We start from the raw sequence: 47,028 nt of genomic DNA on the forward strand, positions 1-47,028 counted from the left end.
AACAATCAAATGCCGAATATGATGCCGATAATGGATAACAATCAAATGCCGAATATAATGCCGATAATGGATAACAATCAACCACCGAATATGATGCCATATCAAATGCCGTATCAACAGCCCATGATGCCGCCGAATCCGTATTATCAACAACCAAATCCATATCAAATGCCATATCAGCAAGGAGCGCCGTTTGGACCACAATATACGTCTATGCCAAATCCGAATATGATGCCAATGGATAATAATATGCCGCCGCTTGTGCAGGGTGAGGAAGATTGTGGATGCGGAGGAGAAAGTAGACTATATAGTCCACAACCAGGTGGTCCGCAATATGCGAATCCTTTATATTATCAACCAACTCAGTCTGCATATGCACCACAGCCAGGAACGATGTATTATCAACCAGATCCACCAAATGTATTTGGAGAGCCCGTTTCAGAAGAAGAGGACGAAGAAGTTTAAAAAGGCGGGAGTATTCCCGCTTTTTTGCATTCGTGTTAATTAAGAAAATGCAGTTTTTTTATGAAGTGCTAGAAAATTCCCAGTGAAATATTAACAGTGTAAAAACCTTCTCTGTTACTCATCATAAGAGGGAGCTTTTCAGTAGAGAAGCTCATTCTAACAGAGGGGGTTTTTGTATTGAATACGAAAGTAAAAGTGATTGCTGCTTCTTTGTTAGTTACCAGTGCATTAGCTGCATGTGGTACACCGAAAGATAACAATGCAATGGATGGACGTAACTACAATTACGAACGTACATCTTATAATGATACACACCAGTATCGTGATAATGTGACACGTAATGATCGTTATACAGATTATGTAACATATAGAAATGGTCGTAACGATACAGGATACAATTATTATCGAGATGTAAATTACAATGGACAAATTGCTAATCCGCATCCAACTCGTAATATTACAATGAACAATTCATACATTAACAATGATGGTAAAACAGCTGAAAGAATAACAAATCGTGTGAAACGTATGAATAACGTAGACCGTGTGTCTACAGTTGTATATGGAAACGATGTAGCGATTGCGGTAAAACCACGTAACACAGTGACAAATGAAACGGCGATGGCGAACGAAATTCGTCAAGCGGTTTCAAATGAAGTTGGAAACAGAAACGTATATGTTTCTGTAAGAAATGATATGTTTACTCGTGTCGATGCAATGAGTACGCGTCTACGTAACGGTACAGTTACAAACGATTTTAATCGTGACATAGTGAATATGTTCCGAGACATTCGTTACGGTTTAACTGGTACAGTGCGATAACAAAACAAAAGAGGAAGGGTGAGCCCTTCCTCTTTATTCATCGTTGTCTTGTAAACGACGTTTTTTAATAAAATAACTAACGGAGTAAGAAACTAAAAAGCATATGAAAAGAATACTACCTGTTAAAATAGCTTCAAACAGTGGTCTTTCTGGACTGAAAATAATATAAATAATAGCCATAACGATTCCTACAATAAGGGAGCGGAAGACAAGTTTATAATAAGGAGTTGACTTTATTTCCTTTTCACTTTCTTCTACATCGATTGAAACACTTAACTGTAAATAACTAAGGACGATACTTGTAAGAATAAATAATAGCCATAATGGAGATTTCGTAATTTGATCCATTCCTTCAGTGAATCCGATATAGCCTAAAATGCCAATTATACCAAGCGATTGAAAAAGAAAGGCAATACGTATGTTTTTTAATGTTTTCAGAATGAGACGTTCATCCTTTATTTTTTTCACAATATCCATCTCCTGTTTATTATGATTTCGCTGTTATATTAATTGTAACATATATATTACTTTTATCAATTTATAATTTACATATTATTCAGTTGGATAAAAGAGGGAATAAAATATTTTTATAAACATGTTGCACTTATAATTTATTAATGTTATATTAACAAAGCGATGAGCTAATTTACGTAAGACGAGAGATATGCTTAAGTGCTAAACACGCGAATGTGGTCGCCTGGTCTCTCGCCGTAAACGCATCAAGACGCCTGCTTTGCAGGCGTCTTTCATTTTATATAAAAGTAAATGATACATGCAGATGAGGTAAACCCTTATCTGCATTTTTTATTTTTCGAAAGAAATGTAATATGGATAAAACCCCCATTTCCGGAAAAACTACTAATGAAAGTATGATCTTGCCTAAAAGAGGTGAACGGAAATGAAATGGATACTGATTGCGATGCAAGCTTTCGTTATGATGTTTTGTTTCGTTTATGAAACGAATGTGAAGGCGGAAGGGCCAGTACCAGAAGTAACGGAAAAAGAACCTGAGGTTACAATTTTATTAGAGCGTATGTATGTTGATGGAGAAGTAAGTGAGGAAATACTTACAGAAAAAGTAGCGGATTTAGAAAAGTTTTTACAGCAATATAAAGAATGGCAACTTGTTGATCGTGATGATGTACAAATCGTATTACAAAAGAAAGTTGATGATATTTCTCCGTTATTGAAAACGAGCGGATATTTTGGTGTTTCAGAGGAAGGGATATTACAAATTTTCAAAGGTGTGCCAAAAAGTGATAATGCGATCCATTCTTTCTTTCAAATTGATATGAAAAAGCTTGAGAGTTATGAGCGTGCGAAATTGAAGCGTGGTATTCGGATTAAATCAAAAGAAGGTTTTGTAAAGACAATTGAAAAAATGAAACAATACGCAGTGCAAAATAAGAAAAAAAGCAGCTCATGGTGAGCTGCTTTTTCTTACTTATTTTTAGCTAAAATTTCTTTTGCGATTTCATCAATTAGCATATCTTTTCCAATTGGATTGAATGCTTTCGTATTGAAGACTTCATTTGATACTTCATATACGTGATTATTTTTAACTGCTTTATTGTCTTTCCAAACAGCACTGTTTTTGTAGTCTTCGTACACTTTATCAGCTTCGCCGCCGAAGTTTACAATAAACATTTGATCAGGCTGGAATGCAACTAGACCTTCTAGTGATACTTGCGCCATCGTTTGTTTTAAATCTGTACCTTTTGTTGCAGGAAGTTTTAAGTCGTTAAAGATGATGTCACCGTATCCGAAGCTGCCGTATACACGGAAGTTTTGAGGTGTAACTGCAACGAACATAAAGTTCTCATCTTTTGTTTTCTCTTTAATTTTTTTAGATAAAGAGTCTGCTTTCTTATCGTAGTCTGCAATCCATTTGTCTGCTTTCTTCTCTTCGTCAAATAGCTTACCTACTTCTTTAAACTTACCACGCCAGTCTTCTAAGTTTGTTTCTAGAACAACTGTAGGTGCAACCTTTTCTAGTTGATCATAAATTTTTAATTGACGGTTATTTAAAATTATTAAGTCTGGTTTTAAAGCAGTAACAGCTTCTAAATCAACTTTAGGTGCCCAGTACCAACCAACTGCTTTTACTCCATCTAATTTGTCTGTTAAGTGATTTTGGATTTTATCTTTATATGTATTTGCTGTACCAACAGGTTTGTGTCCAAGAAGTAATAGTTCTTCTGTTGATCCAGATAAGTCAACAATTCTCTTTGGATTTACTGGAATTGTAGCTTCACCTTTAGCATGTTTTACAACTTTTGTTTTCGGTTGTTCTTTTGCTTTCGATTCTTCTTTTTGAGAAGAACAGCCAACGATAGAAAGAACAACAAGCATAATAGTAAATAAAATAAATAGCTTACGTTTCATCCTGATGTAACCCCTTTAATTAGTATTGATAATCATTATCGACCTCTGTATATTAAGGTGCTTTAACCTTTCTGTCAATGGAAAATAACAGAAGTTTCAAGTGGAGAACATTTGTTGGGGCAGTCTCGCTTTTCTATCATTAAATATGTTAAAATGGAATACATGATTTAAGAGGGAGAGATCGTATTTTGTTTGAATATGTTACAGGTTACGTGGAGTATGTAGGGCCGGAATATGTCGTAATTGACCATAATGGAATTGGTTATCAAATTTTCACACCGAATCCGTATGTATTTCAAAGAAGTAAGCAAGAAATCCGTGTCTATACATATCATTATGTGAGAGAAGATATTATGGCACTTTACGGGTTTAAAACACGTGAAGAGCGTTTATTATTTACAAAGTTGTTAGGCGTGTCTGGCATTGGGCCAAAAGGCGCTCTTGCAATTTTAGCTTCTGGTCAAACAGGACAGGTCGTTCAAGCGATTGAGCATGAAGATGAGAAGTTTTTAGTGAAATTCCCAGGCGTCGGAAAGAAAACAGCACGCCAAATGATTTTAGATTTAAAAGGAAAACTAGCAGATGTCGTACCAGATGCATTTGTGGATTTATTCTCAGACACAGAACGTTTTGATGAGAAGAAAGGTTCATCAGCTGAGCTTGATGAGGCACTGGAAGCTCTGCGCGCACTTGGATACGCAGAACGCGAAGTTTCTCGCGTTGTACCAGAGTTATTAAAAGAATCATTAACGACGGATCAGTATATTAAAAAGGCACTTAGTCTTTTACTAAATGGTAAGAGGTGAGTATAATGGACGAACGTCTCCTTTCAGGGGAATCTGCATATGAAGATGCGGATTTAGAATATTCATTACGGCCACAGACGCTCCGTCAGTATATTGGCCAAGATAAAGCGAAACATAATTTAGAAGTATTTATTGAAGCAGCGAAAATGCGTGAAGAAACGTTAGATCACGTGCTTTTATATGGACCGCCAGGTCTTGGTAAAACGACGCTTGCGAATATTATTGCAAATGAAATGGGCGTTAATGTTAGAACAACTTCAGGTCCCGCGATTGAAAGACCAGGAGATTTAGCTGCTGTATTAACAGCGCTTCAGCCAGGGGATGTATTATTTATTGATGAAATTCATCGTTTGCATAGATCAATTGAAGAAGTATTGTATCCTGCGATGGAAGACTTTTGCCTTGATATCGTAATTGGAAAAGGGCCTTCAGCACGTTCTGTACGCCTAGATTTACCGCCATTTACATTAGTTGGAGCAACGACACGCGCCGGAGCATTATCGGCACCGCTTCGTGACCGCTTCGGTGTACTTTCAAGGTTAGAGTACTACACAGTAGATCAGCTTTCTGCGATTGTTGAACGTACAGCAGAAGTGTTTGAAGTTGAAATCGATTCGTTAGCTGCATTAGAAATTGCAAGACGTGCTCGTGGTACACCTCGTATTGCGAATCGTCTTTTAAGACGTGTACGTGATTTCGCGCAAGTTCGTGGTAACGGAACGGTTACGATGGAAATTACGCAAATGGCATTAGAGCTACTGCAAGTAGATAAATTAGGTCTAGATCATATTGATCATAAATTACTGCTTGGTATTATTGAGAAATTCCGTGGTGGTCCAGTTGGATTAGAAACGGTTTCAGCAACAATTGGAGAAGAATCTCATACGATTGAAGATGTGTATGAGCCGTATTTATTACAAATTGGCTTTTTACAACGAACGCCAAGGGGCCGAATTGTAACGCCGCTTGCGTATGAACATTTCGGAATGGAGATGCCAAAAGTATGATGGAGATGCCCAAAATGCTTATTACAGCGGGAATCTTACTCATCGTTGTTGGATTAGCTTGGAAGTTCATTGGCAGGCTTCCAGGCGATATTTTTGTGAAAAAAGGAAACGTTACCTTTTATTTTCCTATCATTACATGTATTGTGTTAAGTATTGTACTATCTTTTATTATGTATATAATAAATCGATTTAAATAAGAAATAGGTGGATATAGCTATGGATATAAATCTGTTTGATTTTCATTTACCAGAAGAACTTATTGCACAAGTCCCGTTAGAAGATCGTGAAACATCAAGATTAATGGTGTTAGACCGTGAAACAGGTGATATTGAACATAAACATTTTACGGACATTCTTTCTTACTTACATGAGGGGGATTGCTTAGTTTTAAATGAAACGAAAGTTATGCCTGCTCGTTTGCACGGTGTGAAAGAAGATACAGGCGCGCACATTGAAGTACTTCTTTTAAAACAAGAAGAAGGCGATAAGTGGGAAACGCTTGTAAAGCCAGCGAAACGTGTAAAAGAAGGAACTGTTATCTCTTTTGGCGAAGGGAAATTAAAAGCAACTTGCACAGGAACTGCAGATCAAGGTGGACGTCAGCTTGAATTTTCATATGACGGCATCTTCTATGAAATTTTAGATGAACTTGGGGAAATGCCACTTCCTCCATATATTAAAGAGACGCTAGAAGATCGCGATCGCTATCAAACAGTATATGCGAAAGAAATCGGTTCAGCAGCAGCGCCGACTGCGGGACTTCACTTTACAGAAGAGTTACTTGAGAAGTTAAAGCAAAAAGGCGTTCAGTTGGCATTCATTACACTTCACGTAGGGCTTGGAACATTTAGACCAGTTTCTGCAGACACGATTGAAGAACACCATATGCACGCAGAATATTACCATATGTCTGAAGAGACAGCGGCATTATTAAATCGTGTGAAAGAGAATGGTGGACGTATTATTACTGTAGGTACGACATCAACTCGTACGTTAGAAACAATTGCAACAGATCATGACGGTAAGCTTTGCGCCGCTTCTGGATGGACAGATATTTTCATGTATCCGGGATATGAATTTAAAGCAATTGATGGTTTAATTACAAACTTCCACTTGCCGAAATCAACATTAATCATGCTTGTAAGTGCATTTGCAAATAGAGATAATGTACTTCATGCTTATAATGAAGCAGTAAAAGAAAAATATCGTTTCTTTAGCTTCGGTGATGCAATGTTCGTTGCATCTCACGCTAAAATGAGAAACAAATAAAAGGAGTAAGTTATGACAGCAATTCGTTATGAATTTATTAAGACATGTAAACAAACGGGTGCCCGTTTAGGTCGTGTGCATACACCGCACGGTTCATTTGATACACCAACATTTATGCCAGTTGGTACACTTGCGACAGTTAAGACAATGTCACCGGAAGAATTAAAAGCAATGGATTCTGGCATTATTTTAAGTAATACGTATCATTTATGGCTACGTCCAGGTCATGAAATTATTCGTGAAGCAGGCGGCTTGCATAAATTTATGAACTGGGATCGTGCAATCTTAACAGACTCTGGTGGTTTCCAAGTATTCAGTTTAAGTGACTTCCGTCGTATTGAAGAGGAAGGCGTTCACTTCCGTAATCACTTAAATGGAGATAAATTATTCTTATCACCAGAAAAAGCGATGGAAATCCAAAATGCATTAGGTTCGGATATTATGATGGCATTTGATGAGTGTCCGCCATTCCCGGCTACTTTTGAATATATGAAGAAATCTGTAGAGCGTACGAGCCGCTGGGCAGAACGTTGCTTAAAAGCGCATGAACGTCCGCAAGATCAAGGTTTATTCGGTATTGTACAGGGCGGGGAGTACGAAGAGCTTCGTCGTCAAAGTGCGAAAGACCTTGTTTCAATGGACTTCCCTGGTTACGCTGTAGGTGGTTTATCTGTTGGTGAACCGAAAGATATTATGAACCGTGTACTTGAGTTTACAACACCACTTCTTCCAGATAATAAGCCTCGTTACTTAATGGGTGTAGGTTCTCCTGACTCATTAATCGATGGTGCAATTCGTGGTATTGATATGTTTGACTGCGTACTTCCAACTCGTATCGCTCGAAATGGTACATGTATGACAAGTGAAGGTCGACTCGTTGTAAAAAATGCGAAATTCGCAAGAGACTTCGGTCCGCTTGATCCAAACTGTGATTGCTACACATGTAAAAACTACTCACGTGCGTATATTCGTCACTTAATGAAATGTGATGAAACGTTCGGAATTCGTTTAACGTCTTATCACAACCTTCATTTTCTGTTAAACTTAATGGAGCAGGTGAGACAAGCTATTCGTGAAGACCGTCTTGGCGATTTCCGCGAAGAGTTCTTTGAACAGTATGGCTTTAATAAACCGAATGCTAAAAACTTCTAATACATAATTTAAAAGGAGGAACAAAAGATGAATGCAGGTATGATGAATATCGTTATGATCGTTGCGATGTTTGCGATTTTCTATTTCTTATTAATTCGCCCGCAACAAAAACGTCAAAAAGCAGTTGCTCAAATGCAAAGTGAGTTAGCAAAAGGTGATGCTATCGTAACAATCGGTGGTTTACACGGTACAATCGAATCAGTAGATGAGACGAAAATCGTTATTAAATCTGGTGGTTCACACTTAACTTTCGATCGCAATGCGATTCGTGAAGTTGTGAAAAACTAATGTGGAAGGCCCTGCATGAAATGTGCAGGGCCTTTTTTAGTTACTTTGCTTTGACATATTTACACCGAAAATACCACCGAGTGTACTCGCCCCCATTAATGCTAATTGATAAAGTAATTGTGAGTTCGATAAGGTTTGAGAAAAGCCTAAATAGTTAACTAAAAAGACGAGTATAGTGAATGTGAGCCCTGTTGTGAAACCTACTAGCCAACCTTTTCCTTGAGCCTTTTTGCCGGCAGTAAATCCAGACATAAGCATAGATAAAAGAGCGAGTATAAAAATAGTAACGGTTAATGTCCCTTCATTTATATTTGTAAACTTTAATAAAAGAGCCATAATCATACTAGTAATAGATGCGAGAATTAGTAGTGTAACAATACCGAAGCCAATTGCAGTTGATAATTTTTTCGTTCCATCCATTTATGCATTCCCCCTTTTTAATACAAGCATATTTTCCTTTTGCCCAAGTTAGACTAGTTTCTTTTTTATAGGGGAGTCTATACGTAAAAAAGGAGATGTAGAAATGGAATGGATATCAATAATTGGACGGACAATGCTTTTGTATATCATCATCTTAATTATTTTTCGTCTTATGGGTAAACGTGAGATAGGAGAGCTAAGTGTATTAGATTTAGTCGTATTTATTATGCTTGGAGAAATGGCTGTAGTGGCAATTGAAAATACCGATAAATCACTTTGGCATCAATTAGTTCCGATGACTTTCCTTATGTGCATCCAAATTATTTTGTCAGTCATTTCCCTAAAGTATCAACGCTTTCGGCATTTAATAGAAGGTGAGCCAGCTATTCTTGTAAACGCGGGGAAGATTGATGAAAAGAAGATGAGAAAGCAACGGTATAATATAGATGATTTAATGATGCAATTAAGGGAACAAGGAGTTGGAGATATTCGGGATGTAGAATATGCTATTTTGGAACCGTCTGGGAAGTTATCTGTCTTTCAAAAACAAAAAAATAAACAAGATACATTACAGTTTACGCTTCCTCTTATTATTGATGGAGAAATTCAATCTAGTCATTTACAAATGATTGAGCATACAGATGAATGGCTTATTGAGAAATTAAAAAACTTAGGTTATAACGATGTAACACAAATTTTATACTGTAGTTTTCAAAACGGACAATTTTTTGTTGATGTAAAAGAAAATTAGAGATTTATCCTTTGAAAGAGTAAGAATGATTGGTTTAACTAATAATCAGTGGAGATTACCCCACTGATTAAAGTTTCATCTTATTTCAAAAATGAAAGTTTACGAATGATAGGGAGACGACTTAACTCTTCTTTTCGAATGAGTTTGAAAGTGAAGAGAAGTACGATATAAACAATTGTTGTTAAAGTGATTTCCCATAATGTTTGTATGCCAAGGGAATGAGAGAAAATAATATATTTATGGAGATAAAAACCGAAGGCGCCTGCGATACCGATGGCAAGTCCGCCGAAAATATAGTCTTTTGCGTAAATGGTAAATGTAATCTTTTTTAAAACAGTAGCGTAGTGAAGAAATGTTACTGTTACAATATTTGCAGCGATAGCAAGTGCAACCCCCATCATTTGAAATTCTGGCCTTGATGCTAGTACAAAAATAACGATTAATTTCACGATGGCACCAATAAATGTATTCATCATTGCAGCCCTTGCTAAGTTTAAAGCTTGCAAAACAGAGGTAAGTGGACTTTGGAAATAATGAAATAAAAAGCAAGGCGCAAGAAGTTGAATGAATGCTGTTGCGCTGTCTGATCCATACATAAGAGTTAAAACAGGAGAAGCGAATACGTATAATATAACGACAGACCATCCGCCGGTAATTAATGAAATTCGAAGTGCTTGTTGTAAACGGTGCTCCACTAATTTATGTTGTCTTTTTGCCATTGCTTCACTAATAGAAGGGACGAGCGCTGTAGAAAGAGCGTATGTAATAAAGGCGGGTAGTGATAGAAGCGGGAATGCATAACCGTTTAATATACCGTATTGCTGGGTTGCAACAGAAGCAGCGACACCAGCGATTGCTAAGCTTTGCATAACGACAATAGGTTCAAAAAAATATGAAACGGAGCCGATTAAACGACTTCCTGTAGTTGGAAGGGCAATATCCATCAGAGAATAAAATGTCCCTTTGCTTTCCTTTACAGTAGTGAAAAATCCAGAGCGTATTGATAAATGTTTTTCTCGCTGAAATAACGTGAGTAAAAATAATAAGGATGCAACTTCACCGAGAACAGCTGATAACATAGCGCCGGCTGCAGCGTATTCTATGCCGTAAGGTAAAAATAACTGGATGCATATAGCGATAATGGTAATGCGGACGACTTGTTCTAGAACTTGCGCATAAGCGCTAGGTTTCATGTTTTGTTTCCCTTGAAAGTAACCACGCAAAACAGAAGAAACAGCAATAACGGGGACAACGGGCAAAATAGCCATTAATGGATAGTACGTTCTTTCGTCGGTTAATAATGTTTTTGCTAAAATAGGCGTGAGGAACATAATTCCGATTGTTAAAATGATACTAATAACGGATGTAACAGCTAGTGATACGGTTAATATTTTTTTAACTCTTTGTTTATCGTTCACAGCTTCTGCTTCTGCTACAAATTTTGCGATGGCGACAGGAAGACCAATTTGTGTCAATGTAATTGCTAAAATGAATGTAGGAACGGCCATCATATAAAGACCAACGCCTTCTTCTCCTAAAATACGTGCCATTACTATGCGGTTGATAAAGCCGAGTATTTTTGTAATAAAGCCGGCTATCATTAAAATAAATGCGCCTTTTAAAAAGCTTTGTCTCGTCATGTTCTTCTCCTACCTTCTCAAAATCAATGGAATGATTTACAATAATTTATATGCACGTACGAGACAAGAATGACAAGCATTTAAGAGAGTGAAGTATGATAGTGCTCTTGAAAGTAGTTATTGCTGTCCATTAGAGCGGGATTAAAGCGACTTTTTCGTGCTGAAATAAGAAGGAGATGTTATAAATGTTAGATAGAGAGGCTTTGGTAGAATCATACCGCGGACAGTTACAAGTCGTTTTAGAAAGTAAAGTAGAAGAGTTTCAAATGTTCGGTTACGACCGAGTAACAGATGATGACATTTGGAAGTTTCTCAAAGTGAAAAAGTGGAAGAAGATAGACAGCGATGTTAGATTGTATGAATTAGTTAATGACGTATTAACAGTAAGTACTAATGAATATATGACATATTTAACTGTTGAAGCTTATCAAGCACCGCTTTGGTCATTTGATGAGTACGAAAATAAATAACCGACTGCAATTGGTTTGTTCTTCCTTTTGCAGTATAATGATATGTATTGATAAAGAGGAAATAATTGTGTCTAAGATTATATATAAAGGAGGTCGTGAAGAGGAAAATAAATGATGAAAGTGTAGGTAGTGTAAAAGCCTACCTATACAGCTAGTGATGAACTAGCAAAAATTATAGAAAGGAAGTCTACTAACTAGGCGTATGCACACGTATAGCAGTGAATCGTAAAAGATTTATTGAAAGTGTTAGTAGCAGAAAGAGGGTACATATGGCAAAGCGTGGTACGAGAATTGCCGCCTTTTTCCTCATCGTCTTATTAATCGGTGGAGTAATTGGTGCGGCAGGAAAAGACATAGCAAAAGGAATTAGTCTAGGACTAGACCTTCGCGGTGGTTTTGAAATTCTGTATGAAGTAAAACCAGCCAAAAAAGGTGATAAAATCGATCGAGACGTACTTGTAAGTACAGTAGGTGCTCTTGAAAATCGTGTCAATGTTCTCGGTGTAAGTGAGCCGAACATTCAAATCGAAGGGCAAGATCGAATTCGTGTACAGCTTGCTGGTGTACAAGATCAGCAAAAAGCACGTGAAATGTTATCAACACAAGCGAAATTAACATTCCGTGATGTGGATGATAACCTTCTTATGGATGGAACGGATTTAAAAGGCGGCGGAGCGAAGCAAACATTTGATGAGCAAGGCCGTGCGAGCGTAGGTCTTACACTAAAAAGCGCTGAAAAATTCCGTGAAGTAACTGAAAAAATTTCTAAAATGCCACCACCAACGAATTTAATGGTAATTTGGCTTGATTTTGAAGAAGGAAAAGATTCGTATAAAGCAGAATCTGCAAAACCGAATCCAAAGTTCTTATCAGCAGCAACAGTAAACCAAGTATTTAACCAAGCTGAAGTATCTATCGTAGGTGGAAACTTCACAGTTGAAAGTGCGAAACAACTTTCATCTTTATTAAATGCAGGTGCACTTCCTGTTGATTTAAAAGAAATGTATTCAACATCTGTTGGAGCGAAATTTGGTCAACAAGCGTTAGAGCAAACGATTTTCGCTAGTGCGATTGGTATCGCTCTTATTTTCTTATTTATGCTTGTATTCTACCGTTTACCAGGACTTGTAGCGGTTATTATGTTAGGTTTATACATTTTCGTTACATTACTTGTCTTTAACTGGATGCATGCAGTTCTTACGTTGCCAGGTATTGCGGCGTTAGTGCTCGGAGTAGGTATCGCAGTTGATGCGAATATTATTACGTACGAGAGACTGAAAGAAGAGCTGAAAATTGGTAAGTCCATGATGTCGGCATTCCGAGCTGGTAACCATCGTTCATTAGCAACAATTTTAGATGCAAACGTTACGACTCTTGCAGCAGCTGGTGTGTTATTCGTTTATGGTAATAGCTCTGTAAAAGGATTCGCAACAAGTTTAATCGTAAGTATTTTAGTTGGTTTTATTACGAACGTATTCGGTACTCGTTTCTTACTAGGTTTACTTGTAAAGAGCCGTTACTTCGATAAAAAACCAGGATATTTTGGTGTGAAACAAAAGGATATTATTCCATTAACAAAAGGTGTAGTGCATCCGCCAACGAGATTTGATCGTATTAACTTCGTGAATATCGGTCATAAATTCCTTATCTTCTCAATTGTAGTTGTAATTGCGGGTGCAATTATCTTACCAATTTTCAAATTGAATCTTGGGATTGACTTTGCAAGTGGTACACGTATTGACTTGCAATCAAAACAAGCCGTTACGGTATCTGATGTTCATAAAGATTTTAAAGAATTGAACATTGATGTGAAGGAAGAAAATATTGTACCGACTGGAGATGACAATAAAGGTTTCGCAGTTCGTACATTAGGTGTTTTATCAAAAGATGAAATTGCCAAAACAAAAACATTCTTCCACGATAAATATGGTACAGATCCAAACATAAGTACAGTTTCACCGACAATCGGTAAAGAAATTGCACGAAATGCATTTATCGCTGTACTGATTGCTTCTGCAGTTATCATTTTATACGTAAGTATTCGATTCCGATTTACGTATGCGTTATCTGCAGTGCTTGCGTTACTACATGACGCATTCGTTATGGTTGTTATGTTTAGTATTTTCCAATTAGAGGTAGACTTAACGTTTATCGCTGCAGTACTAACAATCATCGGTTATTCTATTAATGACTCAATTGTTACATTTGATAGAAACCGTGAATTATACAAGCAGAAAAAACGAGTGCGCGATATAAAAGACCTAGAAGAGATTGTAAATGCAAGTATCCGCCAAACGCTTGGTCGTTCGATTAACACCGTATTAACAGTGTTATTCCCAGTAATTGCACTGCTTATCTTCGGTAGTGAGTCACTACGTAACTTCTCGTTTGCGTTACTTGTTGGATTAATTGTAGGTACGTACTCTTCTGTTTTCGTTGCCTCTCAAATTTGGTTAATGCTTGAAAACCGTCGTTTGAAAAAGGGGAAAAACAAGAAGAAGGTTGAGAAAGTAGAATCTGAACCGCAAGTATAGAAAAGATGATGCCTTATTATGAGGCATCTCTTTTTTCGTTTGTGGATACAATAAGATAGCAACTTTTTGATGGGAAGAAGATGGAAGAAAGTGGTGGTGTTATCGCTGTTTTTGTTAAAATAAAAAGATAGGTTAAGAAAAGAAGGGATTTTAATTATGGAAAAAGATGAACGTTTTAAACAGGCCGAGTTTGGTGCTATTGTCGGGATCGTTGGTAATATTATATTAGCAATTGTAAAGGCGGTAATTGGTTATATTGGGAACAGTAAAGCACTGCTAGCAGATGCGGTGCATTCTGCATCAGATGTAATTGGTTCGCTAGCTGTACTTTTTGGATTGCGAGCGGCAAAGCAGCCACCTGATGAAGATCATCCGTATGGTCATGGTAAAGCGGAATCGATTTCAGCGATTATTGTTGCGGTATTATTATTTATTGTGGGACTTGAAATCGCGATTTCATCTATAAAAGCTTTTTCGCAAGAACTAGAACCGCCGAAAGGAATTACGATTTTTGCTGTTGTTCTTTCAATCGTCGTGAAAGAAGGAATGTTTCAATATAAATTCCGATTAGGGAAAAGGGTAAATAGTGATGCAATTATTGCAAATGCATATGAGCACCGTTCGGATGTATTTTCTTCAATTGCAGCTTTAATCGGTATTTGTGCAGCTATACTCGGTGGTAAGCTTGGTATAGACTGGCTTGTATATGCTGATCCGATTGCAGGATTAGTTGTTTCGCTTCTTGTTGTAAAAATGGCATGGAGCATTGGAGCGGAAGCAATTCATGCAACGCTTGACCATGTTCTTCATGAGGAGGATGTTATTCCGCTTAGAGAAGCAGTTCTTCAAGTAGATGGTGTGAAAAAAATTGGTTCTTTATATGCACGGGAGCATGGTCATTATGTTATTGTCGATATTAAAGTGTCTGTAGATCCATACATTACTGTAGAAGAAGGACACCGTATTGGAAAACATGTGAAAGAAATACTTATGAAACAAGATAATGTACAAAATGTATTCGTACATATAAATCCGTATTCTCCAAATTAAACATCATTAACATTTTAGTATATAGATATTGCATCGTAGTTTGCATTATATTGTCACCCCTTAATCTGTCTTGTATAATGAACAGGTTAAGGGGTGATTTCGTGTTACAACCGAAGACGCGTTGGAAAGAAAAAGAATATAATGACGAACGAGTGAGTGAATTAGCAAGTAAATTACAGTTATCGCCACTTGTCGTTTCATTATTCCTCGGTAGAGGACTAGATACAGAAGATAAGATTTTAGATTTTTTAAATACAGAAAATCAAGAATTTCATGATCCATTTTTATTAGAAGGAATGGATAGAACGGTAGAACGTGTAAATAAGGCGATTCAAAATGGAGAACAAATATTAATATTTGGTGATTACGATGCAGACGGAGTAAGTAGTACAACTGTGTTATATCTTGCTCTTCAAGAATTAGGTGCAGAAGTAGAATTTTATATTCCAAATCGTTTTACAGAAGGGTATGGGCCGAACGAAGAAGCGTTTCGTTGGGCGCATAGCGCAGGGTTCTCACTGATTATTACTGTCGACACTGGCATCGCAGCAGTACATGAAGCAAATGTAGCGAAAGAGCTTGGAATAGATCTAATTATTACAGATCACCATGAGCCACCGCCAGAATTGCCAGAAGCACTTGCGATTATACATCCGAAATTAGATGGCGGTGTATATCCGTTTCACTATTTAGCTGGTGTAGGTGTTGCGTTTAAAGTTGCGCATGCACTATTAGGCCGTGTACCAGAACATTTATTAGAGATTGCAGTAATCGGTACAGTAGCCGATTTAGTGTCACTTCATGGTGAAAATAGGTTGCTAGTGAAACGCGGTTTAAAACATATGCGTATGACGAAAAATATTGGTTTAAAGGCATTGTTTAAAGTTGCTAACGTTTCGCAAAGTGAAATTACAGAAGAGAGTATTGGCTTCTCAATTGCACCGCGTATTAATGCGGTCGGGCGTTTAGAAGATGCAACGCCGGCTGTACACCTTTTATTATCAGATGATCCTGAGGAAGCGAAAGAGTTGGCCGAAGAAATTGATGAGCTGAACAAACTGCGAAAAGATATTGTAAAGCAAATTACAGAAGAGGCTATCGCTGAAGTTGAAAATAACTTCCCACCAGAAGAAAACAAAGTGTTAGTACTTGCAAAAGAAGGTTGGAATCCAGGTGTAATTGGGATTGTCGCTTCTAAATTAGTTGAACGTTTTTATCGTCCGACTATTGTATTATGTATTGATCCTATAAAAGAAACAGCAAAAGGCTCAGCGCGTAGTATTGCAGGATTTGATTTGTTTGCAAATTTATCAGATTGTAGAGAGTTATTGCCACACTTCGGAGGGCATCCAATGGCAGCGGGAATGACGCTACATATGAATGATGTAGATGAATTACGTCGCCGCTTAAATGAACAAGCAGATGCAATTTTAACAGAAGAAGATTTTATTCCAATTACAGCAGTTGATGTTTTTTGTAAAGTAGAGGATGTAACACTAGCGGCAATTGAAGATATGCAAAAACTAGCCCCGTTTGGTGTTGGAAATCCGAAACCACGTATTGCAGTGAAAGATGCAGAGTTAGAAAGTATTCGCGCGATCGGATCAGATGGCTCTCATTTAAAAATGGCTCTTCGTGATGGACAAGCAACACTGGATACAATTGGATTTGGTTTTGGTGCATATGCGAAAGAAATCTCTCCAGTTGCAAAAGTATCTGTAATAGGAGAAGCATCCATCAATGAATGGAATAATTTTAAGAAGCCACAATTAATGGTACAAGATATTGCTGTAGAGGCGTGGCAATTATTTGATTGGCGTAGTATGCGTAATGCAGAAGCAAATTTAGCAGAACTTCCGAAAGAAAAAATAACAATGGTGTATTTTTCTGAAGAGGTATTGAATAAATTTTCTTTAGAGAGCTATAAAGAAAAGCTCATGCATGCTTCAGAAGTAACGCATTTGGATGATCAATATATCGTGTTACTTGATTTACCAAAAGGAAAAGATGAATTAAGTGAGCTATTTAAAGTAGGATTCCCAGCGCGAATTTATACGCTATTTTATCAAGAGAATAACCACTTATTTAGTACAGTTCCGACGAGAGAACACTTTAAATGGTACTATTCTTTCTTAAACCAAAAAACACCATTTTCTTTAAGACAATATGGAGAACAACTATGTCGTCATAAAGGCTGGTCAAAAGATACAGTAAATTTCATGACACAGGTGTTTTTTGAGTTAGAATTTGTTACAATAAAAGATGGCGTCATTTTTATGGCAGACAAAAAACAAAAGCGTGATTTAATTGAATCGAACACATATCGTGAGAAGATGAACCACTTACAATTAGAAAAAGAATTGGTTTATAGCACATATCAGCAACTATATACATGGTTTGAAACGATTCGTAATCATAAAGAAGTAGAACAGTTAGGGTAAAGGATTTGTATTTACAAACCTTTTAGATCTGAGGAGGATTCAGAAATATGGATTTCAAGCAACATATCGCAATTGTACCGGATTATCCGAAAGAAGGTATTGTGTTTAAAGACATTACACCTTTAATGAATGACGGTAAAGCATACAAAGCAGCAACAGATGCAATCGTTGAATACGCAAAAGAAAGAGATATCGATGTTGTAGTAGGACCAGAAGCTCGTGGTTTCATTATCGGTTGCCCAGTTTCTTATGCGTTAGAAGTAGGATTTGCGCCAGTTCGTAAATTAGGAAAATTACCACGTGAAGTAATTACAGTTGACTACGGTAAAGAATATGGAACGGATGTTTTAACAATCCATAAAGATGCAATTAAGCCAGGTCAACGCGTATTAATTACAGATGATCTATTAGCTACAGGTGGAACAATCGAAGCGACAATTAAGTTAGTTGAAGAGCTAGGCGGAGTTGTAGCAGGGATTGCATTCTTAGTAGAGCTTACTTACTTAGATGGTCGTAAAATGTTAGATGGTTACGATGTATTAGTATTAGAAAAATACTAATCACTATATAGGTAAAACTACGGTGATAAAAAGTACCCGTGAATCTCTTGGAGAGGAGCGGGTACTTTTGTATAATTGAACAAAAAATCATGGTGAAATGTCAGTAAAATCTTTTCCTTTTCACAATTCACAATCATTGGGTTATAATGATAGAATATAATTTATTCTATTAAATAAAGATAAAGTCAATTTTCAATAAAAGGTGATTCGATGGCAAATGAGCAGGTACTAACAGCTGAACAGGTACTCGAGAAAGCAAGTCAATATTTAGCACATGAAGATATTGAGCTAGTGGCACGTGCCTATGAATATGCACGAGATGCGCATAGCGAACAATATAGAAAATCGGGTGAACCGTATATTATTCATCCGATTCAAGTTGCAGGTATTTTAGTTGATTTACACATGGATCCAGCTACGGTATCAGCAGGTTTCTTACATGATGTAGTGGAAGATACAGAGATTACGTTAGAAGATATTGAACGGGAATTTAACAAAGAAATTGCTATGCTTGTTGATGGTGTTACAAAGCTTGGGAAGATCAAATATAAATCTCACGAACAACAACAAGCAGAAAACCATCGCAAAATGTTTATTGCAATGGCTCAAGACATTCGAGTTATTTTAATTAAATTAGCTGATCGTCTTCATAACATGCGTACATTGAAACATTTGCCTCAAGAGAAGCAGCGTCGCATAGCGAATGAAACGTTAGAAATCTTTGCACCTTTAGCACATAGACTCGGAATTAGTACTATTAAATGGGAGCTAGAGGATACGTCACTTCGCTATTTAAATCCCCAACAATATTATCGTATTGTAAATTTAATGAAGCGTAAACGTGCAGAACGTGAAGAATACTTAGACGAAGTAATGACTGGTATTCGTGAGAAATTAAAAGAAGTTGCAATTCAACCTGAGATTTCTGGAAGACCGAAACATATTTACAGTATTTATCGTAAAATGGCACTGCAAAATAAGCAGTTCAATGAAATTTACGATTTATTAGCTGTACGTGTCGTTGTAAATAGTATTAAAGATTGTTATGCGGTGCTTGGAATTATTCATACGTGCTGGAAGCCGATGCCAGGTCGTTTTAAAGATTATATTGCAATGCCAAAAGCAAATCTATATCAATCTCTTCATACGACTGTAATTGGACCAAAAGGTGATCCACTTGAAGTGCAAATTCGTACGAAAGAAATGCACGAAATTGCAGAATTCGGGATCGCGGCACACTGGGCGTACAAAGAAGGAAAAACAGCAGAAACAACAGGTACATTAGAGAAGAAACTCACATGGTTCCGTCAAATACTAGAATGGCAAAATGAAGCTTCTAATGCAGAAGAATTTATGGAGTCATTAAAAATTGATTTATTTTCTGACATGGTATTCGTCTTTACACCGAAAGGCGATGTAATGGAATTACCACTTGGATCGGTTCCGATTGATTTCGCGTATCGTGTCCATTCGGAAATTGGGAATAAAACAATTGGTGCAAAAGTAAACGGTAAAATGGTGACGTTGGATTATAAATTAAAAACAGGCGACATCATTGAAATTTTAACGTCGAAACATTCATATGGCCCAAGTCAAGATTGGGTAAAACTTGCTCAAACATCTCATGCGAAAAATAAAATTCGTCAATTCTTTAAGAAACAACGTAGAGACGAAAATATTGAAAAAGGCCGTGAACTTGTTGAAAAGGAAGTACGTGGTCTAGAGTATGAGATGAAAGAAGTATTAGCGCCTGATAACTTAAAACGCGTCGCTGAGAAATTTAACTTTGCAAATGAAGAAGATATGTTTGCAGCAGTTGGATATAGCGGAATTACAGCTTCGCAAATTGTTACGCGACTAACGGACAAGTTCCGCAAACAACGCGAAGAAGAAGAAATTGTTGAAGTTAAAGAAGTTCGTAAACCGATGAAAATTCGAAAATGGGATTCTGGTGTAAAGGTAAGCGGTGCTGATAATTTATTAATCCGTTTATCGAAATGCTGTAACCCAGTTCCAGGCGATGATATCGTTGGATATATTACGAAAGGCCGAGGTGTATCGATTCACCGCCGTGATTGTGTAAACGTTCATACAGAAGAAGCTGTAGAACGTTTATTAGAAGTAGAGTGGGAAGGTAGCCCTGAAAAAGAAATTGAGTATAACGTTGATATTGAAATTTCGGGTTACGATCGCCGTGGTTTATTAAATGAAGTACTGCAAGCTGTTACAGAGACGAAAACGTACATTTCAGCTGTTTCTGGTAGAAGTGACCGTAATAAAATGGCAACAATTAATATGTCAATCTCGATTCGTAACTTACAACACTTGAAAAAAGTAGTAGAACGCATTAAACGCGTTCCAGAAATTTATGCAGTACGACGCATGATGCATTAATAGGGAGTGTAGAAAGATGAGAGTTGTTTTACAACGATCAAAGAAAGCGTCTGTCACAGTAGACGGTGAGATCGTAGGACAAATTCCGTTCGGTTTAACATTACTAGTTGGCATTACGCATGAAGATACAGAAAAAGATGCAACTTATATTGCGGAAAAAATTGCAAACTTACGTATTTTTGAAGATGAGAGCGGAAAGATGAATCATTCTGTACTTGATGTAGAAGGACAAGTTCTATCTATTTCGCAATTTACATTATACGGAGATTGTCGCAAGGGAAGACGTCCAAACTTTATGGATGCTGCGAAACCTGACTACGCAGAGCGTTTATACGATTTCTTTAATGAAGAAGTTCGCAAACAAGGATTGCATGTGGAAACAGGGAAGTTCGGAGCAATGATGGACGTTTCTTTAATCAATGATGGTCCGGTGACCTTAATTGTAGAAAGTAAATAGTGTTGATAAAAAAGAGAGGGTTATATAATCCTCTCTTTTTTATACATTGTTGTATGTTTTGTTCATTTATTTGGAATCAATAGCAGTTTCGGTTATGTATAACTCTCTCATCAATATGGAACAATAAAAAGTAAAACATCCATATTGAATGTGAGGGATATACGTATGCGTATGAATGAAAAAGGGCATTCTGTTACAAATGGTGCAAATCAACTGTTTAACGTGAATTTTCATGATTTTATTTCAAAAGAGCAAAATAATACTTCAATGGAGCTTGCTTCCGAGTTTGGGATTTCTCTTCAAGATGTAAAGCGTTTAAAGAAGCAGATTGAACGTTCTTAGAGCACTTGACAATCCTACTTAACAAACGTATAGTAATTTTATATTTACATATGAATATAACCGTTGATAGAGAAGAGTAAATGAGATACACATGGAAAGAGAAGGAATGTCTTAGGCTGAAAACATTTCTGCATGATGACTGATTGAATGACACTCTAGAGGTTTCAACTTGAACGGCATATATGCTTAGTAGGGATGAACGCATATTTAAGCGTTATTAAAAAAGTGGAAGCATACGTGCTTCAATTAGGGTGGCACCACGGGTATAATACTCTCGTCCCTACTGTTTAAACAGTAGAGGCGGGAGTTTTTTTATTTTTATTAAGATTAAAACAATTTGAGGAGGAACTGAATATGTCTATTCAAATCCCACGCGGAACGCAAGATATTCTTCCAGGCACTGTTGAGTTATGGCAGTATATCGAAGGGCAAGCACGCGAAATTTGCCGTCGTTACAATTATAAAGAAATTCGTACACCAATTTTTGAGCACACTGAGCTATTTTTACGCGGTGTTGGTGATACGACAGATATCGTACAAAAAGAAATGTACTCATTCCAAGATCGTGGAGAGCGTAGCTTAACATTACGTCCAGAAGGTACTGCACCTGTTGTACGTTCTTACGTTGAAAATAAAATGTTTGGTGATGCAACACAACCAACGAAATTATACTATATCGGTCAAATGTTCCGTTATGAAAGACCACAAGCAGGTCGCTATCGTCAATTCGTACAATTCGGTATCGAAGCAATCGGCAGTAATGACCCTGCAATTGATGCAGAAGTAATTGCACTTGCTGTTGAATTTTACCGCGGCATGGGCTTAAAAAATATTAAAGTTGTATTAAACAGTTTAGGTGACGCAGCGAGTCGTCAAGCACACCGTGATGCATTAATCGCACACTTTGAGCCACGTATCGGCGAATTCTGCTCTGACTGTCAATCTCGCTTAGAAAAGAACCCACTTCGAATTTTAGACTGTAAGAAGGACCGTAACCATGAATTAATGGCAACAGCTCCATCTATTACAGAATACTTAAACGAAGATTCAGCAGTATACTACGACAAAGTACAAGAACTATTAACGATGATGGATGTTCCATTTGAAAAAGATCCGAACTTAGTGCGTGGTTTAGACTACTATCAACATACTGTTTTTGAAATTATGAGTGAGGCAGAAGGTTTCGGTGCGATCACTACATTAAGCGGTGGTGGCCGTTATAACGGACTTGTACAAGAAATCGGTGGACCAGAAATGCCAGGTATCGGTTTTGCAATGAGTATTGAACGTTTAATTATGGCGCTAAAAGCTGAAAACATTGAATTACCACTTGAACATAGCATTGATTGTTACGTTGTAGCGCTTGGTGAAAAAGCGAAAGACCATGCTGCAAAAGTGGCATTCGATCTTCGTAAAGCTGGATTGTCGGTTGAAAAAGATTATTTAGATCGCAAAATGAAAGCACAATTTAAATCAGCAGATCGTCTAAAGGCGAAATTTGTAGCTGTATTAGGAGAAGATGAGCTAGATAAAGGCATCATTAACTTAAAAGATATGGCAACAGGTGAACAAGAAGAAGTAGCGTTAGATGTATTTGCTTCATACGTAGCAGAGAAATTAATATAGGGGGAACTTACAGTGGCTGAAAGAACACATGCATGTGGAAAAGTAACAGTAGAAGCTGTTGGACAAACAGTTCAATTAAAAGGTTGGGTACAAAAACGCCGTGACTTAGGTGGATTAATCTTTATCGATTTACGTGACCGTACAGGTATCGTACAAGTTGTATTTAACCCAGAAACATCAAAAGAAGCGTTAGAAGTAGCAGAAACAATTCGTAGCGAATACGTATTACACATAGAAGGTACAGTTGTTGAACGTGGTGAAGGCGCAATTAATGACAATATGGCAACTGGTCGTATTGAAGTACAAGCAACAAAAGTAAATGTACTAAATGCAGCGAAAACAACACCAATTATCATTGCTGATGATACAGATGCATCAGAAGATGTGCGTTTAAAATATCGTTATTTAGACTTACGTCGTCCTGTAATGTTCAACACATTCAAAATGCGTCACGACGTAACAAAAACAATTCGTAACTTCTTAGATACAGAAGAGTTCTTAGAAGTAGAAACACCAATTTTAACGAAAAGTACGCCAGAAGGAGCTCGTGACTATTTAGTACCAAGTCGTGTACATGACGGTGAATTCTATGCATTACCACAGTCACCACAGTTATTTAAACAGCTTCTTATGGTCGGCGGATTTGAGCGTTACTATCAAGTAGCACGTTGTTTCCGTGATGAAGATTTACGTGCAGATCGTCAACCGGAATTCACGCAAATCGATATCGAAGCTTCATTCTTAACACAAGATGAAATTTTAGAAATGATGGAGCGTATGATGACGAAAGTTATGAAGGATGCAAAAGGTGTAGAAGTTAGTGCACCATTCCCTCGTATGAAATATGCTGATGCAATGGCTCGCTACGGTTCTGATAAGCCAGATACACGCTTTGAAATGGAACTAACAGACTTATCTGAGTTTGCAGCAGGTTGTGGCTTTAAAGTGTTTACAAGTGCTGTAGAAAGCGGCGGACAAGTAAAAGCAATCAATGCAAAAGGTGCTGCAAGTAAATATTCTCGTAAAGACATCGATGCATTAACTGAATTCGTGAAAGTATATGGTGCAAAAGGTCTAGCTTGGCTTAAAGTTGAAGAAGACGGCCTAAAAGGACCGATTGCGAAATTCTTCGGTGAAGAAGATGCAAATGTGTTAATGAGCACATTAGAAGCTACTGCTGGCGACTTATTACTATTCGTAGCAGATAAGAAGAGCGTTGTTGCAGATAGCTTAGGCGCACTTCGTTTACGTCTAGGTAAAGAGCTTGAGTTAATTGATGAAAGTAAATTTAACTTCCTATGGGTAACTGATTGGCCACTTCTTGAGTACGATGAAGATGCAGATCGTTATTTCGCAGCTCATCACCCATTCACAATGCCATTCCGTGAAGACGTTGAGCTACTAGAAACAGCACCAGAAAAAGCACGTGCACAAGCATATGACCTTGTATTAAACGGTTATGAGCTTGGTGGTGGATCACTTCGTATTTACGAGCGTGACGTACAAGAAAAAATGTTCAAAGCACTTGGATTCTCACAAGAAGAAGCGCAAGAGCAATTCGGATTCTTATTAGAAGCATTCGAATACGGTACACCACCACACGGCGGAATCGCATTAGGTTTAGATCGTCTTGTTATGTTACTTGCAGGCCGTACGAACCTTCGTGATACAATTGCATTCCCAAAAACAGCAAGCGCAAGCTGCTTATTAACAGAAGCTCCAAGCCCAGTTGCAGAAGCACAGCTTGAAGAGTTAAACTTAAAATTAAGCTTAAAAGAAGAAAAGTAAGAATAGGGTCTAGATGGTTATACTATAACCATCTAGACTTTTTTAATGGATAATTAAAAGAAGAAACAAAATCCCGGTTTACACTATGTTTTCATTATCGAAATATGTATTTTTAGGAATTCTATAACTTTTTCTATACAAATAGTCGGAAAAACGCTAGAATACATGGTAGACCATTTTTGTAATAGGAGTGTAGAGCTGAATGTTACATCAATTTTCACGTAATGAATTAGCCTTCGGTAAAGAAGGACTTGAAATATTAAAAAATAGTACAGTCGGTATTTTAGGAATTGGCGGCGTAGGTTCATTTTCAGCTGAAGCGTTAGCGCGTTCTGGAGTAGGACGTCTCGTATTAGTTGATAAAGACGTTGTAGATATTACAAACGTAAACCGTCAAATTCACGCTTTAGTATCTACTGTAGGACGTTCAAAAGTAGAATTAATGAAAGAGCGTATTGCAGACATTAATCCGGAATGTGAAGTAATTGGACTAGAAATGTTTTATACAGATGAAACATATGAAGAGTTCTTTAAACACGGTTTAGATTTCGTAGTGGATGCATCTGATACGATTACGTTCAAAATCCATTTAATTAAACAATGTTTACGTCGTAAAATTAAAATTATCTCATGTATGGGTGCAGCAAATAAAATGGACCCAACTCGTTTCCGTATTGCGGACATTTCTAAAACACATACAGATCCAATTGCGAAAGTAATTCGTACGAAGCTTCGTAAAGAGGGTATTAAAAAAGGTGTAAAAGTTGTCTTCTCTGACGAAAACCCAATCGTAATTCGTGAAGAAGTACGTAAAGAAATCGTACCAGACGAGAATGCAAAAATTCGTAAAGCGAAATTACCGCCTTCATCAAATGCATTCGTACCATCTGTGGCAGGCTTAATTATGGCAAGTCACGTTGTACGTGAACGTATTAAAAATGTAGAAGTGAAACGTGTAGGGCAAGAATAAAAGAAAAGCATATATCCATTTTGGATATACGCTTTTTTTATATGTATTAAAGAAATATGGATACTTGCATCACTACTAGTTCAAATGTAAGTAAGGTTAGTAAGTAATAATCATATTTATCTGATTTATAGGCGGAAGTCTTTTTTAGACTGTTAATGGTGAAAAGAGCTAAAGTCAGGACGAGAAGGCCAAGAGTTATTTTGAAGATTATTAATGAAATAGCAACCATCCCCCTTTAAAGGTATATGTTTATAATAACATTTTAGTAAAAAATATCTAATCCGTTTTAGGAGTTTCCTTGTATGACAAGGAGGAATGTTATTGTCAATCTTTGTCGTTAAATCGATATCCTTTATTAAATCGTTGATATATTGCAAGTTGTGATAGATATATTTGAAAAATCGTTGATATAATTTCATTTACCGACATGTATATATATGATTTACCGAAAACAAACAGGGATGTCACTCAGTCAAAAAAGTGACATCCCTGTTTTTAATTCTCAGCAGAATAAATAATATCTAAATTCCCGTTTTGATCGGTTTTGAAAATCGGGGCAATTTGCTCTTCTTGCTCTTCGACCGAAACAAGTTTTCGAGCACGATCCATAATTCGAACAAGCATCGCGTAATCTTCTTCGATTGCTTGTTGTTTTTTTGTGAGTACCGCTAATTTCGTTTCAAGTTCATGATTCGTTTTTTGCAGAGAAGTGAGCTGAGCTTGTAATACATCATTTTCAGTTTGCAACTTTGCGAGTGAAGGGTTATTATGCTCCAAGTTTTGCAAAAATGAGATGACATTTTGCATCGTAAGTTCTTGTTTACTTGGCGTAATATCTTCAGAAAACTCAGCATCGATTACGAGTTGTTTCGTTTTCGTGAACTGATTTTTTTCTATTTTAGCTTCAGAGCGCTTTAATTCTTTACGTTGTTTCTTCGCAAGCTGCACAGCATCTTCGTAATTCGGCCTTACTTCAGCATTCCATCTAAAGCCGCAAGCTGCTGAAGTCCGGTTCAACGTATCGCCGACTTCATCAAATGCTTTTATTTGTGTACTTCCGCTGCGAATATGTCGTAAAACAGTTTCTGCTAAAAGGAGATCATCTTCTTTTGTCCATGCATCTTGACGTGTTTTCATAAGCGAAGCCTCCATAATGGTGACGTTTTCGTTTATGTTACCCTTTATTTTTCGTTTTATTCGAAGTTTGTAATCTTTCATAAACAGTAGAAAGGGCTTGCTCAAATTTCCCTGTCGTTTTCGGTTTATAATATTGCTTGTTTTTTATTTTATCAGGTAAGTATTGTTGCCTTACCCAGCCATTTGGATGGTCGTGTGGATATAAATATCCAATGCCTCTTCCAAGTGATTCTGCGCCTTTGTAATGACTATCTTTTAAATGGCTTGGAATGTCACCTGTTTGACCGTTGCGTAAATCGTGTAATGCAGCATCAAGTGCTTTATAAGCTGAATTTGATTTTGGTGATAAGCATAGCTCGATAACGGCATTTGCAAGTGGGATGCGTGCTTCTGGGAATCCAACTCGTTCAGCTGATTCAATTGCAGCTAGTGTACGTGGTCCAGCTTGTGGGCTAGCAAGTCCAATATCTTCATAAGCCATAATAAGAAGGCGTCTGCCAATACTTTGTAAATCACCTGCTTCAATAAGGCGTGCTAAATAATGGAGCGCTGCATTTACATCACTTCCGCGCACTGATTTTTGAAATGCTGATAATACGTCATAATGAGCATCGCCGCCTTTGTCGTGAACGAAGCTCTTCTTTTGTAAGCATTCTTCCGCAATCTCGAGTGTGATTTCAGCCGCTTGATCGTCTGTAGTAAAGCTAGATAATACAGCAAGCTCAAGTGCGTTATAAGCGGAACGCATATCACCACCAGAGGCATTTGCAAAATGATGTAGTGCTTCATCTGTTACCGTTACAGCATATTCTCCAAGGCCTTTTTCTTTATCTTCTAAAGCTCTTTTTAACCCAATTAAAATATCATCTTCTGTTAGTGCGTGTAATTCGAAAATTTGACACCTGCTTCGAATAGCGGAGTTTATTGCATGGAATGGATTACTTGTCGTTGCACCAATTAAAGTAAGAAGTCCGCTTTCTAAGTGAGGTAATAGAAAGTCTTGCTTTGCTTTATCTAGACGGTGAACTTCATCTAAAATTAAAACGAGGTGTCGATGCATCTTTGCTTCTTGTACGACAACTTCCATATCTTTTTTATTGTGAGTAACAGCGTTTAATAGACGAAACGGGGTACCGGTACTTCCTGCAATTGCACTGGCAATGGATGTTTTTCCTGTACCTGGAGGACCGTATAAAATCATAGATTGAAAATGATTTGCTTGGACCATTCGCCATAAAATCTTTCCTTCACCAACTAAATGTTGTTGCCCAATAATTTCTTGAATATTAGTAGGGCGCATTCGATGTGCGAGTGGTTGTTTCATTTAGACCGTCTCCCTTAATATATAATCTCGTTCTATCGTATCATTTTTTTCTACGAAATTTGAAATAGGATGCTGTTTTATGGGAAAAATGAAGAATAATATTTTCATTTTTCTTTCAATTGTAATAATTTCCGAGTTTTTCAATGTGATTTTATGTTATCATTTTGATACACAAGTTGAAATTTCTTATAATACTATATTATGCTATAATTTCATAGGATTTTAAATTGTGTTCTTTTTATAAATAAGATATAACCAATAGAAGTGAAAATTTGAAAAGAGGTGCAAAATAGATGAAAATTTCAACGAAAGGCCGCTATGGCTTAACAATTATGATTGATCTTGCAAAAAAGTTTGGTGAAGGTCCAATTTCATTAAAATCAATTGCGCAGGCGCATGACTTATCCGAGCATTACTTAGAGCAATTAATTTCACCACTTCGTAACGCTCGTCTTGTAAAGAGTACGCGCGGGGCATATGGCGGATATGTATTATCTGATCAACCGGCTAACATTACAGCTGGGGATGTAATCCGTGTATTAGAGGGACCGATTAGTGTTGTAGAAATGATAGAAGAAGAAGAGCCAGCACAGCGCCAGTTATGGATGCGTGTTCGTGATGCCGTGCAAGAAGTGTTAGATAGTACAACGTTAGAAGATTTAGTACGTTATGAGGAAGAAAATCACGGGGGCTATATGTTTTACATTTAATTCCTTGTGAAACGATTTGGAAAGAAGGAGATTTAATGGAACGCATTTACTTAGATCATGCTGCGACATCTCCGACTCACCCAGAAGTGGTCGAAAAGATGATTCCATATATGACAGAAATATTCGGGAACCCGTCTAGTATTCACTTTTATGGACGTCAAACTCGTCACACAGTAGATGAGGCGAGACGAGTGTGTGCACGCAGCATTCATGCGAATCCGAATGAAATTATATTTACGAGCGGTGGTACAGAAGCTGATAATTTAGCGCTTATAGGTGTAGCACGTGCGAACCGTCATAAAGGTAACCACATAATAACGACGCAAATTGAACATCATGCGATTTTGCATACGTGCGAATTGTTAGAGCGTGAAGGGTTTGAAGTGACATATTTACCTGTCGATGAAACAGGACGCATTCAAGTTTCTGACATACAAAAGGCATTAACAGAAGAGACGATTCTTGTATCTGTTATGTTTGGGAATAATGAAGTAGGGACAATGCAACCAATTGTGGAAATAGGAAAGCTGCTAAAAGAGCATCAAGCTTATTTCCATACAGATGCGGTACAAGCTTACGGTTTAGTAGAATTTGACGTGAAAGAGTTTGGTATTGATTTATTATCAATTTCAGCTCATAAAATTAATGGGCCAAAAGGTGTAGGGTTCTTATTCGCTGGTGCAAATGTGAAATTTGAGCCGTTATTAATAGGCGGAGAGCAAGAAAGAAAACGCCGTGCTGGTACGGAAAATGTGCCTAGTATTGCTGGGCTTCAGCATGCAATTCTTATAGCTGAAAAAACTCGTGAGCAAAAAAATGCCCAATATGAAGAGTTTAAAGATATAATGGTATCTGTCTTCAAAAATGAAGGCATTACTTTCGAGGTAAACGGAAACTTAGAACATCGCTTACCGCATGTACTTAATGTAAGTTTTACAGGAATGAACATTGAACCGTTTCTTGTGAACTTAGACCTAGCTGGCATTGCAGTATCAAGTGGTTCTGCTTGTACAGCTGGTTCGATTGATCCATCACATGTATTAGTAGCGATGTTTGGAAAAGACTCCGATCAAATACGTTCATCCGTACGCTTTAGTTTTGGACTTGGAAATACGAAAGAGCAAATTGAAAAAGCGGCGTACGAAACAGTGAAAATCGTGAAGCGATTAACACAAAATTAGCATGGGAGGTGACATGATGAACAAACTACCTCACGAAACACGCGTTGTCATCGGAATGTCCGGTGGCGTCGATTCATCTGTAGCAGCACTTTTATTAAAAGAGCAAGGTTATGATGTAATCGGAATTTTTATGAAAAACTGGGATGATACAGATGAGAATGGTGTCTGCACAGCAACAGAAGATTACAATGATGTAATTGAAGTGTGTAACCAAATTGGTATTCCGTATTATGCAGTAAACTTTGAAAAACAATACTGGGATAAAGTATTTACGTACTTCTTAGATGAGTACCGAGCTGGTCGTACACCAAACCCAGATGTAATGTGTAATAAAGAAATTAAATTTAAAGCATTTTTAGAGCATGCAATTGCGCTTGGTGCCGATTATGTAGCAACAGGTCATTATGCACGCGTTGCTTATATGGACGGCGAATATAAAATGCTTCGCGGCGTTGATGACAATAAAGATCAAACATACTTCTTAAATCAATTAAGCCAAGAGCAATTATCAAAAACAATGTTCCCGTTAGGTGAACTGAAGAAACCACAAATTCGTGAAATGGCGAAAGAAGCTGGCTTAGCGACAGCGGCGAAAAAAGATAGTACAGGTATTTGCTTCATTGGTGAGCGTAACTTTAAAGATTTCTTAAGTAACTACTTACCAGCACAACCAGGTGTAATGCAAACATTATCTGGTGAAGTGAAAGGGAAGCATGACGGTTTAATGTATTATACAATTGGACAACGTCATGGTCTTGGAATTGGTGGTAATGGTGATCCATGGTTTGCTGTTGGAAAAAATCTAAAAGAAAACATTTTATATGTTGATCAAGGATTCCATAACGAACTTCTATATGGTGATGAAGTTATTGCTACGAATGTAGGATGGGTAAGTAACAAAGAAAAAGAAACAGAATTTAAGTGCACGGCGAAATTCCGTTATCGTCAAGAAGACAATAAAGTAACGGTTCAAATCGTTGATGAAAATACAGTTCGTATTCTTTGTGATGAGCCAATTCGTGCAATCACACCAGGACAAGCAGTCGTTTTCTATGATGGAGATGAGTGCTTAGGCGGTGCTACAATTGATGAAGTATACCGTAGTGGTAAGAAATTGGATTATTTAGGATAAATGAGAAGCCTCTGCCGATTAGCGGTTAGAGGTTTCTTTTACATAAAGCGAATTTTCGTTCGCTTGGAAAATACATTCTTTGTTATAATTTGTTGTAGAGGTGAAGGACATGTCAAACAAACTTGAAACAGGTATTCAATATATGCAAGAAGGAAATTGGGAAGAAGCAGCTAAAAATTTTACAGAAGCAATTGAAGAAAATCCGAAAGATGCGCTTGGATACATTAATTTTGCAAATTTATTAGACGTATTAGGTGATAGTGAGCGAGCGATTTTATTTTATAAACGTGCATTAGAGTTAGATGATAAATCTGCAGCTGCTTATTATGGCTTAGGAAACGTATATTATGGCCAAGAGCAATTTACTGAGGCGAAAGCTGTATTCGAACAAGCAATGCAAGCTGGATTACAATCAGCTGATGTAACATTTATGTTAGGTATTACACATGTACAGCTTGGAAATGATCGTCTTGCACTACCATTCTTACAAAGAGCAACAGAATTAGATGAAAATGATGTAGAAGCTGTATTCCAGTGCGGACTTTGCTTTGCGCGACTAGAACATATTCAAGAGGCGAAACCTTATTTTGAAAAGGTATTAGAAATGGATGAAGAGCATGCAGATGCGTATTACAATTTAGGTGTTGCTTACGTATTTGAAGAAAATAACGAGAAAGCTCTCGCTTTATTTAAGAAAGCAACTGAAATTCAGCCAGATCACTTTTTAGCTGGTAATGGCGTTCGTTTATTAGAGCAAGAAGCTGAATAAGATAAAAATATAGTTTAATGGGTAGTTATCCCTCATCTAAAAAGGTGGGGGATGTACTGCTCATTAAAGTGAAAATATCGGAAAGGAGAGGAAAGATGGGAAATCAACATGCAATGGATTTGTTTGAGGAAGAGAAAAAATTTATAAAAGCGCAAGTTCTTCATACCATTTTCCACAACGAAGAAAACCTCTATTCCGTTGTCAGTATGAAAGTCATTGAAACGAATGAAACGTATGACGAAAAGAAAATAATGATAAACGGTCATTTTCCCCGCATGCATGAAGATGAAGTGTTTACATTGACAGGTCACTTTAAGGACCATCCAAAGTATGGAAAACAATATATGGTTGAAACATTTAAAAAAGAATTGCCGCAAACAAAAGCAGGTATGGTGCAATATTTAGCGAGTGATTTATTTAAAGGGATAGGAAAGCGTACAGCGGAAAAAATTGTGGATCATCTCGGGGAACATGCTATTTCTAAAATTATGGATGACCCTGAGGCGTTAAATGGTGTTGTTAACAAACAAAAGGCTCAGGAAATATATGAGACAATTGTTGAACATCAAGGATTAGAGAAAGTAATGAGCTTTTTAAATGGTTACGGTTTTGGAACGAAACTTTCTATTAAGATTTACCAGCAATATAAAGAGATGACATTAGAAGTGATTCGTAATAATCCGTATCAACTTATTGAAGAAGTGGACGGGATTGGTTTTGGACGAGCGGATGATATAGGGCGTGCGTTAGGGATATCGGGTAATCACGACGACCGTGTACGAGCGGGATGTTTTTACACATTAGAGAATGTCTCATTGCAACTTGGTCACGTTTATATGAGGAAAGATCAACTTGTAAGAGAAACGATGTCACTTTTAAACAATCAAGAAGGAAGAGTGACTGAAGAAGATATTATAGGTTGTATTGAAACGATGCAAAGTGAAGGGAAAGTCATCATAGAAGAAGAACGAGTGTATTTAGCAACTTTATTCTACTCTGAAAAAGGTGTTGTAAAGTCTATTCGTCGATTGATGAATCAAGAGGAAACACCTTCATTTCCTGAAGCAGAAGTGTTAAAAACATTAGGTGAAATTGAAGAACAGTTGAATGTACAATATGCACCGTTTCAGCAAGAAGCGATTCAAACGGCACTTCATAAACCGATGATGTTATTAACAGGTGGACCAGGAACAGGAAAAACAACCGTTATTAAAGGGATTGTTGAAATGTATGCGTCACTTCACGGATTATCGTTAAATCCGAATGAATACAGTGATGATAATCCATTTCCAATACTATTAACAGCTCCAACAGGAAGAGCAGCGAAGCGGATGAGTGAATCGACAGGACTTCCAGCTTGCACAATTCACCGTTTGCTTGGCTGGACGCCAGAAGGATCTTTCCAGCGTAATGAAACGGATCCTGTCCAAGGTAAGCTCCTTATTATCGATGAATTTTCAATGGTTGATATTTGGCTCGCAAATCAGCTATTTAAGTCGCTACCAACGAATATTCAAGTTATCGTTGTAGGTGATGAAGATCAGTTGCCATCTGTAGGACCTGGACAAGTATTAAAAGATTTATTAAATGCAGGTGCAGTTCCGACAGTGAAGCTTACTGAGATTTATCGTCAAGCAGAAGGCTCATCTGTTATTCAACTTGCCCATGCGATCAAAGACGGCACACTCCCACCAGATTTAGCGCAAAATAAAAAAGATCGTTCGTTTATCAGCTGTACAGGGGCTCAAATTGTTGAGGTTGTGAAAAAAGTTTGCGAAAACGCTAAAACAAAAGGCTTTAGTGCAAGGGATGTTCAAGTATTAGCACCGATGTACCGCGGGCCTGCTGGTATTAATGTATTAAACGAAGCGCTGCAACAAGTATTTAACCCGAAAAGGGAAAAGAGTAAAGAAATCCAGTACGGTGATGTTGTATACCGAAGAGGCGATAAAGTACTGCAACTCGTTAATCAGCCGGAGAGCCAAGTATTTAATGGGGATATCGGAGAAATTGTTTCGGTGTTTTATGCGAAAGAAAACGTTGAGCAACAAGATATGATTATCGTTTCATTTGATGGAATTGAGGTAACGTATACAAAGCCGGATTTAAATCAAATTACACATGCATATTGTTGTTCGATTCATAAATCACAAGGTAGTGAATTTCCGATTGTTATTATGCCGATTGTGAAAAGTTACAACCGTATGTTACGCCGTAATTTAATTTACACGGGCATTACAAGAAGTAAGAAGTTCCTTATTATTTGCGGGGAGGAAGTAGCTTTCCAATCTGGTGTAAATCGCCTTGATGATGCAATGCGTCAAACAACTTTAGCTAGTCGCTTGCAGGAATCACAAGGAGAAGTACAGATGGTCACAGTTAATGGCGAGGAAATGGACGTGGAAAACATTTCACCGTATGATTTCATGTAACAAGGTGAAATTATATAGTGAAACTTTCAAACGCATAGCGTTGAAAGGCTCCAGCAATGTATAAATGAATGCGGTTTGGACATAATGGCGAATAGAATCTGGGAGACTGTAAGGAGATGAAAGCCATATGTTCATTTGTCCAAATTGCAAAGGGAAAGACATTGGAAAAATAGGTGTCAACCAATTTTATTGCTGGAATTGTTATATCGAATTATCGGTTTCAAAGGGGAAAATCCATACGCATCAAGTTGAGGAAGATGGTTCATTAAGCTCTCTTGATGATTTATTTGATGAGAATGAAAGAACGATCGGATAACGAAAAGGGGGATTTACTTTGAATCTACGCAATTCATTAATCGCATTAGGGGTTGGAGCTGCAGCATATCAATATGCTCGTAAGCAAGATGTATTTTCAAAACGCAATATGAAAAAAGCACGTAAGATGATTAAGTCTTACTTATAATCATTTCGATAAAGTGAAAAACTCCCTTATAGACAAGGGAGTTTTTTTATGCACTCATATGCAAATAAAAAAGTCCAATTTCTGAGAAAAGATAAGATAAACCGTAACAGCCAACGCCAAGTATTCCATACTGCCATAATTGCTTCGCTTTTTCTTTACGTGAGGAACGAATAAAGAACCCCTTCCAAATACCAAAGCCGATACAAATCCATTCAAGAATCATAAAAAGTGCTGATAATCCAAGCATAAACAAAACCATAATTAGCCCTCCTGATTACATTATTTCATGCTGTATTCTCAGGGGTGGTTGTCCTTGTTATGTTATTTATATGTACGTCTTTAAAAAACAGTATGGTCCGTATGAAAAGATTTTAAAAGTTTCACACATAACCTAACCCATTTATTTTCAAAATAAAGGTGGAGGAGGTTTTTCATGTGAAGAATCTTAAAATCATTTGGATATATCGTTTAGGATTATTGTTACTTGTTTTTCTTTGTTTGCTCGTCTTTTTAAAAATTAAGCCACTATGGGCACCGATTATTTTTGTATTTAAAGTAGCAATTACGCCGTTTCTTATCGCCTGTTTTATTGCGTATTTATTGCACCCTTTAATTGAAAAAATTCATAAGGAAGGGATGCCCCGTACACTTGCCATTTTGCTCATTTATATCCTTTTCTTCGGCGGAATTGGTTATGGGATTTATAAAGGAACACCAGTCGTTATTAAACAGTTACAAGAGATTAATGAACAATTTCCGCAGTTTACAAAGATGTACGATTCGTGGATGGATGGCGTTACAGAACAAACAGCGAATTTCCCTTCGTTCATTCATGAAAAGGTGAAACAACTTTTTGTGGGTGTGGAAACGAAGATTCAAGCGCTTTTAAATAAAGTGATGAGTACAGCTCGTGGTGTACTCGATTCATTGCTCATTATTTTCTTAATACCGTTCATTGTATTTTACATATTAAAAGATTATGGTGAGTTTTATCATATCTTTTGGAAACTAGTCCCAAGTAAATGGCGAGGTACGGGGCAAATGCTTGCGAAAGAAATTGATAAGTCACTTGGAAGTTATATTCGAGGACAGTTATTTGTTTGTTTAGTATTAGGGGGAGTATCAGCTCTTTCTTTTTGGTTTATCGGTATGAAATATCCATTATTGCTTGGCATTATTATTGGGGTAACGGATATAATCCCGTACTTTGGTCCTATTTTAGGAGCGATCCCGACGTTAATGATTGCAGCAACAGTATCAACGAGTTTACTTATTAAGGCGGGGATTACGATTGCTATTTTGCAATTTGTGGAAAGTAACATTTTATCGCCTTACATTGTTGGTAAGTCACTTCGTATGCATCCTGTTATTATTATGCTTGCATTACTTGTTGGAGGGGAAGTAGCTGGTATTGTAGGATTACTAATATCGGTTCCGATTTTAGCAGTTATTCGTACTGTCATTGTTCATGTGAGACCTCTCTTGAAAAAAGAAAATGTGTAAGTATAGAAGCCCTCTATGTAAGAAATAGAGGGCTAATCATATATTTATTTAGAAAGCTGCTCGTGTATCTTTTGAACGAGGGAGCTCACATCATTTGTTTGAATATGTTTTATTTTTTTCCATTCGTTATCATACATAAATACAATTTGATTGTTGAAAAGACGCTTTTGTTCTTTTAGATTAGAAATTTTTGCGAAAGAGTACTCTTCAAATATTGGATTCTTACTTACATCTGGCCCGTAAAAGAATAGCCTTTTGTTCGTTAAAATTAGCAATCCTGGCCTTGCGACGGAACGATAAATAAATATGTCTAATGAACATGCTGCGTAAAATAATATCGTTTCGTCAGTCGCTAATATGTTTTTAGCTTTGTTAAGTAAGGTTGTCATTGTGATCGCTCCTTTATTTTATTAACAATAATTTAATTATAGCAAAAAAAGTAATATTTAGAAATTTTTATAAATAATTATTGTAAGGAGATTCCAATTTATTAATAAACGCATAATATATGAAAAGGCTGTTAAGAATGAATAGTAGAATACCTATGATTAATAAGCGATTAATACAATATAAATGATTATCTACATTGACAAACTTAAGAGAATTCTATTATATTTAGTCATATAATACATTAAATCAATGACGGAACAAGTACGTTACAGTCCATTTATAGAGAGAAGCTTCCATATGGCTGAAAGAAGCTTTAAATGAAGGGTAACAGAAAGCTAATCCTGAGAGCAGCTAATCACTGCCGTCTTGCCACGTTACGGCACCATGAGGTGATGAATTGATTGTTATTGTAATCAATTCATAATTAGGGTGGTATCGCGAGTTAACTCTCGTCCCTTTTATAGGGACGGGAGTTTTTTATATTTAAGGAGGAAAATACAATGAAACAACTAACAGGCGCACAAATTCGTCAAATGTTTTTAGACTTTTTCCAAGAAAAAGGACATGCAGTAGAACCTAGTGCATCACTAGTTCCACATGAAGATCCATCTCTTCTATGGATTAATAGTGGTGTAGCAACATTAAAAAAATATTTTGATGGACGTGTAATCCCACAAAATCCACGTATTACAAATGCTCAAAAATCAATTCGTACAAACGATATTGAAAACGTAGGGAAAACAGCTCGTCACCATACATTCTTTGAAATGTTAGGAAACTTCTCAATTGGTGATTACTTCAAAGAAGAAGCAATTACATGGGCTTGGGAATTCTTAACGAGCGACAAATGGATCGGATTCGATAAAGAATTACTATCAGTTACAATCCATCCAGAAGATGAAGAAGCATTCACAATTTGGAATGAGAAAATGGGCGTTCCAAAAGAGCGTATTATCCGCTTAGAAGAAAACTTCTGGGATATCGGTGAAGGACCAAGTGGACCGAATACAGAGATTTTCTATGACCGCGGAGAAGCTTACGGTAATGACTTTAGTGACCCAGAATTATATCCAGGCGGAGAAAACGAGCGTTACTTAGAAGTATGGAACCTTGTATTCTCTCAATTTAATCATAATCCAGATGGTTCATATACACCACTTCCTAAGAAAAACATTGATACAGGGATGGGTCTAGAACGTATGACATCTATCGTTCAAGATGTGCCTACGAACTTTGATACAGATCTATTCATGCCGATGATTGGTGCAACAGAATCAATTTCTGGTGAGAAATATCGTAATGGCGATTTAGAAAAAGATATGGCGTTTAAAGTAATTGCTGACCATATCCGTACAGTAACATTTGCTGTTGGTGACGGTGCTCTTCCTTCTAACGAAGGCCGTGGTTATGTATTACGTCGTTTATTACGCCGCGCTGTTCGTTATTCGAAGAAATTAAACATTAACCGTCCATTCATGTTTGAATTAGTACCGGTTGTTGGAGAAGTAATGAAAGACTTCTATCCAGAAGTACTTGAAAAGAAAGATTTCATTGCGAAAGTTGTGAAAAACGAAGAAGAGCGTTTCCATGAAACACTTCATGATGGTGAAGCAATTTTAGCTGAAGTTATTACAAAAGCAAAAGAAGAAAAAACAACTGTTATTTCTGGAGTAGATGCGTTCCGTCTATATGACACATACGGTTTCCCAATCGAATTAACAGAAGAATATGCAGAAGAAGCTGGTATGACAGTTGACCAAGAAGGCTTCGAAAATGAAATGGAAAAACAACGTGAGCGTGCACGTGCTGCTCGTCAAGACGTTGACTCAATGCAAGTTCAAGGCGGTGTACTTGGAGAAGTTAAAGTAGCGAGTGAGTTCGTTGGTTACGGTACAGTTGCAACAGAAAGTAAAGTTGTTGCACTTGTGAAAAACGGCGAATACACAGATAGCTTACAAGCTGGTGAAGAAGGACAATTAATGCTTGATGTAACACCATTCTATGCTGAGAGCGGTGGACAAATTGCAGACCGTGGTTACCTTCTTGCTGATGGCGTGAAAGTTCTTGTAAAAGACGTGCAAAAAGCACCAAATGGTCAAAACTTACACAAAGTTGTTGTTGAAGAAGGTACATTAACGAAAGATGCGGCTGTGAAAGCTATTATCGATACGAAAAACCGTAGTAGCGTTGTGAAAAATCATACAGCAACTCACTTACTACACCAAGCATTAAAAGATGTACTTGGAACACACGTTAACCAAGCAGGTTCTCTTGTAACTTCTGAACGTTTACGCTTTGACTTCTCTCACTTCGGTCAAGTACAAGCTGACGAATTAGAAAAAATTGAGCGTATGGTAAACGAGAAAATTTGGGAAAGTATTGATGTTGAGATTTCTCAAAAAGCAATCGAAGAAGCGAAAGAAATGGGCGCAATGGCATTATTCGGTGAAAAATACGGTGATGTTGTACGCGTTGTACAAGTTGGCGATTACAGCTTAGAGCTTTGTGGTGGTTGTCACGTTGATAATACAGCTTCTATCGGTATTTTCAAAATCGTTGCTGAGTCTGGTATCGGTGCAGGAACTCGTCGTATTGAAGCAGTAACTGGTAAGTCTGCATACGAATTAATGAACGATCAAGTAGGTTTATTAAAAGAAGCAGCAGGAAAAATGAAAACAAATCCGAAAGATATTTTAACAAGAGTTGATGGTCTATTTGCCGAAGTAAAACAACTGCAAAAAGAAAACGAATCTCTTGCTGCGAAATTAAGCAATATCGAAGCTGGAAACTTAACTGATTCTGTAATGACAGTTGATGGTGTGAATGTATTAGCAGCGAAAGTAAATGTCGCAGATATGAACAACTTACGTACGATGATGGATGATCTAAAAAATAAATTAGAGTCGGCAGTTGTTGTATTAGTGTCTGTTAATGACGATAAAGTAAATATCCTAGCAGGTGTAACGAAAGACTTAATTGGCCAAGGTTACCATGCTGGTAAACTTGTGAAAGAAGTAGCTTCTCGTTGCGGCGGTGGCGGTGGTGGCCGTCCTGATATGGCACAAGCAGGCGGTAAAAACCCAGCTCAAGTCGAAGAAGCTTTAGCATTTGTACAAGAGTACGTTAAATCTGTTTCAAAATAAAGAGATAGTAGTGTACAATGGTAGGGAGAGGAGAAGTTCTTCTCCCTATACTTACTATATAAGTGAGGTGCTTGAAATGGACGGTTTTGATAAAACAATGAAGTTTAGCATTCAAGATGAAAAACAGAGTGTCCATGTAAATGATGTACTTTTAACTGTGTATGATGCACTTCAAGAAAAAGGCTATAATCCGATTAACCAAATCGTCGGTTATTTATTAAGTGGAGACCCAGCATACATACCTCGCCATAAAGATGCACGTAGCATCGTTCGCAAGCTTGAACGTGATGAGATTATTGAAGAGCTTGTGAAGTCTTACTTGAAACATCATCGTGAGGAGTAGTTTATGCGGATATTAGGTTTAGATGTAGGTACAAAAACAGTCGGAGTTGCAATTAGCGACGAAATGGGCTGGACAGCACAAGGATTAGAAACAATTAAGATTAACGAAGAACGAGGTCACTTTGGTTTTGATCGTATTTCTGAGTTAGTAAAGCAGTACAATGTGGATAAAATAGTAGTAGGTTTACCTAAAAATATGAATGGTACAATTGGCCCACGTGGTGAAGCGTGCCAACAATTTGCAGAAAACCTACGAGAGCTGTTACAATTAGACGTTGTAATGTGGGACGAGCGTTTGTCAACGATGGCAGCGGAACGTCTACTCATTTCAGCTGATGTAAGTCGTAAGAAGCGAAAACAAGTAATCGATAAGATGGCTGCAGTCGTAATCTTACAAGGATTTTTAGATAGTAAATAAGAGGTGACCAAAATGGAAGAAAATCAAATTACAATTGTAGACGAAAAAGGTAACGAACATTTATGTGAAATTATTTTCACTTTTGATGCTGAAAAATTTGGTAAAAAATCATATGTAGTCTTCTCTCCAATCGGTGAAGTAGACGAAGATGGAGACCCAATTTATGATGCAATGGCTTATGAGCAAAATGAAGAAGAGGGCGGAAGCTTACTTCCAATCGAATCTGAAGAAGAGTGGGAAATGGTACAAGAAATGTTCAACACTCTTGCTGATGAGCAAGAAGCTGAATAATAAGTACTGAAAAGATGGACGACATACAGTCCATCTTTTTTTGTATTTATATGTAAAATGAAAGATTTTTTGTCGAAACTGTGTAAGTCTTTGTAGTATAATGAGACGGATTGTAGAAAAATAAAGTGTCTATTAAAAAAGATAAGTGAATTTGTTGCGTTTTTACATCGTGCTGTATAGAAAGGTGTACATACGGTCTACAATTAAGTAAGGAGGAAATGTTTTGATAGAGAATCAAGTGAAAAAGAAGCGTAGACGCATCTTTTTATTTTCGATTATTGCACTGCTTTTAGTTTGTGGTTCAGTCTATGCGTATATTTCATCCGCATTAGGACCAGTTGATAGCGGGAATAAAAAAGAGATTGAAGTAGAAATTCCGAAAGGATCATCTACAAGTAAAATTGGAGAAATTTTAGAAGAAAAAGGCGCTGTAAAAAACGGTACAGTTTTTAGTTTTTATACAAAGGCTAAATCGAAAAGTTTACAAGCAGGTACATATTTATTAAACCCTTCAATGAATGCTGAAGATGTAATCGAACAAATGTCATCTGGCAACGTGCATCGTCCAGCTCTTTATAAAGTGACGATTAAAGAAGGGGCGCAAGTAACTGAAATTGCAGAAACGATTGCGACAGAACTAAAGTGGAATAAAGATGATGTTACGCGTCAATTAAACGATAAAGCATTTATTCAAAAAATGCAGCAAAAGTATCCGAAGTTATTAACGGATAAAATCTTTGATAGTAATATTAAATACCCATTAGAAGGTTATTTATATCCTGCAACGTATTCGTTTTATAAGAAAGATACAACGTTAGAAGAAATTGTAATTCCGATGCTTGAGAAAACAAATGCAATCATTGTTCAAAATGAGGCGAAAATGAAAGCGAAGAATTGGGATGTTCATCAGCTTTTAACATTATCTTCACTTATTGAAGAAGAGGCAACTGGTTTTACAGATCGTCAAAAGATCGCTAGTGTCTTTTATAATCGTTTAGCAAAAGGTATGCCGCTTCAAACGGATCCAACGGTATTATATGCACTTGGAAAACATAAACAACGTGTATTATACGAAGATTTAAAGGTCAACTCACCGTACAATACGTATGTTGTAAAAGGATTGCCGGTAGGGCCGATCGCAAACTCTGGTAAACATTCAGTGGAAGCTGCGTTAGAACCTGCGCAAACAGATTATTATTATTTCTTAGCTGCACCAAGTGGTGAAGTGTACTATGCGAAAACATTAGAAGAGCATAATGCATTAAAGCAAAAATACATTACGAAAAAACAGTGAAATGGGGAGGGATAGCGAAAAAAGTCGCACATCCCTCTTTTTTGTGGTAAAATATATCGGGTTAAAAACTGGCAGAAGAATCGTTTTTAATATCAAAACGGGACGTACAAGCTAAGGGTAAAGCTGGCTTGTATTTTTATTGCATTCTATGTGGGAAAAGACGTCATAGAGGCACTTCTCCATGTAAATAAGGAGGACCATTTATGGAGGATGCAGTTAACGAGTACCTATTATCATTTATTGATCCGAAAGATAAATTAATTCTTGAAATGGAAGAATATGCAACAGAAAATCATGTGCCGATTATGGATCGACTTGGAATGGAATTTATGCTGCAATTTTTACGTTTAATTGGACCGAAAAGCATTTTAGAACTTGGAACAGCAATCGGTTATTCTAGTATTCGTATGATGCAAGCTATTCCAAATTCACGTATTGTGACAGTTGAGCGCAATCGTGAGCGATATGAAAAAGCACTTGAATATATAGAACGTTCCCCAGTAACAGATCGTATTTCAGTTATTTACGGTGATGCGTTAGAGACAGGTGAACAAGTAAAAGAACACGGGACATTTGACGTTATTTTTATTGATGCAGCAAAAGGACAGTATCGTCGCTTTTTTGACTTATATGAACCGTTATTAAATCCTGGTGGCGTAATTATTTCAGATAATGTTATGTACCATGGTCTTGTAACGACAAAAGAGAAGATTGAAAACAGACGTACACGTGGTTTAATCCGTCGTATTAAGACGTACAATGAGTGGCTTATGAACCATGAAGGATATGATACAACGATTTTCCCAATTGGTGATGGAGTAGCTGTTAGTAAAAAGAGAGGGTGACCAAGGTATGAAGAAACCTGAATTGTTAGTAACGCCAAGAGCGGTGGCGGATATCGAACTTCTTGCGAAAGCAGGAGCAGATGCGGTAATGATCGGTGAGCAAAAGTTTGGTTTACGTTTAGCAGGGGAGTTTTCACGTGAAGATGTAAAACAAACTGTGAAGATTGCGCATGAAAATGGTGTGAAAGTATACGTAGCAATGAACGCTATGTTCCACAACGATAAAGTAGAAGAATTAACAGATTACGTTTCATTTTTAAATGAAGTAAATGTAGATGCAATTGTTTTCGGAGATCCAGCAGTATTAATGGCTGTTCGCGAAGTAGCGCCAAATATGCAGTTGCACTGGAATACAGAAACGACAGCAACGAATTGGTTCACTTGTAATTACTGGGGCCAAAGAGGAGCGAAGCGTGCTGTATTAGCTCGTGAGCTGAGCTTAGATGAAATTGTTGATTTAAAAGAAAATGCTGAAGTGGAACTAGAAGTACAAATTCACGGTATGACTTGTATGTTCCAATCGAAGCGTTCATTAGTAGGAAACTACTTTGAGTATCAAGGACGTAATCTTGACGTTGAAAAGAAAAAATATGAAGAGAATATGTTCTTATATGACCCAGAGCGTAATAATAAATATCCAATCTATGAAGATGAAAATGGTACTCATATTATGAGTCCGAACGATATTTGTTTCATCGATGAATTAGAGGAACTAATCGAAGCTGAAGTTGACAGCTTAAAAATCGATGGTGTACTAAAAAGTTCTGAATACATTATTGAAGTAACGAAGAAATATCGTCAAGCGATTGATTTATGCGTAGAAGATCGTGATGCGTATTATGACGTGAAAGATGCTCTATATAAAGAAATAGAAGAAATGCAACCAGTAAATCGTCCGTTAGACACAGGATTCTTCTTTAAAGAAACGGTTTACTAAACGAGGAGGGTGTAGGAAATGACTGTACAAGAAATTTCACGAGTGATCGATGGCAAGCGCGTTATTGTGAAGAAACCTGAACTGTTAATCCCTGCGGGTAACTTAGAAAAATTAAAAGTAGCTATCCATTATGGGGCAGATGCTGTATATTTAGGTGGACAAGAATTTGGTCTTCGTTCGAATGCAGGTAACTTTACGCTGGAAGATATGGCAGAAGGCGTTGAATTTGCAAAGAAATATGGAGCGAAAATATATGTAACAACAAATATTTTCGCACATAATGAAAATATGGACGGGCTAGAGGAATATTTAAAAGGGATTGAAAAAGCTGGCGTAACGGGAATTATCGTTGCTGATCCGCTTATCATTGAGACGTGTAAACGTGTAGCGCCTTCTGTTGAGGTGCATTTAAGCACACAGCAATCACTATCCAACTGGAAAGCAGCACAGTATTGGAAAGAAGAAGGTTTACATCGTCTTGTATTAGCTCGTGAAGCAAGCTATGAAGAAATGAAAGAAATTAAAGACAAAGTGGATATTGAAATTGAAGCATTCGTCCATGGTGCAATGTGTATCGCATATTCAGGAAGATGTACACTAAGTAACCATATGACAGCGCGTGACTCTAATCGTGGCGGTTGTTGCCAATCTTGCCGCTGGGATTATGATTTAGTTCAAACAGTATCACAACATAAAGATGCAAAAGAGCTTCCTCTATTCCAAGAAGAAGATGCTCACTTTGCGATGAGTCCAAAAGATTTAAATTTAATTTTATCAATTCCGAAAATGATTGAAATTGGAATCGATAGTTTAAAGGTAGAAGGACGTATGAAATCAATCCATTACGTAGCGACTGTAGCAACTGTATATCGTAAAGTAATTGATGCTTATTGTGCGGATCCGGATAACTTTGAGTTTAAACAAGAATGGTTAGATGAGCTTGATAAATGTGCAAATCGTGATACAGCTCCTGCATTCTTTGAAGGGGTTCCAGGACATCAAGAGCAAATGTTTGGAAATCATAGTAAGAAAACAACGTATGATTTTGCTGGTTTAGTGTTAGATTATAATGAAGAAACGGGCATCGTAACGCTTGAGCAACGTAATCATTTCAAACCAGGACATGAAGTGGAGTTCTTTGGACCAGAAATAGAAAACTTTACGCAGACGGTGGAGAAAATTTGGGATGAGGATGGAAACGAATTAGATGCAGCGAGACATCCGTTGCAAATCGTGAAATTCAAAGTGGATCAACCAGTGTATGTGAATAATATGATGCGCAAAAGCATACTTCAATAAGAAAGAGTGGTAGTCGAATGGGGACGAATAAGCCTGTTGTAATTGGAATCGCTGGTGGTTCAGGATCAGGAAAAACAAGTGTAACGAAAGCGATTTTTGACCATTTTAAAGGTCATTCCATTTTAATCTTGGAGCAAGATTATTATTACAAAGATCAAAGCCATTTACCAATGGAAGAGCGTTTAAAAACAAATTATGATCATCCGCTTGCGTTTGATAATGATCTGTTAATTGAACATTTGCAGCAGTTGCTTGCATATGAGCAAATTGATAAGCCTGTATATGACTATACATTGCATACGCGTTCAGAAGAAATTATTCCAGTTGAGCCGAAAGATGTAATTATTTTAGAAGGAATTCTTATTTTAGAAGACCCACGTCTTTGTGAGTTGATGGACATTAAGTTATTTGTTGATACAGATGCTGACCTTCGTATTCTGCGCCGCATGCAGCGTGATATTAAAGAGCGCGGTCGTACGATGGATTCAGTTATTGATCAGTACGTAACTGTTGTACGTCCAATGCACAATCAATTTATTGAGCCTTCTAAGAAGTTTGCGGATATTATTATCCCTGAAGGTGGACAAAACCATGTTGCAATTGATATTATGGTGACAAAAATTGCAACAATTCTTGAACAAAAAGTAAATTTGTAATAGCATAGTAAAAGATATACGGTAGGAAGGGATTTTTTCCCTTCCCATCGAATACAATGAAACATGCAACCTCATCTATATATAGGTGAGGGCATATTTATATCAACTTTCCATACATATCTTCTTTATATAAAGAAGAATTGGAAATACGGGGTTGTATGTGACAACTCCGCTAGTGCAAGGGTACTAGAAACCTCCGCTAACAATGGAAGCGGAGGAGTTTTCATATGGAACTCCTCTTTTTTTCGGGGGATTGGTATATAAAAGGAGTGGAAAATATGTCAACAGAAAAAACATACCCTATGACGCAAGAGGGTAAGCAAAAACTAGAGAACGAACTTGAGCAATTAAAAACAGTAAGACGTAAAGAAGTAGTGGAACGTATTAAAATCGCACGTAGCTTCGGGGACCTTTCTGAGAACTCTGAGTACGATGCAGCAAAAGATGAGCAAGCGTTCGTAGAAGGACGTATTACACAATTAGAAAATATGATTCGTAACGCAGTTATCATTAAAGATAATGGCGAAGTATCTACTGTTGTTACATTAGGTAAAACAGTAACATTTAAAGAATTACCAAATGGAGATGAAGAAGCGTACACAATCGTAGGTAGTGCGGAAGCTGATCCATTTGAAGGAAGAATTTCTAACGATTCTCCAATCGCAAAAAGCTTATTAGGTAAGCAAATTGGTGAGAAAGTAACAATCCAAACACCAGGCGGAGAAATGCAAGTAGAGATTGTCTCTGTAAAATAATAAAAAAATCACTCGTGTAAAAACGAGTGATTTTTTTCAGGCTGTGGAGAAAGTCTTCTCCACAGCCTGTTTTTGTGTCTGAACCTCTTTTTATGTGTCAACACTGATAAAAAAGAGGAAAAGGAGAGAGTTTTTATGATGGGTGCTTTAAAAAATCATCGTGATGAACGTGTATCTGTTTCTGTAGAAGAGTTGGTTCCACAAGATCATTTCCTTCGTGCGATTGAAGCGACAATTAGTTTTGATTTTATTGAAGAGAAATTACGCCCTTATTACTGTGAAAACAATGGACGTCCGTCAATCCATCCTATCGTTTTATTTAAAATGATGTTTATTGGATATTTTTACGGTATTCGTTCGGAGCGTCAAT

The 47,028-nt window shown here is 37.2% G+C and carries 47 protein-coding genes, 1 pseudogene and 2 other annotated features; of the genes and pseudogenes, 40 read left to right on the top strand and 8 right to left on the bottom strand.

Annotation, left to right across the window (positions count from 1 at the left end; all coding sequences use genetic code 11):
- Both BUA87_RS31885 and BUA87_RS18935 read left to right on the top strand, forming a co-directional pair.
- Positions 1–465, top strand: a pseudogene (locus BUA87_RS31885) (peptigoglycan-binding protein LysM); the annotation flags it as partial.
- Between the two features lie 177 nt (positions 466–642).
- The gene (locus tag BUA87_RS18935; RefSeq protein WP_001093537.1) at positions 643–1,287 is read left to right on the top strand and encodes a YhcN/YlaJ family sporulation lipoprotein; all 645 of its coding nucleotides are present in this window, start codon (positions 643–645) and stop codon (positions 1,285–1,287) included.
- A 33-nt stretch (positions 1,288–1,320) separates the two neighbouring features.
- Here the strand turns inward: BUA87_RS18935 and BUA87_RS18940 are convergent, their stop codons facing one another.
- Positions 1,321–1,755, bottom strand: coding sequence for a hypothetical protein (locus BUA87_RS18940; protein ID WP_000721216.1), 435 nt, complete (start codon positions 1,753–1,755; stop codon positions 1,321–1,323).
- Positions 1,756–2,185: 430 nt separating this feature from the next.
- On the opposite strand from BUA87_RS18940, the gene BUA87_RS18945 reads away from it, so the two are divergent.
- Positions 2,186–2,716 (top strand): BofC C-terminal domain-containing protein, encoded by a 531-nt coding sequence (locus BUA87_RS18945; protein WP_000871172.1) that lies wholly within the window; start codon positions 2,186–2,188, stop codon positions 2,714–2,716.
- Positions 2,717–2,727: 11 nt separating this feature from the next.
- Here BUA87_RS18945 and BUA87_RS18950 read toward each other — a convergent pair whose 3' ends face one another.
- Positions 2,728–3,672 carry an iron-hydroxamate ABC transporter substrate-binding protein gene (locus tag BUA87_RS18950; protein ID WP_000823606.1) on the bottom strand — a complete coding sequence of 315 codons (945 nt, stop codon included), beginning with the start codon at positions 3,670–3,672 and terminating at the stop codon, positions 2,728–2,730.
- A 188-nt stretch (positions 3,673–3,860) separates the two neighbouring features.
- On the opposite strand from BUA87_RS18950, the gene ruvA reads away from it, so the two are divergent.
- From ruvA to yajC, 6 genes are read left to right on the top strand one after another with little or no spacing between them, the layout of a single operon-like run.
- Complete coding sequence (gene ruvA, locus BUA87_RS18955) at positions 3,861–4,478, top strand: Holliday junction DNA helicase RuvA (protein ID WP_000464511.1); 618 nt, start codon at positions 3,861–3,863, stop codon at positions 4,476–4,478.
- 5 nt (positions 4,479–4,483) lie between these two features.
- Positions 4,484–5,485, top strand: coding sequence for a Holliday junction branch migration DNA helicase RuvB (gene ruvB, locus BUA87_RS18960; protein ID WP_000344450.1), 1,002 nt, complete (start codon positions 4,484–4,486; stop codon positions 5,483–5,485).
- Positions 5,482–5,682, top strand: coding sequence for a DUF2905 domain-containing protein (locus BUA87_RS18965; RefSeq protein WP_000970410.1), 201 nt, complete (start codon positions 5,482–5,484; stop codon positions 5,680–5,682). Before ruvB ends, BUA87_RS18965 begins: the two co-directional genes overlap by 4 nt.
- A 19-nt stretch (positions 5,683–5,701) precedes the next feature.
- Entirely contained in the window at positions 5,702–6,754 is a 1,053-nt protein-coding gene (queA, locus tag BUA87_RS18970) for a tRNA preQ1(34) S-adenosylmethionine ribosyltransferase-isomerase QueA (RefSeq protein ID WP_000354014.1), read from the top strand.
- A 12-nt stretch (positions 6,755–6,766) separates the two neighbouring features.
- Positions 6,767–7,906 (top strand): tRNA guanosine(34) transglycosylase Tgt, encoded by a 1,140-nt coding sequence (gene tgt / locus BUA87_RS18975; RefSeq protein WP_000125365.1) that lies wholly within the window; start codon positions 6,767–6,769, stop codon positions 7,904–7,906.
- A gap of 27 nt (positions 7,907–7,933) precedes the next feature.
- Positions 7,934–8,194 carry a preprotein translocase subunit YajC gene (yajC, locus tag BUA87_RS18980; RefSeq protein ID WP_000991115.1) on the top strand — a complete coding sequence of 87 codons (261 nt, stop codon included), beginning with the start codon at positions 7,934–7,936 and terminating at the stop codon, positions 8,192–8,194.
- A 36-nt stretch (positions 8,195–8,230) separates the two neighbouring features.
- Here yajC and BUA87_RS18985 read toward each other — a convergent pair whose 3' ends face one another.
- Positions 8,231–8,614 carry a TIGR04086 family membrane protein gene (locus BUA87_RS18985; protein WP_000349148.1) on the bottom strand — a complete coding sequence of 128 codons (384 nt, stop codon included), beginning with the start codon at positions 8,612–8,614 and terminating at the stop codon, positions 8,231–8,233.
- A gap of 103 nt (positions 8,615–8,717) precedes the next feature.
- Between BUA87_RS18985 and BUA87_RS18990 the strand changes: the two genes are divergently transcribed.
- On the top strand, positions 8,718–9,365 hold the full coding sequence (locus tag BUA87_RS18990) for a DUF421 domain-containing protein (protein WP_000454821.1): 648 nt from the start codon (positions 8,718–8,720) through the stop codon (positions 9,363–9,365).
- 80 nt (positions 9,366–9,445) lie between these two features.
- Here BUA87_RS18990 and spoVB read toward each other — a convergent pair whose 3' ends face one another.
- On the bottom strand, positions 9,446–11,005 hold the full coding sequence (spoVB, locus tag BUA87_RS18995; RefSeq protein WP_000198301.1) for a stage V sporulation protein B: 1,560 nt from the start codon (positions 11,003–11,005) through the stop codon (positions 9,446–9,448).
- A gap of 185 nt (positions 11,006–11,190) precedes the next feature.
- Here spoVB and BUA87_RS19000 point away from each other — a divergent pair, with 185 nt between their 5' ends.
- The 11 genes from BUA87_RS19000 to BUA87_RS19045 all read left to right on the top strand — a co-directional run bounded on the left by BUA87_RS19000 (position 11,191) and on the right by BUA87_RS19045 (position 25,637).
- Entirely contained in the window at positions 11,191–11,475 is a 285-nt protein-coding gene (locus BUA87_RS19000; RefSeq protein WP_000886979.1) for a post-transcriptional regulator, read from the top strand.
- Positions 11,476–11,744: 269 nt separating this feature from the next.
- Entirely contained in the window at positions 11,745–14,009 is a 2,265-nt protein-coding gene (gene secDF / locus BUA87_RS19005) for a protein translocase subunit SecDF (RefSeq protein WP_001119065.1), read from the top strand.
- Positions 14,010–14,165: 156 nt separating this feature from the next.
- The gene (locus tag BUA87_RS19010; RefSeq protein ID WP_000409746.1) at positions 14,166–15,059 is read left to right on the top strand and encodes a cation diffusion facilitator family transporter; all 894 of its coding nucleotides are present in this window, start codon (positions 14,166–14,168) and stop codon (positions 15,057–15,059) included.
- A 101-nt stretch (positions 15,060–15,160) separates the two neighbouring features.
- Entirely contained in the window at positions 15,161–17,500 is a 2,340-nt protein-coding gene (gene recJ, locus BUA87_RS19015) for a single-stranded-DNA-specific exonuclease RecJ (protein WP_016512297.1), read from the top strand.
- Positions 17,501–17,547: 47 nt separating this feature from the next.
- Positions 17,548–18,060, top strand: a complete 513-nt coding sequence (locus BUA87_RS19020; RefSeq protein WP_000346217.1) for an adenine phosphoribosyltransferase — start codon at positions 17,548–17,550, stop codon at positions 18,058–18,060.
- Between the two features lie 210 nt (positions 18,061–18,270).
- Positions 18,271–20,454: a GTP diphosphokinase gene (relA, locus tag BUA87_RS19025; RefSeq protein WP_072940477.1), complete on the top strand. Its 2,184-nt coding sequence runs from the start codon at positions 18,271–18,273 to the stop codon at positions 20,452–20,454.
- Between the two features lie 16 nt (positions 20,455–20,470).
- Positions 20,471–20,911 (top strand): D-tyrosyl-tRNA(Tyr) deacylase, encoded by a 441-nt coding sequence (locus BUA87_RS19030; RefSeq protein WP_001266965.1) that lies wholly within the window; start codon positions 20,471–20,473, stop codon positions 20,909–20,911.
- 165 nt (positions 20,912–21,076) lie between these two features.
- Complete coding sequence (locus BUA87_RS31400) at positions 21,077–21,253, top strand: hypothetical protein (RefSeq protein WP_001242605.1); 177 nt, start codon at positions 21,077–21,079, stop codon at positions 21,251–21,253.
- Between the two features lie 54 nt (positions 21,254–21,307).
- Positions 21,308–21,538 (top strand) — a binding site (T-box leader).
- A gap of 69 nt (positions 21,539–21,607) precedes the next feature.
- Entirely contained in the window at positions 21,608–22,879 is a 1,272-nt protein-coding gene (hisS, locus tag BUA87_RS19035; RefSeq protein ID WP_000027079.1) for a histidine--tRNA ligase, read from the top strand.
- Between the two features lie 12 nt (positions 22,880–22,891).
- A complete protein-coding gene (gene aspS / locus BUA87_RS19040) occupies positions 22,892–24,667 on the top strand; it encodes an aspartate--tRNA ligase (RefSeq protein WP_000840885.1) in 1,776 nt (591 codons plus the stop codon).
- Between the two features lie 202 nt (positions 24,668–24,869).
- Positions 24,870–25,637, top strand: coding sequence for a tRNA threonylcarbamoyladenosine dehydratase (locus BUA87_RS19045; RefSeq protein WP_000903182.1), 768 nt, complete (start codon positions 24,870–24,872; stop codon positions 25,635–25,637).
- Positions 25,638–26,132: 495 nt separating this feature from the next.
- Here BUA87_RS19045 and BUA87_RS19055 read toward each other — a convergent pair whose 3' ends face one another.
- Positions 26,133–26,774 (bottom strand): RsfA family transcriptional regulator, encoded by a 642-nt coding sequence (locus tag BUA87_RS19055; RefSeq protein WP_000857722.1) that lies wholly within the window; start codon positions 26,772–26,774, stop codon positions 26,133–26,135.
- Between the two features lie 37 nt (positions 26,775–26,811).
- Positions 26,812–28,098, bottom strand: coding sequence for a replication-associated recombination protein A (locus BUA87_RS19060; protein WP_000812919.1), 1,287 nt, complete (start codon positions 28,096–28,098; stop codon positions 26,812–26,814).
- 293 nt (positions 28,099–28,391) lie between these two features.
- Here BUA87_RS19060 and BUA87_RS19065 point away from each other — a divergent pair, with 293 nt between their 5' ends.
- The 7 genes from BUA87_RS19065 to BUA87_RS19095 all read left to right on the top strand — a co-directional run bounded on the left by BUA87_RS19065 (position 28,392) and on the right by BUA87_RS19095 (position 34,785).
- Positions 28,392–28,808, top strand: a complete 417-nt coding sequence (locus BUA87_RS19065) for a cysteine metabolism transcriptional regulator CymR (protein ID WP_000704116.1) — start codon at positions 28,392–28,394, stop codon at positions 28,806–28,808.
- Between the two features lie 35 nt (positions 28,809–28,843).
- Positions 28,844–29,989: a cysteine desulfurase family protein gene (locus tag BUA87_RS19070; protein WP_016512300.1), complete on the top strand. Its 1,146-nt coding sequence runs from the start codon at positions 28,844–28,846 to the stop codon at positions 29,987–29,989.
- Between the two features lie 16 nt (positions 29,990–30,005).
- Complete coding sequence (gene mnmA / locus BUA87_RS19075; protein WP_001038010.1) at positions 30,006–31,121, top strand: tRNA 2-thiouridine(34) synthase MnmA; 1,116 nt, start codon at positions 30,006–30,008, stop codon at positions 31,119–31,121.
- 109 nt (positions 31,122–31,230) lie between these two features.
- Positions 31,231–31,890 (top strand): tetratricopeptide repeat protein, encoded by a 660-nt coding sequence (locus BUA87_RS19080; protein ID WP_000066406.1) that lies wholly within the window; start codon positions 31,231–31,233, stop codon positions 31,888–31,890.
- 95 nt (positions 31,891–31,985) lie between these two features.
- Positions 31,986–34,322: an SF1B family DNA helicase RecD2 gene (locus BUA87_RS19085; RefSeq protein WP_072940480.1), complete on the top strand. Its 2,337-nt coding sequence runs from the start codon at positions 31,986–31,988 to the stop codon at positions 34,320–34,322.
- Positions 34,323–34,449: 127 nt separating this feature from the next.
- Positions 34,450–34,638, top strand: coding sequence for a hypothetical protein (locus tag BUA87_RS19090; RefSeq protein WP_000469281.1), 189 nt, complete (start codon positions 34,450–34,452; stop codon positions 34,636–34,638).
- An 18-nt stretch (positions 34,639–34,656) separates the two neighbouring features.
- Positions 34,657–34,785, top strand: coding sequence for a YrzQ family protein (locus BUA87_RS19095; protein ID WP_001053553.1), 129 nt, complete (start codon positions 34,657–34,659; stop codon positions 34,783–34,785).
- Positions 34,786–34,831: 46 nt separating this feature from the next.
- Here the strand turns inward: BUA87_RS19095 and BUA87_RS19100 are convergent, their stop codons facing one another.
- Entirely contained in the window at positions 34,832–35,044 is a 213-nt protein-coding gene (locus tag BUA87_RS19100) for a hypothetical protein (RefSeq protein WP_000242539.1), read from the bottom strand.
- Positions 35,045–35,220: 176 nt separating this feature from the next.
- Here BUA87_RS19100 and BUA87_RS19105 point away from each other — a divergent pair, with 176 nt between their 5' ends.
- A complete protein-coding gene (locus BUA87_RS19105; RefSeq protein ID WP_000793129.1) occupies positions 35,221–36,288 on the top strand; it encodes an AI-2E family transporter in 1,068 nt (355 codons plus the stop codon).
- 44 nt (positions 36,289–36,332) lie between these two features.
- Here the strand turns inward: BUA87_RS19105 and BUA87_RS19110 are convergent, their stop codons facing one another.
- Positions 36,333–36,677, bottom strand: coding sequence for a PH domain-containing protein (locus BUA87_RS19110; RefSeq protein WP_000209466.1), 345 nt, complete (start codon positions 36,675–36,677; stop codon positions 36,333–36,335).
- A gap of 241 nt (positions 36,678–36,918) precedes the next feature.
- Positions 36,919–37,138: a binding site (T-box leader), on the top strand.
- Positions 37,139–37,178: 40 nt separating this feature from the next.
- On the opposite strand from BUA87_RS19110, the gene alaS reads away from it, so the two are divergent.
- The 11 genes from alaS to BUA87_RS19165 all read left to right on the top strand — a co-directional run.
- Positions 37,179–39,821 carry an alanine--tRNA ligase gene (gene alaS, locus BUA87_RS19115; protein WP_000811815.1) on the top strand — a complete coding sequence of 881 codons (2,643 nt, stop codon included), beginning with the start codon at positions 37,179–37,181 and terminating at the stop codon, positions 39,819–39,821.
- A gap of 76 nt (positions 39,822–39,897) precedes the next feature.
- Positions 39,898–40,164, top strand: coding sequence for an IreB family regulatory phosphoprotein (locus BUA87_RS19120; protein ID WP_000348591.1), 267 nt, complete (start codon positions 39,898–39,900; stop codon positions 40,162–40,164).
- Between the two features lie 3 nt (positions 40,165–40,167).
- Positions 40,168–40,581, top strand: a complete 414-nt coding sequence (gene ruvX, locus BUA87_RS19125) for a Holliday junction resolvase RuvX (RefSeq protein WP_001221193.1) — start codon at positions 40,168–40,170, stop codon at positions 40,579–40,581.
- 12 nt (positions 40,582–40,593) lie between these two features.
- Positions 40,594–40,872, top strand: a complete 279-nt coding sequence (locus tag BUA87_RS19130; RefSeq protein ID WP_000392245.1) for a DUF1292 domain-containing protein — start codon at positions 40,594–40,596, stop codon at positions 40,870–40,872.
- A 223-nt stretch (positions 40,873–41,095) separates the two neighbouring features.
- On the top strand, positions 41,096–42,166 hold the full coding sequence (mltG, locus tag BUA87_RS19135) for an endolytic transglycosylase MltG (protein ID WP_000572135.1): 1,071 nt from the start codon (positions 41,096–41,098) through the stop codon (positions 42,164–42,166).
- Between the two features lie 203 nt (positions 42,167–42,369).
- Positions 42,370–43,011, top strand: coding sequence for an O-methyltransferase (locus BUA87_RS19140; protein ID WP_000389102.1), 642 nt, complete (start codon positions 42,370–42,372; stop codon positions 43,009–43,011).
- A gap of 7 nt (positions 43,012–43,018) precedes the next feature.
- The gene (locus tag BUA87_RS19145) at positions 43,019–43,948 is read left to right on the top strand and encodes a peptidase U32 family protein (RefSeq protein WP_000742795.1); all 930 of its coding nucleotides are present in this window, start codon (positions 43,019–43,021) and stop codon (positions 43,946–43,948) included.
- Between the two features lie 18 nt (positions 43,949–43,966).
- Positions 43,967–45,247 carry a peptidase U32 family protein gene (locus tag BUA87_RS19150; protein WP_000217961.1) on the top strand — a complete coding sequence of 427 codons (1,281 nt, stop codon included), beginning with the start codon at positions 43,967–43,969 and terminating at the stop codon, positions 45,245–45,247.
- A 17-nt stretch (positions 45,248–45,264) separates the two neighbouring features.
- Positions 45,265–45,903 (top strand): uridine kinase, encoded by a 639-nt coding sequence (gene udk, locus BUA87_RS19155; RefSeq protein WP_000537080.1) that lies wholly within the window; start codon positions 45,265–45,267, stop codon positions 45,901–45,903.
- A 278-nt stretch (positions 45,904–46,181) separates the two neighbouring features.
- On the top strand, positions 46,182–46,658 hold the full coding sequence (gene greA, locus BUA87_RS19160) for a transcription elongation factor GreA (protein ID WP_014894880.1): 477 nt from the start codon (positions 46,182–46,184) through the stop codon (positions 46,656–46,658).
- A gap of 135 nt (positions 46,659–46,793) precedes the next feature.
- Positions 46,794–47,028, top strand: a 235-nt coding sequence (locus tag BUA87_RS19165) for an IS1182 family transposase (protein ID WP_083530670.1), incomplete at its 3' end; no start/stop codon positions are given.

Source organism: Bacillus sp. bc15 (assembly GCF_900142585.1).
GTDB lineage: Bacteria > Bacillota > Bacilli > Bacillales > Bacillaceae_G > Bacillus_A > Bacillus_A cereus.

Coding starts and splice junctions, on each gene's coding strand:
- BUA87_RS18945 (WP_000871172.1), top strand. CDS start 2,186: ATGAAATGGATACTGATTGCGATGCAAGCTTTCGTTATGATGTTTTGT.
- BUA87_RS18950 (WP_000823606.1), bottom strand. CDS start 3,672: ATGAAACGTAAGCTATTTATTTTATTTACTATTATGCTTGTTGTTCTT.
- ruvB (WP_000344450.1), top strand. CDS start 4,484: ATGGACGAACGTCTCCTTTCAGGGGAATCTGCATATGAAGATGCGGAT.
- BUA87_RS18965 (WP_000970410.1), top strand. CDS start 5,482: ATGATGGAGATGCCCAAAATGCTTATTACAGCGGGAATCTTACTCATC.
- queA (WP_000354014.1), top strand. CDS start 5,702: ATGGATATAAATCTGTTTGATTTTCATTTACCAGAAGAACTTATTGCA.
- tgt (WP_000125365.1), top strand. CDS start 6,767: ATGACAGCAATTCGTTATGAATTTATTAAGACATGTAAACAAACGGGT.
- yajC (WP_000991115.1), top strand. CDS start 7,934: ATGAATGCAGGTATGATGAATATCGTTATGATCGTTGCGATGTTTGCG.
- BUA87_RS18985 (WP_000349148.1), bottom strand. CDS start 8,614: ATGGATGGAACGAAAAAATTATCAACTGCAATTGGCTTCGGTATTGTT.
- BUA87_RS18990 (WP_000454821.1), top strand. CDS start 8,718: ATGGAATGGATATCAATAATTGGACGGACAATGCTTTTGTATATCATC.
- spoVB (WP_000198301.1), bottom strand. CDS start 11,005: ATGACGAGACAAAGCTTTTTAAAAGGCGCATTTATTTTAATGATAGCC.
- BUA87_RS19000 (WP_000886979.1), top strand. CDS start 11,191: ATGTTAGATAGAGAGGCTTTGGTAGAATCATACCGCGGACAGTTACAA.
- secDF (WP_001119065.1), top strand. CDS start 11,745: ATGGCAAAGCGTGGTACGAGAATTGCCGCCTTTTTCCTCATCGTCTTA.
- BUA87_RS19010 (WP_000409746.1), top strand. CDS start 14,166: ATGGAAAAAGATGAACGTTTTAAACAGGCCGAGTTTGGTGCTATTGTC.
- BUA87_RS19020 (WP_000346217.1), top strand. CDS start 17,548: ATGGATTTCAAGCAACATATCGCAATTGTACCGGATTATCCGAAAGAA.
- relA (WP_072940477.1), top strand. CDS start 18,271: ATGGCAAATGAGCAGGTACTAACAGCTGAACAGGTACTCGAGAAAGCA.
- BUA87_RS19030 (WP_001266965.1), top strand. CDS start 20,471: ATGAGAGTTGTTTTACAACGATCAAAGAAAGCGTCTGTCACAGTAGAC.
- BUA87_RS31400 (WP_001242605.1), top strand. CDS start 21,077: ATGCGTATGAATGAAAAAGGGCATTCTGTTACAAATGGTGCAAATCAA.
- hisS (WP_000027079.1), top strand. CDS start 21,608: ATGTCTATTCAAATCCCACGCGGAACGCAAGATATTCTTCCAGGCACT.
- BUA87_RS19045 (WP_000903182.1), top strand. CDS start 24,870: ATGTTACATCAATTTTCACGTAATGAATTAGCCTTCGGTAAAGAAGGA.
- BUA87_RS19055 (WP_000857722.1), bottom strand. CDS start 26,774: ATGAAAACACGTCAAGATGCATGGACAAAAGAAGATGATCTCCTTTTA.
- BUA87_RS19060 (WP_000812919.1), bottom strand. CDS start 28,098: ATGAAACAACCACTCGCACATCGAATGCGCCCTACTAATATTCAAGAA.
- BUA87_RS19065 (WP_000704116.1), top strand. CDS start 28,392: ATGAAAATTTCAACGAAAGGCCGCTATGGCTTAACAATTATGATTGAT.
- BUA87_RS19070 (WP_016512300.1), top strand. CDS start 28,844: ATGGAACGCATTTACTTAGATCATGCTGCGACATCTCCGACTCACCCA.
- mnmA (WP_001038010.1), top strand. CDS start 30,006: ATGAACAAACTACCTCACGAAACACGCGTTGTCATCGGAATGTCCGGT.
- BUA87_RS19080 (WP_000066406.1), top strand. CDS start 31,231: ATGTCAAACAAACTTGAAACAGGTATTCAATATATGCAAGAAGGAAAT.
- BUA87_RS19085 (WP_072940480.1), top strand. CDS start 31,986: ATGGGAAATCAACATGCAATGGATTTGTTTGAGGAAGAGAAAAAATTT.
- BUA87_RS19090 (WP_000469281.1), top strand. CDS start 34,450: ATGTTCATTTGTCCAAATTGCAAAGGGAAAGACATTGGAAAAATAGGT.
- BUA87_RS19100 (WP_000242539.1), bottom strand. CDS start 35,044: ATGGTTTTGTTTATGCTTGGATTATCAGCACTTTTTATGATTCTTGAA.
- BUA87_RS19110 (WP_000209466.1), bottom strand. CDS start 36,677: ATGACAACCTTACTTAACAAAGCTAAAAACATATTAGCGACTGACGAA.
- alaS (WP_000811815.1), top strand. CDS start 37,179: ATGAAACAACTAACAGGCGCACAAATTCGTCAAATGTTTTTAGACTTT.
- BUA87_RS19120 (WP_000348591.1), top strand. CDS start 39,898: ATGGACGGTTTTGATAAAACAATGAAGTTTAGCATTCAAGATGAAAAA.
- ruvX (WP_001221193.1), top strand. CDS start 40,168: ATGCGGATATTAGGTTTAGATGTAGGTACAAAAACAGTCGGAGTTGCA.
- BUA87_RS19130 (WP_000392245.1), top strand. CDS start 40,594: ATGGAAGAAAATCAAATTACAATTGTAGACGAAAAAGGTAACGAACAT.
- BUA87_RS19140 (WP_000389102.1), top strand. CDS start 42,370: ATGGAGGATGCAGTTAACGAGTACCTATTATCATTTATTGATCCGAAA.
- BUA87_RS19145 (WP_000742795.1), top strand. CDS start 43,019: ATGAAGAAACCTGAATTGTTAGTAACGCCAAGAGCGGTGGCGGATATC.
- BUA87_RS19150 (WP_000217961.1), top strand. CDS start 43,967: ATGACTGTACAAGAAATTTCACGAGTGATCGATGGCAAGCGCGTTATT.
- udk (WP_000537080.1), top strand. CDS start 45,265: ATGGGGACGAATAAGCCTGTTGTAATTGGAATCGCTGGTGGTTCAGGA.
- greA (WP_014894880.1), top strand. CDS start 46,182: ATGTCAACAGAAAAAACATACCCTATGACGCAAGAGGGTAAGCAAAAA.